The organism is Ideonella sp. (genome assembly GCF_041287625.1).
In the GTDB taxonomy this organism is placed as follows: Bacteria; Pseudomonadota; Gammaproteobacteria; order Burkholderiales; family Burkholderiaceae_C; genus Ideonella.
The window spans coordinates 1-56,820 of the sequence record NZ_JBGGNH010000056.1 but is presented as its reverse complement, the minus strand read 5'-3'; the positions used below and the strand labels follow the sequence as shown (position 1 = coordinate 56,820).

At 67.1% G+C, this 56,820-nt stretch carries 46 protein-coding genes (1 of these 46 only partly in view); 38 read left to right on the top strand and 8 right to left on the bottom strand.

What is annotated here, in order from left to right:
* The 4 genes from ACAH41_RS20650 to ACAH41_RS20635 all read left to right on the top strand — a co-directional run.
* Positions 1 to 31, top strand: partial view of a winged helix-turn-helix domain-containing protein gene (locus ACAH41_RS20650; RefSeq protein ID WP_325654229.1) — the final stretch only. The gene continues 353 nt to the left of window position 1, outside the view; the window shows 31 of its 384 coding nt (coding positions 354-384); its start codon lies beyond the left edge, outside the window; the stop codon is at positions 29 to 31.
* Between the two features lie 67 nt (positions 32 to 98).
* The gene (gene modA / locus ACAH41_RS20645; RefSeq protein ID WP_325654227.1) at positions 99 to 866 is read left to right on the top strand and encodes a molybdate ABC transporter substrate-binding protein; all 768 of its coding nucleotides are present in this window, start codon (positions 99 to 101) and stop codon (positions 864 to 866) included.
* A gap of 19 nt (positions 867 to 885) precedes the next feature.
* Complete coding sequence (gene modB, locus ACAH41_RS20640; protein WP_325654225.1) at positions 886 to 1,557, top strand: molybdate ABC transporter permease subunit; 672 nt, start codon at positions 886 to 888, stop codon at positions 1,555 to 1,557.
* Positions 1,554 to 2,219: an ATP-binding cassette domain-containing protein gene (locus ACAH41_RS20635; protein WP_325654223.1), complete on the top strand. Its 666-nt coding sequence runs from the start codon at positions 1,554 to 1,556 to the stop codon at positions 2,217 to 2,219. The genes modB and ACAH41_RS20635 overlap by 4 nt, the downstream gene beginning before the upstream one ends.
* Before the next feature lie 5 nt (positions 2,220 to 2,224).
* Here the strand turns inward: ACAH41_RS20635 and ACAH41_RS20630 are convergent, their stop codons facing one another.
* The 4 genes from ACAH41_RS20630 to ACAH41_RS20615 form a co-directional block, all read right to left on the bottom strand.
* Positions 2,225 to 2,725 (bottom strand): hypothetical protein, encoded by a 501-nt coding sequence (locus ACAH41_RS20630; protein WP_325654221.1) that lies wholly within the window; start codon positions 2,723 to 2,725, stop codon positions 2,225 to 2,227.
* 41 nt (positions 2,726 to 2,766) lie between these two features.
* Positions 2,767 to 3,348 (bottom strand): GNAT family N-acetyltransferase, encoded by a 582-nt coding sequence (locus ACAH41_RS20625; protein WP_325654219.1) that lies wholly within the window; start codon positions 3,346 to 3,348, stop codon positions 2,767 to 2,769.
* Positions 3,349 to 3,360: 12 nt separating this feature from the next.
* The gene (locus ACAH41_RS20620; protein ID WP_325654217.1) at positions 3,361 to 4,287 is read right to left on the bottom strand and encodes a LysR substrate-binding domain-containing protein; all 927 of its coding nucleotides are present in this window, start codon (positions 4,285 to 4,287) and stop codon (positions 3,361 to 3,363) included.
* Between the two features lie 169 nt (positions 4,288 to 4,456).
* Positions 4,457 to 5,158: a PEP-CTERM sorting domain-containing protein gene (locus ACAH41_RS20615; RefSeq protein ID WP_325654215.1), complete on the bottom strand. Its 702-nt coding sequence runs from the start codon at positions 5,156 to 5,158 to the stop codon at positions 4,457 to 4,459.
* Positions 5,159 to 5,463: 305 nt separating this feature from the next.
* On the opposite strand from ACAH41_RS20615, the gene ACAH41_RS20610 reads away from it, so the two are divergent.
* The 20 genes from ACAH41_RS20610 to ACAH41_RS20515 all read left to right on the top strand — a co-directional run bounded on the left by ACAH41_RS20610 (position 5,464) and on the right by ACAH41_RS20515 (position 29,357).
* The gene (locus ACAH41_RS20610) at positions 5,464 to 8,604 is read left to right on the top strand and encodes a two-component regulator propeller domain-containing protein (RefSeq protein WP_325654213.1); all 3,141 of its coding nucleotides are present in this window, start codon (positions 5,464 to 5,466) and stop codon (positions 8,602 to 8,604) included.
* Between the two features lie 11 nt (positions 8,605 to 8,615).
* Positions 8,616 to 9,269 carry a response regulator transcription factor gene (locus ACAH41_RS20605; protein ID WP_325654211.1) on the top strand — a complete coding sequence of 218 codons (654 nt, stop codon included), beginning with the start codon at positions 8,616 to 8,618 and terminating at the stop codon, positions 9,267 to 9,269.
* A gap of 357 nt (positions 9,270 to 9,626) precedes the next feature.
* A complete protein-coding gene (locus ACAH41_RS20600) occupies positions 9,627 to 10,577 on the top strand; it encodes an EpsD family peptidyl-prolyl cis-trans isomerase (RefSeq protein ID WP_325654209.1) in 951 nt (316 codons plus the stop codon).
* Positions 10,574 to 11,530 carry a polysaccharide export protein EpsE gene (gene epsE / locus ACAH41_RS20595; RefSeq protein ID WP_325654208.1) on the top strand — a complete coding sequence of 319 codons (957 nt, stop codon included), beginning with the start codon at positions 10,574 to 10,576 and terminating at the stop codon, positions 11,528 to 11,530. The genes ACAH41_RS20600 and epsE overlap by 4 nt, the downstream gene beginning before the upstream one ends.
* Positions 11,531 to 11,547: 17 nt before the next feature.
* Positions 11,548 to 12,972 carry a chain length determinant protein EpsF gene (gene epsF / locus ACAH41_RS20590; protein WP_325654206.1) on the top strand — a complete coding sequence of 475 codons (1,425 nt, stop codon included), beginning with the start codon at positions 11,548 to 11,550 and terminating at the stop codon, positions 12,970 to 12,972.
* Between the two features lie 17 nt (positions 12,973 to 12,989).
* Positions 12,990 to 13,931: a polysaccharide biosynthesis tyrosine autokinase gene (locus ACAH41_RS20585; protein WP_325654204.1), complete on the top strand. Its 942-nt coding sequence runs from the start codon at positions 12,990 to 12,992 to the stop codon at positions 13,929 to 13,931.
* Positions 13,932 to 13,947: 16 nt separating this feature from the next.
* Positions 13,948 to 14,829, top strand: coding sequence for an exosortase B (xrtB, locus tag ACAH41_RS20580; protein WP_325654202.1), 882 nt, complete (start codon positions 13,948 to 13,950; stop codon positions 14,827 to 14,829).
* Positions 14,826 to 15,581 (top strand): exosortase-associated protein EpsI, B-type, encoded by a 756-nt coding sequence (gene epsI / locus ACAH41_RS20575; protein ID WP_325654200.1) that lies wholly within the window; start codon positions 14,826 to 14,828, stop codon positions 15,579 to 15,581. Before xrtB ends, epsI begins: the two co-directional genes overlap by 4 nt.
* Positions 15,578 to 16,780, top strand: coding sequence for a glycosyltransferase family 4 protein (locus tag ACAH41_RS20570; protein ID WP_325654199.1), 1,203 nt, complete (start codon positions 15,578 to 15,580; stop codon positions 16,778 to 16,780). The genes epsI and ACAH41_RS20570 overlap by 4 nt, the downstream gene beginning before the upstream one ends.
* 33 nt (positions 16,781 to 16,813) lie before the next feature.
* Positions 16,814 to 17,962 (top strand): glycosyltransferase family 4 protein, encoded by a 1,149-nt coding sequence (locus ACAH41_RS20565; RefSeq protein WP_325654197.1) that lies wholly within the window; start codon positions 16,814 to 16,816, stop codon positions 17,960 to 17,962.
* A 1-nt stretch (position 17,963) separates the two neighbouring features.
* Positions 17,964 to 18,944, top strand: coding sequence for a glycosyltransferase (locus tag ACAH41_RS20560; RefSeq protein WP_325654195.1), 981 nt, complete (start codon positions 17,964 to 17,966; stop codon positions 18,942 to 18,944).
* The gene (locus tag ACAH41_RS20555) at positions 18,944 to 20,062 is read left to right on the top strand and encodes a glycosyltransferase (protein WP_325654193.1); all 1,119 of its coding nucleotides are present in this window, start codon (positions 18,944 to 18,946) and stop codon (positions 20,060 to 20,062) included. Before ACAH41_RS20560 ends, ACAH41_RS20555 begins: the two co-directional genes overlap by 1 nt.
* Entirely contained in the window at positions 20,059 to 21,354 is a 1,296-nt protein-coding gene (locus ACAH41_RS20550; RefSeq protein WP_325654192.1) for an O-antigen ligase family protein, read from the top strand. Before ACAH41_RS20555 ends, ACAH41_RS20550 begins: the two co-directional genes overlap by 4 nt.
* On the top strand, positions 21,351 to 22,694 hold the full coding sequence (locus ACAH41_RS20545) for a UDP-glucose/GDP-mannose dehydrogenase family protein (RefSeq protein WP_325654190.1): 1,344 nt from the start codon (positions 21,351 to 21,353) through the stop codon (positions 22,692 to 22,694). The genes ACAH41_RS20550 and ACAH41_RS20545 overlap by 4 nt, the downstream gene beginning before the upstream one ends.
* Positions 22,695 to 22,721: 27 nt before the next feature.
* A complete protein-coding gene (locus tag ACAH41_RS20540) occupies positions 22,722 to 23,732 on the top strand; it encodes an NAD-dependent epimerase (RefSeq protein WP_325654188.1) in 1,011 nt (336 codons plus the stop codon).
* 15 nt (positions 23,733 to 23,747) lie between these two features.
* Positions 23,748 to 25,025: a UDP-N-acetylglucosamine 1-carboxyvinyltransferase gene (locus ACAH41_RS20535; RefSeq protein WP_325654186.1), complete on the top strand. Its 1,278-nt coding sequence runs from the start codon at positions 23,748 to 23,750 to the stop codon at positions 25,023 to 25,025.
* 5 nt (positions 25,026 to 25,030) lie between these two features.
* Positions 25,031 to 26,032, top strand: coding sequence for a UDP-N-acetylmuramate dehydrogenase (gene murB / locus ACAH41_RS20530; RefSeq protein WP_325654184.1), 1,002 nt, complete (start codon positions 25,031 to 25,033; stop codon positions 26,030 to 26,032).
* A gap of 10 nt (positions 26,033 to 26,042) precedes the next feature.
* Positions 26,043 to 27,251 carry a hypothetical protein gene (locus ACAH41_RS20525; protein ID WP_325654182.1) on the top strand — a complete coding sequence of 403 codons (1,209 nt, stop codon included), beginning with the start codon at positions 26,043 to 26,045 and terminating at the stop codon, positions 27,249 to 27,251.
* A gap of 39 nt (positions 27,252 to 27,290) precedes the next feature.
* The gene (locus ACAH41_RS20520) at positions 27,291 to 28,790 is read left to right on the top strand and encodes a lipopolysaccharide biosynthesis protein (RefSeq protein WP_325654180.1); all 1,500 of its coding nucleotides are present in this window, start codon (positions 27,291 to 27,293) and stop codon (positions 28,788 to 28,790) included.
* A gap of 18 nt (positions 28,791 to 28,808) precedes the next feature.
* Positions 28,809 to 29,357, top strand: a complete 549-nt coding sequence (locus tag ACAH41_RS20515) for a serine acetyltransferase (protein ID WP_325654178.1) — start codon at positions 28,809 to 28,811, stop codon at positions 29,355 to 29,357.
* A gap of 45 nt (positions 29,358 to 29,402) precedes the next feature.
* On the opposite strand, the gene ACAH41_RS20510 is transcribed toward ACAH41_RS20515, so the two are convergent.
* Entirely contained in the window at positions 29,403 to 31,157 is a 1,755-nt protein-coding gene (locus tag ACAH41_RS20510) for a glycoside hydrolase family 16 protein (RefSeq protein ID WP_325654176.1), read from the bottom strand.
* 583 nt (positions 31,158 to 31,740) lie between these two features.
* Between ACAH41_RS20510 and ACAH41_RS20505 the strand changes: the two genes are divergently transcribed.
* Positions 31,741 to 33,663 carry an acyltransferase family protein gene (locus ACAH41_RS20505; RefSeq protein WP_325654175.1) on the top strand — a complete coding sequence of 641 codons (1,923 nt, stop codon included), beginning with the start codon at positions 31,741 to 31,743 and terminating at the stop codon, positions 33,661 to 33,663.
* Here ACAH41_RS20505 and ACAH41_RS20500 read toward each other — a convergent pair.
* A complete protein-coding gene (locus ACAH41_RS20500; RefSeq protein WP_325654173.1) occupies positions 33,642 to 35,471 on the bottom strand; it encodes a hypothetical protein in 1,830 nt (609 codons plus the stop codon). The two genes, ACAH41_RS20505 and ACAH41_RS20500, sit on opposite strands and share 22 nt — an antisense overlap.
* A 483-nt stretch (positions 35,472 to 35,954) precedes the next feature.
* Here ACAH41_RS20500 and ACAH41_RS20495 point away from each other — a divergent pair, with 483 nt between their 5' ends.
* From ACAH41_RS20495 to ACAH41_RS20480, 4 genes are all read left to right on the top strand, one after another.
* Positions 35,955 to 36,509, top strand: a complete 555-nt coding sequence (locus ACAH41_RS20495) for an FxDxF family PEP-CTERM protein (protein WP_325654171.1) — start codon at positions 35,955 to 35,957, stop codon at positions 36,507 to 36,509.
* A 195-nt stretch (positions 36,510 to 36,704) separates the two neighbouring features.
* Entirely contained in the window at positions 36,705 to 38,099 is a 1,395-nt protein-coding gene (locus tag ACAH41_RS20490) for an undecaprenyl-phosphate glucose phosphotransferase (protein ID WP_325654169.1), read from the top strand.
* A complete protein-coding gene (locus tag ACAH41_RS20485; RefSeq protein ID WP_325654168.1) occupies positions 38,100 to 39,422 on the top strand; it encodes a hypothetical protein in 1,323 nt (440 codons plus the stop codon). It abuts the gene before it with no gap.
* A 132-nt stretch (positions 39,423 to 39,554) separates the two neighbouring features.
* The gene (locus ACAH41_RS20480) at positions 39,555 to 39,953 is read left to right on the top strand and encodes a PEP-CTERM sorting domain-containing protein (RefSeq protein ID WP_325654166.1); all 399 of its coding nucleotides are present in this window, start codon (positions 39,555 to 39,557) and stop codon (positions 39,951 to 39,953) included.
* 49 nt (positions 39,954 to 40,002) lie between these two features.
* On the opposite strand, the gene ACAH41_RS20475 is transcribed toward ACAH41_RS20480, so the two are convergent.
* Complete coding sequence (locus tag ACAH41_RS20475; protein WP_325654164.1) at positions 40,003 to 40,938, bottom strand: LysR family transcriptional regulator; 936 nt, start codon at positions 40,936 to 40,938, stop codon at positions 40,003 to 40,005.
* 81 nt (positions 40,939 to 41,019) lie between these two features.
* Here ACAH41_RS20475 and ACAH41_RS20470 point away from each other — a divergent pair, with 81 nt between their 5' ends.
* From ACAH41_RS20470 to ACAH41_RS20450, 5 genes are all read left to right on the top strand, one after another.
* Positions 41,020 to 41,952: an alpha/beta hydrolase gene (locus ACAH41_RS20470; RefSeq protein ID WP_325654162.1), complete on the top strand. Its 933-nt coding sequence runs from the start codon at positions 41,020 to 41,022 to the stop codon at positions 41,950 to 41,952.
* Positions 41,949 to 43,415 carry a 3-isopropylmalate dehydratase large subunit gene (gene leuC / locus ACAH41_RS20465; protein WP_325654160.1) on the top strand — a complete coding sequence of 489 codons (1,467 nt, stop codon included), beginning with the start codon at positions 41,949 to 41,951 and terminating at the stop codon, positions 43,413 to 43,415. Before ACAH41_RS20470 ends, leuC begins: the two co-directional genes overlap by 4 nt.
* Complete coding sequence (gene leuD / locus ACAH41_RS20460) at positions 43,408 to 44,076, top strand: 3-isopropylmalate dehydratase small subunit (RefSeq protein WP_325654158.1); 669 nt, start codon at positions 43,408 to 43,410, stop codon at positions 44,074 to 44,076. The genes leuC and leuD overlap by 8 nt, the downstream gene beginning before the upstream one ends.
* Positions 44,077 to 44,185: 109 nt before the next feature.
* Positions 44,186 to 44,809 (top strand): hypothetical protein, encoded by a 624-nt coding sequence (locus tag ACAH41_RS20455; RefSeq protein WP_325654156.1) that lies wholly within the window; start codon positions 44,186 to 44,188, stop codon positions 44,807 to 44,809.
* Positions 44,809 to 45,372, top strand: a complete 564-nt coding sequence (locus ACAH41_RS20450; protein WP_325654387.1) for an MliC family protein — start codon at positions 44,809 to 44,811, stop codon at positions 45,370 to 45,372. The genes ACAH41_RS20455 and ACAH41_RS20450 overlap by 1 nt, the downstream gene beginning before the upstream one ends.
* A gap of 89 nt (positions 45,373 to 45,461) precedes the next feature.
* Here the strand turns inward: ACAH41_RS20450 and pgm are convergent, their stop codons facing one another.
* Entirely contained in the window at positions 45,462 to 47,117 is a 1,656-nt protein-coding gene (gene pgm, locus ACAH41_RS20445) for a phosphoglucomutase (alpha-D-glucose-1,6-bisphosphate-dependent) (RefSeq protein WP_325654154.1), read from the bottom strand.
* A gap of 153 nt (positions 47,118 to 47,270) precedes the next feature.
* On the opposite strand from pgm, the gene ACAH41_RS20440 reads away from it, so the two are divergent.
* The 4 genes from ACAH41_RS20440 to ACAH41_RS20425 all read left to right on the top strand — a co-directional run.
* Positions 47,271 to 48,002, top strand: a complete 732-nt coding sequence (locus tag ACAH41_RS20440) for a 4'-phosphopantetheinyl transferase superfamily protein (RefSeq protein ID WP_325654152.1) — start codon at positions 47,271 to 47,273, stop codon at positions 48,000 to 48,002.
* A gap of 332 nt (positions 48,003 to 48,334) precedes the next feature.
* The gene (locus tag ACAH41_RS20435) at positions 48,335 to 48,472 is read left to right on the top strand and encodes a hypothetical protein (protein WP_325654150.1); all 138 of its coding nucleotides are present in this window, start codon (positions 48,335 to 48,337) and stop codon (positions 48,470 to 48,472) included.
* Between the two features lie 46 nt (positions 48,473 to 48,518).
* Positions 48,519 to 51,926 (top strand): ACP S-malonyltransferase, encoded by a 3,408-nt coding sequence (gene fabD, locus ACAH41_RS20430; protein WP_325654148.1) that lies wholly within the window; start codon positions 48,519 to 48,521, stop codon positions 51,924 to 51,926.
* Between the two features lie 55 nt (positions 51,927 to 51,981).
* Positions 51,982 to 56,820: SDR family NAD(P)-dependent oxidoreductase (locus ACAH41_RS20425; protein ID WP_325654146.1), on the top strand; the 4,839-nt coding region annotated here is incomplete at its 3' end.

The following is a 56,820-nucleotide window of genomic DNA, read 5'->3' as shown; positions in this document are numbered from 1 at the left end:
CCGCAAGCTGATGAAGCTGATGGCGGGCTGAGCGGCCGGCGCGGCACCGTTATGCTCTGCGGTATATTTCGCGGCCCCTCCTCCTCGGACCGCACAGCATGACTTTCCCCTGGACTTTGAAGCCCCTGCGCGAAGGCGTCTTCGCTGCGCTGGCCCTGCTCAGCCTGGCCACGCACGCGGCCGACCTGACCGTCTCGGCCGCGGCCAGCCTCAGCAATGCCTTCAAGGACCTGGGCCCTGGCTTCGAGGCGCAGAACCCGGGCACCAAGCTGCTGTTCAACTTCGCCGCGTCGGACGCCTTGCTGGCCCAGATCGCCAAGGGTGCGCCGGTCGACGTGTTCGCCTCGGCCGACCAGGAAACCATGGACAAGGCCGAGCAGCAGAAGCTGCTGGCCACCGGCAGCCGGCGCAACTTCGCCGCCAACAGCCTGGTGCTGATCACGCCGCTGGAGGGCGGCCTGCCGCTGCAGGCGCTGGCTGACCTGGGCAAGCCCGAAGTCAAGCGCATTGCACTCGGCAAGCCCGAAGGTGTGCCGGCCGGGCGTTATGCCAAGGGCGCGCTGGAGGCGGCCAGGCTGTGGCCCGTGGTCGAACCCAAGGCCGTCTACGCACAGAACGTGCGCCAGGCGCTGGACTACGTGGCCCGTGGCGAGACCGAGGCCGGCTTTGTCTACGCGACCGACGCGGCAGTGCAGAAGGACAAGGTCAAGGTGGTGCTGACCGTGCCGACCGAAACCGCGATCAGCTACCCCATTGCGGTGGTCGAGGGCGGCAGCAACGCGGACGCAGGCCGCAAGTGGCTGGCCTACGTGACCTCGCCGGCTGGGCAGGCCGTGCTCGCCAAGTACGGCTTCCAGAAACCCTGACGGCCTGACCTTGCAGTCGATGGACGCAGCCTGGATCGCCCTCGCGCTGTCGCTCAAGGTGGCCGGCTGCGCCACCGCGCTCAACCTGGTGCTGGGCACGGCGGCGGGTTTTGCGCTGGCGCGGCTGCGCTTTCCCGGCCGTGAACTGCTGGACGCGCTGCTGACGCTGCCGCTGGTGCTGCCGCCCACGGTGCTGGGCTACTACCTGCTGGTGCTGCTGGGCAAGCGCGGCTGGCTGGGCGGTTGGCTGTACCAGCACTTCGGCGTCCAGCTGATCTTCACCTGGCAGGGCGCCGTGCTGGCGGCCAGCCTGGTGGCGTTTCCGCTGGTGCTGAAATCGGCCCGCGCCGCCTTCGAGGGCGTGGATGCGCAGCTGGAGCAGGCCGCGCGGGTGCTGGGCCTGGGCGAATGGGCGGTGTTTTTCCGCGTGACGCTGCCACTGGCCTGGCGCGGCGTGCTGGCCGGCGTGCTGCTGGCGTTCGCACGTGCTTTGGGCGAATTCGGCGCCACGCTGATGGTGGCCGGCAGCATCCCGGGCCGCACGCAGACGCTGTCGGTGGCGATCTACGAGGCCGTGCAGGCCGGGCAGGACGACACTGCCAACCTGCTGGTGCTGATCACCTCGGTGACCTGCGTGCTGGCGCTGCTGCTGGCCGGGCGGCTGGCGCCGGCGCGGAGCGCAGTGAAATGAGCTGGGACGTGGCGATCCGCAAGCGCGTGAGTGGCGGCGGCCGGCAGTTCGAGCTGAATTTGGCGTTCCAGTCCGACGCGCGCCGCATCGTGCTCTACGGCCCGTCGGGCGCCGGCAAGAGCCTCACGCTGCAGGCCATTGCCGGCTTGCTGAAGCCCGACAGCGGCCATGTCCGCTTTGCCGGCCAGACCTGGTTCGACGCCGCGGCCGGCGTCAACCAGGCTGCCCGCAGTCGGAAATTGGGTTACCTGTTTCAGGACTACGCGCTTTTCCCGCACCTCACGGTCCGGCAGAACATTGGCTTTGGCCTGCAACGCGGCCTGCTCAATCCCGCGGCGCGCAGCCACAGCCCGGCTGTCCAGCATTGGCTGCAGGCCTTCGAATTGACCGAGATGGCCGGCCAGTGGCCGCACCAGCTCTCAGGTGGGCAGCGCCAACGCGTGGCGCTGGCGCGTGCGCTGGTCAATCAACCACAGGCCTTGCTGCTGGACGAGCCGTTTTCGGCGCTGGACCCCGCGCTGCGCGGCCGCATGCGCGACGAGCTGCAGGCGCTGCTGGACCGCATCGACCTGCCGATGTTGATGATCACGCACGACCCCGAGGACCTGGCGCGATTCGGCGAGCACCGGCTGCTGATCCACAACGGCGTGATCAGCCGCTGAATCCCTCAGGACTGGGGCACCGCGCACAGCCTGCGGAAAGGCGTGTGCAGCAGCTCGCGCCGGTGCCAGCCGGTGCCGTCGATGATCGCGTACTCGGCCGCATAGCAGCCGTCTTCCGAGGCGATCTCCACGTACAGCGTCGGCTTGACCTTGCCGCCGCCATGCTCGCAGACATAGACGAACAGGCTCTCCGGCCGCTGTTCGGCCAGCAGCTTGCGGAACAGCGCGCGGCGCACCGGCGCATCGGCCAGCATCGCCGCGTCGTCCACGCCACGCGTGGCCGGGGGAATCCATTCGGTGCCCAGCATCTGGCCGGGAATGCAGCCATCCATCTCGATCGCGTACAGCTGGCCATCCAGCGTCATGCCGCGGCGGATGTTGGTGCGCAGCGGCGTGAACACTTCACGAAAAGCCGAGTTCAGGTCGGCTGACTCCATGAAGCGGTGCTGGCGGCTGCCGCGGTGGTCGTCCATGGGCAGGGAAAAAGCCGGGTTGCGCGTGTTCATGGCAGTTCTTCGGCCATGCGCGCAAAGGCTTTAGTGGGCAATCACCCGAAATGCGCGCCCTTTGCCTGGCTGGCTGCCACTCGCTGTGTCATCGACGTGAACGCGAAGCGCCGGCCGTCGATCAGGAACATGTCGGGGATTTCGCCGGTGACCTGGAAGCCGTTGCGCAGGTAGAGCTGCACGGCGGGTCGGTTGGCGCTGAGCACTTGCAGGTCCACCCAATGCAGCGTGCCGGTGGCTTCGGCCCATTGTGTGGCGTGGGCCAGCAGGCGGGCGCCGAGGCCGCGTTGGCGGTGATCGCGGTGCACGCCCATGCCGAGCAGGCAGCGGTGGCTGGCATGGGGTTGGGCGTGGGCGCGCAGGTCGATGTGGCCGAGGATGTCGCCACCCGCATTGCGGGCCACCCAGGTGCGGCGCCAGCCGGGCGCGGGCAGTGCGATGGTGGCGCCTTGGCGAAAGGACTGCAGCGTGGCCAGCGGCGGGCGGGACTCTGCCGCGGGCAGCGGTTGGAAGTAGTGGCCATGCAGGCCGTTGTCGCCGAGGTGGTCGGCGAGGTAGAGGCAGAAGGCGTCGAAACCGTCGGCCTGCACGGCTTCGATGCGCGGGATGTCGGGTGTGGGCATGCGGCGTGGGTGTCAGCCGGGCAGCGAGCCGGCCGCTGCGGCCTGCGGCAGGCCGCTGACGAGTTGCGCCAGCACCTGGCGGGCCTGGCGGGTCAGGGCGCTGGGGCGCTTGTGGGCCGAGGTGGCGAGGCACAGCACGCTGTTGAGCAAGGGCGTGAGCGGGCGCACGCTGAGCAGGTCGCCGCGGCCGGAGGCGACCACGGCGCTGGGCGTGAGCACGGCGTGGCCGTAGCCGGCGCAGACCAGGTCGATCAGCGCGGCAACGCTGGAGACTTCCCAGGCGACCTGCAGCTTCAGGCCGGCCAGCAGCGTTTGCGTTTCGAGCAGGCGGCGGATGACGTGGGCGCGCTCGGGCAGCACCAGCGGGAACTGCGGCAGCTCGGCCAACGGCAGGCTGCGCGGCGTGCTGCGGCGCGGCTGGCCGGCGGCCGGCGAAACGAGGCCCAGCGGCTCGCTGAGCAGTGGCTCGAATTCGAGCTCGGGCTGCGGCTCGGGGTTGTAGACCAGGCCGAGGTCGACCCGGCCGGAGACGATCCATTCGGCAATGTGGCTGGACAGGCCTTCGACGATGGCGAGCCGGGCGCGTGGCAGCTGGCGCTGGAAGGCGTCGATCAGCGGCAGCGTGAGCTGGCGGCCCATGCTGGGCGGCAGCGCGATGGTGATGCGGCCGACCGGCTCGTCGCGCTGGGCGCCCAGGTCGGCCCGCGCGGCGGCGAGCTGCTGCAGCAGGCCCACGCTGTGCTGGAACAGGCGCTCGCCGGCTTCGGTCAAGGTGACGCCGCGGCCGTTGCGGCTGAGCAGGGTTTCGCGCAGCTCCACTTCCAGCAGCCGCACCTGCCGGCTCAGGGCGGACTGCGCAATGTCCAGCGACACGGCGGCGCGGCTGAAGCTGCGGTGTTCGGCAACGGCGACGAAATACTCGAGCTGCTTGAAGTCCATGGGGGCGAAGGAGGCAGTTTCGCCGCGCACAAAAAAAGCCAGCCCGGCGGAGGGCAGAGTGTGCCCCACGCCGGCTGGCTCAACCACAAGGCTTCGTCGCGAAGACGAACCCGCGGACTCATTACCTGAAAACTGAGAAAGCGGGCGGCCCGCCGGCCGCCCGTGCCGTTCACTGCGGCGTGATCTGGCGGATGAACAGGTTGTCCACGCCGACGTTGAAATAGGTGAAGCCGTAGACCCAGCCCGGGATCAGCGTGGTGAAGACGATTTCGTCGGCACCGGCGATGACGTTGGCGAAGGTCCGGCCGGGCGGCAGCTTGGGCTCGTAGGTCACCGGGTCTTCGGCGCCGTAGCCGCCCCAGCCTTGCGGCAGCGCGGTGGCGGCCGGGTCGGCCACGGTCACCGAGTAATGCTGCCAGCCCTTGTTGGCCGGGCTCAGCGTGCCGACGATGTACCAGACGGAGGTGTAGGGGTAGCCGTCGGCCGGGTTGTCGTAGTCGCGGAATTCGACTGCCAGGTCGCGCGTCACCGAGTCGTGGAAGAACACGATGTCGTGCACGTTGACGTCCAGGCCGATCTCGAAGGCATTGCCGGTCTTCAGGTCGCCGGTCCAGCTGGGCTTCTGCTCGCTGAAGGTGATGCCGAAGTCTTCGAACTTGGTCTGCAGCGATGGCGCGGCGTTGCCGGACTTCTTGTTGATGAAGCTGGCGCCACCAATGCCGCCGGGGCCGGTCCAGCCCGCGCTGTTCTTGCTGAAGGTGGCAATGCGCAGGCCTTCGTCGGCGGCATGCGAGGCCAGCGGCAGGGCCAGTGCGGGCAGCAGCGTGGCGAGGGCGGCCAGCAGCCGGGAGGTGGACATCGTCGAGGGCATGGGCGGATTTCCGTGGGTTTGGGGGAGGGCGCAACCGCCTGTGCAGTGGCCGGGTTCGTGGCCCGGCTGGCGTGCAGGTGGTGCCAGGCCAGTTTAGGAAGCCGCCCCTCGCCGGGCCAGCCCGGATCGTGCAGCCCGGGGGCTACCCTTTCGTGTAATCCGACCGCACACGCCGCACCGGCCGGGCGGCGGCCTGCTGCCACAATCGGCCGCAGCAGTGCCCGGGCCGCCTGCCCCGCAGCCCGGTGGTTTTCTTTCCTGGAGCAGATGGCAGCACGATGAAGGCGCGAGCGCGCAGGCTTGCCATGGCGTGGCAATGGATGATGCTGGCCGCGGCCTTGCTGGCCGGGCTGCCGGGCCGTGTGCTGGCGCTGCCGGCCATGCTGGACCTGGCCCAGTTCCACCACAGCGCCTGGCTGACCCGCGATGGCGCGCCGTCCGAAGTCAACAGCCTGGCGCAGACGGCCGACGGCTACCTCTGGCTGGGCTCGGCCACCGGGCTGTTCCGTTTCGACGGCGTGCGCTTCGAGCGCTTCGCGGCCGGCTCCGGCCAGGCCCTGGTGTCGCAAAGCGTGGCCTCGCTGCTGGCATCGCGCGATGGCGGCTTGTGGGTCGGCTACCGCTACGGCGGGCTGAGCCATTGGAAGGATGGACGCCTGCGGCACGTGGGTGCGGCGCAAGGCCTGCCGACCGGCACCGTGACCGGGCTGGCGCAGCAGGCCGACGGCAGCCTCTGGGTGGCGACCGCGCACGGGCTGGCGCGCCAGCAGGGCGAGCGCTGGTTGACGCTGGGCGCCGCGCAAGGTTTGCCGGACCTGCCGTTCTACGCGGTGATGGTGGACGGGTCCGATGGCGTCTGGGCGCTGGCGGACGATGCGGGCCATTGCCTGCCACGTGGCGCGGCGCGCTTTGCCCGCTGTGGCGATTCGCAAGGCCACGGCCAGCTGGCCTTGGGCCCGCAGGGCGCCGTGTGGGCGACGAATGGCACGCGCGGCGTCTGGCCGCTGACCGCAGCGCCGCTGGCACCGGGCCAGCCGCCTGCGCTGTCGCCTTCGCTGCCGGCGCGTGTGGCGGTCGAGCCCGGCCCGGGCGACCTGAGCACGCTGATGTTCGACCGCGACGGCACGCTGTGGCTGGGCGCGCGCAGCGGGCTGGCGCGGGTGGTCGCGCCGCAGCAGATGCCCAGCGGCGGCTACCTGGGCCTGCCGGACGCGGAGGCCGCACAGTGGTTCAAGCCTTCGCAGGGGCTGAGTGGCGAGCTGGTGATGAGCATGCTGGAGGACCGCGAAGGCACGGTCTGGGTGGCCACCACCGGCGGGCTGGACCGCTTTCGCCGCAACAAGCTGACGCGGGTGCTGCTGCCGCCGCAGTCGCTGTGGTTCAGCCTGGCCGCGGGCGAGGGCGGCAAGGTCTGGGCCGGCAGCGTGACCGGTCCTTCGGCGCTGCTGCTGCCCACCGGCGGCACCAGCCCGGGCTTCGTGCGGCAGCCCACGCTGGGCCCGCGCATCACCGCGGCCTACCGGGCGCGCAATGGCGAGGTCTGGCTGGGTGGGGCCACCGGGCTGTGGCGCGCGCGTGGCAGCCGGGTCGAGCCGGTGCCCCTGCCGCCGGCCGCGGCGGGCAATCCGCTGCAGGCGATTGGCGAAGACGCGCAGGGGCGGCTGTGGCTCTCGGTGATGCGCGAAGGCATGTTCCGCCGCGAGAGCGGCAACGATGCGAAGGCCTCGGCCGGGGCCGAGCGCTGGACGCGCCAGCCGTTGCCGGCCGGCGTCGACTTTGTCTACCCGCTGGCGATGGGGCTGGACCGCGAGGGCGCGCAATGGCTGGCCTTCAATGCCAACCACCTGGTGCGGCTCTCGCCCGGGGAGCCGCGCCAGGCCCGGCATTTCACCGAGGCCGACGGGCTGAGCCTGGGTTCGCCGCTGGCGCTGGACGGCAGCGGCGAGCGGCTGTGGCTGGCCGGCGAACAGGGCGTGGCCTGGTTCGATGGCCAGCGCTTCCACGCGCTGCAAGTGGCCGGCGAGGCCTTGATGGGCGTCTCCGGCCTGGTGCTGGGCGGCGACGGCAGCCTGTGGCTGAACAGCGCAACCGGCATCCTGCACATCGCGCCAGCCGAGCTGGCCGCGGCGCTGCAGCAGCCGGCGCATGCCGTCACCTTCGAGCGCTTCGACTATCACGACGGGCTGGACGGCGCGCCCTCGCAGCTGCGGCCGATTCCCTCGGCCGTGAAGGGCAGCGACGGGCGGCTCTGGTTCGCGACGACCAACAGCGTGGTCTGGCTGGACCCGCGGCGCATTGCGCGCAACCCGCTGCCACCGCCGGTCCACCTGCAGGCGCTGGTGGCCGATGGCCAGGCCCAGCCGCTGAAGGAAGGCCTGCAACTGGCGGTGGGCACGCGCAGCCTGGAGATCCACTACGCGGCGCTGAGCCTGTCGATGCCGGAGCGGGTGCACTTCCGCTACCGGCTGCAAGGCGTGGACAGCGACTGGCAGGACGGCGGCACGCGCCGTGCGGCCTACTACACCAACCTCGGCCCGGGCCACTACCGCTTCGAGCTGCTGGCGGCCAATGAAGACGGCGTGTGGAGCCCGCAGGGCGCGGCGCTGTCGCTGGCCATCCTGCCGGCTTTCTACCAGACCTGGTGGTTTCCGCTGATGTGCGTGCCGGTGGTGCTGGGCCTGCTGGCCTGGGGTTTCAGGCTGCGCGTGCGCAGCCTGACGCGGCGCCTGAACGAGCGCCACCAGGCCCGGCTGCTGGAGCGCGAACGCATTGCCCGCGAGCTGCACGACACGCTGCTGCAAAGCGTGCAGGGCCTGCTGCTGCGTTTCCAGTCCGCGGCCGACCGGCTGCCCGACGAGACCCGCGAGCGCGCGGGCCTGACGCGGGCGCTGGACCTGGCCGAGCAGGTGCTGGTCGAGGGGCGGGACCGGGTGGGCGCCTTGCGCTCGCCGGGCGAGCCCGGGCCGGCGTTGGACCAGCGGCTGCAGGCCTTGGGCGAGCAGCTGGCGCAGGAGCACGGTGTGGCGTTTGAACTGCAGCGCAGCGGCGTGCCGGTGCAGCTGGCGCCGGCCGAGCAGGAGGAGCTGTGGCTGATCGCCCGCGAGGCCTTGCTGAATGCCTTCAACCATGCGGCGGCCGGCCGGGTGCAGTTGACGCTTGCGCAGGGCGCCGGCAAGCTGCTGCTGCAGGTGCAGGACGATGGCCGCGGCCTGCCACCCGAATGGCTGGCCGCGGGTGCGCGCCCGGGCCACTGGGGCCTGGCGGGCCAGCGCGAGCGCGCGGCCCGGCTCGGCGCGCGGCTGTCGCTGCAGAGCGCGCCTGGCCAGGGCACCACGCTGCGCCTCGAATGGCAGCGCCGCAGCGCCGGGCCGTGGCAGCATTTGCGGCGCTGGTGGCGTGCCGCTGGCAATGGGCCTCCCCGATCCGGCGACACTGCCGATTTCTGACCCCCTCACGCATGACCGCCGAAGCGCCTCGCCCTGCCGAACCGCCGCCCCCGATCCGGGTGCTGACGGTGGACGACCACGCGCTGCTGCGCGAGGGCATTGCCAGCATGCTGGCGCAGCAGCCGGACCTGCAGGTGGTGGCCGAGGCCGGCAATGGCCGCGAGGCCGTCGAGGCCTTCCGGCAGCACCGGCCGGACGTCACGCTGATGGACCTGCAGATGCCGCTGATGGGCGGCGTGGAGGCAACGCTTGCGATCCGCGCCGAGTGGCCGCAGGCCCGCATCGTCGCGCTGACGACCTACAAGGGCGATGTGCAGATCCGCCGTGCCCTGCAGGCCGGTGTCAGTGGCTACCTGCTCAAGAGCATGCTGCGCAAGGAGCTGGTGGACGGCATTCGCCAGGTGCATGCCGGCCGGCGCCTGGTGCCGCCGGAAATCGCCACCGAGCTGGCCGAGCACCTGCTCGACGAAGCGCTGAGTCCGCGCGAGACCGAGGTTTTGCGGCTGGTTGCCCAGGGCGGCTCGAACAAGCGGGTGGCGGGTCTGCTGGCGGTGACGGAGGACACCGTCAAAGCCCACATGAAGGGCATTCTGGCCAAATTGGGCGCAGTCGACCGCACGCACGCCGTGACGATCGCGCTGCGGCGCGGCATCATCGAACTGTGATCAGGCCGCAAGCCCACCGCGACTTCCGCTGAGTTTCTGAGACGCTGTCCTCCAAGGCCGCCCCGGCCGTGCCCGGGCGGCCTTTTTCACGTCTGCACCACAGCTGCGCATGCTTCTTGCTCAGGGCTTACCCCGAGTTAATCGCCCTTTGGGTCCGGCCAGCGCATGTTGCGCAGGGCGGGTTCGATGGTGTGTGGTGTGGGTGGCGGGGTCGACTGTTGGGGGTCGGACGCGCTTCCCGCCCTTGGTGGTGGGGTGGAGTTCAGGTTTGCCCCCGGTCCGTCAAGCGCCTTCAGAGCGCGGCGTCCGGGTCCTGAATGAGACCCCGTACCGGCGATCTCGCCAGATGGGAGTGTCATGTCAAGAAGCAGTACCAGGCCGACAGCGGCCGGCTTGCTGGTCGGCCTCGCGGCCGCCGCAATGCTGGCGGCTTGTGGCCGCAGCAGTGAGCCATCGGTCGCCACCCAGGTCGCCGTGCGCGTCAATGAACGCGACATCACTGTGCATCAGATCAATCAGCAACTGGCCCAAAGCCGACAGTTGGGGCCCGAGCAGGTCCAGACCGCCAGCCGCGAGGTGCTGGAGCGGCTGATCGACCAGGAGCTTGCGCTTCAGCAGGCGCTGGAACAGAAGGTCGACCGCGAACCGGCGGTGGTGGCTGCCATCGAGGCCGCCAGGCGCGACGTGATCGCCCGCGCCTACATCGAACGCATCATCGGCGGCATTGGCGCGCCGAGTGCCGCCGAAGTTCAGGCCTACTACCAGGCCCACCCGGCACTGTTTGCCGAGCGCCAGATCTACACGCTGGTGCAAATGGACGTGGCGCTGCCCGAAGCCCGCCTGCCCGAGCTGCAGGCCAAGGCGCAGGAAGGCAAGGGCGTGGAGGCAGTCGCCAGTTGGGCCGCCAGCCAGTCGCTCGCGCATGCGTCCACCCAGTCGACCCAGGCGGCAGAGACCCTGCCGCTGGATCTGGTGCCGCAACTCGCCGCACTGCCGGCCGGCCACGGCGCTGTCCAGGCGGCCAACGGCGGGGCGCATGTCTGGTTCGTGACGGCGCGCCAGTCCTCGCCGGTGGCACTGGACCAGGCCCGTCCGGTGATCGAGCAGGCGCTGGTCAACGAACACAAGCGCCTGGCGGCGCTGGCCGAGGTCAAGCGGCTGCGCGGCACCGCAAAGCTCGAATACCAGGGCCCGTTTGCCGGCCCCGGTCCGGTGAAGACCGTGGCCCAGGCGGAGCCAGCTGCGGCGGCCGCCTCCGGCACCGCGCTTGACGATGGGCAGCTGAAAAAAGGCCTGGGATTGCCATGAGTGTTGTACCTGTTTCCTCCTGTGACATGGCCGCCGCCGTGCCGGCCCGCGGCGCAGCGCTGCTGGCCACATGGCAGCGCATGCGAAGCCGCTGCAAGGCCCTCATCGCGATGTCCGCTGCGGCCTTGCTGATGTCCGCCTTGCCCGCAGCCGGCTGGGCCCAGGGTGCGGCGGCCGTGGGTGTTTCGCCCAGCGCCGCCGTGACCGCATCGCCGGCGCCGCTGGCCGAATACCGGCTGGGCGGGGGGGACTTGATCCGCGTGCTGGTCTACCAGAACCCGGACCTGACGATGGAGACCCGGCTGTCCGACAACGGGCTGATTTCCTACCCCTTGCTGGGTGCGTTGAAGCTGGGCGGCTTGACGGTTGGCGAGTCAGAGCGCGTCATCGCCGACGGGTTGCGCAAGGGCGAATTCGTCAAGAACCCGCAGGTCAGCGTGCTGCTGATGACGGCGCGCAGCAGCCAGGTCAGCGTGCTCGGCCAGGTGCAGCGGCCGGGACGTTACCCCCTCGAAACGGCACAGACCCGGCTCAGTGACGTGCTGGCGCAGGCTGGCGGTATCCAGCCTTCGCTGGGCAGCGACCAGATCACCGTGGTCGGCAGCCGCGATGGCAAGGCCTTCCGCAAGCTGGTCGACCTGCCGCAGGTCTTCAGCGGCGAGCAGCGGCCCGATGACATCGTGCTGCAGGGCAACGACGTGATCTTCGTTGACCGTGCACCGGTGTTCTTCATCTATGGCCAGGTGCAAAAGCCCGGCATGTTGCGCCTGGAGCGCGGCATGACGCTGCTGCAAGGCCTGGCGGCCGGCGGCGGCTTGACGCTGCGCGGCACCGACAAGGGCATTCGCCTGCATCGCCGAGCGGCGGACGGCCGTACCGCGGTCTTGGAACCCGGCATGGACGACGCCCTGCGCGACGGCGATGTGATCTACGTGCGCGAAAGCCTGTTCTGAGCGGAGACGCAAGCACCATGACCCTTTCCCTGACCCAGTTCATTGCCGTGTTGCGAGGCCGCTGGAAGCTGGCGCTCGCGGTGCTTGCGACCACCGTGCTGCTGGCACTGGCCGTGACGCTGTTGATGACCAAGAAATACACCGCCTCGGCCAGTGTGGTGATGGACGTCAAGCCTGACCCGCTGACCGGCATGGTGGCCGGCGGCGGCGTCAATGCAACGCTGATGGCCACGCAGGTCGACATCGTCGAGAGTGATCGTGTGACGCGCCGTGTCATCCAGAACCTGAAGCTGGATCAGAACCCGGCGTTGCGTGCCGCCTGGGTGTCGGCGACCAACGGCGTGGGCACGATGGAAGACTGGCTGGCCAGGGTGCTTGCGGTTTCGCTGGACGTGCGCCCGAGCCGCGAGAGCAACGTGATGTTCGTCAGCTACGAAGCGGCCGATCCCGACTTCGCCGCGACGATGGCGAATGCCTATGTGCAGGCCTACATGCAGACGACGCTGGAATTGCGGGTCGACCCAGCCCGGCAGTACAGCGACTTCTTCGACCAGCGCAGCAAGGATGCACGCAACACGCTGGAGGCCGCGCAGGCCAAGCTGAGCGACTTTCAGCGTGAGCACGGCGTGATCGGCAGCGACGAGCGCATCGACGTGGAGACCATGCGGCTCAATGAACTCAGCAGCCAGTTGGTGACACTGCAGGCCCTGTCGTCTGAAAGCCAGAGTCGTCAGGCACAAGTCCGTGGCGGCCACTCTGATCAACTCGCTGAAACGCTGACCAACCCGGTCGTGTCCAGCCTGAAGCTCGACCTGGGGCGGGCCGAGGGCAACCTCAAGGAACTCGGCATGCGTTTGGGTGCAAACCACCCTCAGGTCCAGCAGGCCCAGACCCAGGTCGCCGAGTTGCGCAACCGGCTGGCCAGCGAAATGGCGCGTGCCTCCGGTAGCGTTGGCGTGAGTGCCAGCATCAATGCTGCGCGCTTGGGTGATCTGCGTACCCAGTTGGACCAGCAACGTACCAAGTTGCTGTCGCTCAAGCAGGTCAGAGACAGCATGGGCGTGCTGCAGCGTGACGTGGATAACGCGCAGCGTGTCTACGACCTTCTGGCGGGCCGACAAAGCCAGACGGCGCTTGAAACCCATGTGCAGCAATCCAATGTGAATCCGCTGAGCCCTGCTGTGGTGCCAGCCAGTGCGTCATCGCCCAAGCGCCTGCTCAACCTGGTGGCCTCGGTTTTCGCCGGCCTGTTCTTCGCCGCGCTCGCTGCACTGGTGGCCGAATTGCGTGACCGCAGGGTGCGTGGTCCAGGAGATCTGGTGCAGGCGCTGGGCCTGCCGATGCTGGGCGTGTTGCCGACGCCGCGCAACCCCAAGCTGAACGCCCAACAACTCAAGCAGCGCGTGGTCACCGGCCGCGCATTGACCCCGGCCCGCCGTTGAAGCCAAGGAGCGATTCGATGAATTTGCAGGACATCCTCGCCCCCCGCCGGAAGTCGGCCAGGCCCATGCCGTCGGATGCCGAAGACGGCACGCCATCGCACACCCCTGCGGACGGCACGCGCACGCTGGGCGAGATCCTTGCCGAGCTGCGCCAGCTGTCGCCCGAACAGATCGAGCAGGTGGGCAGCCACCAGCGCCAGAACGGCTTGCGCTTTGGCGAGGCCGCCATCGAGCTCGGCTTGGTGTCGCATGACGACGTGCTGCGTGCGCTGTCGCTGCAGTTCAACTACGCCTACGGCAGTGCCGAGAGCCAGCGGCTCAGCCCTGAGCTGGTCGCGCTGAACCAGCCGTTCGGCCACCAGGCCGAGGCCTTCCGCATGATCCGCTCGCAGCTGCAGCTGCGCCTGGGCAATGCCGAAGGGGCGGTGCGCACACGCCGGCGCGCGCTGGCGGTGGTGAGCCCCAATTCAGACGATGGCAAGACCTATTTCTGCGCCAACCTGGCGGTGGCGCTGAGCCAGCTGGGCCAGCGCACGCTGGTGGTCGACGCCGACCTCCGCGGACCGCGGCTGCACGAGGTGTTTGGCGTGCCGAACGACCTGGGCCTGTCGGGCCTGCTCTCCGGCCGGCATGGCGACACGGTGATCAAGCCGGTGCCCGGTGTGCCGGACCTGTTTGTCTGCCCGGCCGGCACCCGTCCGCCGAACCCGCTGGAGCTGCTGGAGCGCCCGGCCTTCGGCCTGCTGATGCACGAGCTGCAGCAGCGCTTCGACCATGTCATCGTCGACACGCCGGCCGCCGAATACGGTGCCGATGCGCTGGTGATCTCGGCCCGCTGCGGGCAGGCGCTGGTGCTGGCGCGCAAGCACGCCAGCCAGGTGGCCACGCTGCAGGAACTGAGCGCCTCGCTGAGTGCCGCCAACACCACGCTGACCGGCGTGGTGATGAACGATCGCTGAGCCCCTTGCACCGCTGATGAGCTCTGTGCTGACCCCCTCCCAGTCGCTGCGCCCTGGCGTTGCCAACTGGGCATGGTGCTGGATGGCGCTCGGGCTGGCTGTCATGTATGTGCCGGCGTTGGTCGAACTGGCGCAAGACCTCTGGCGCACTGACCGTCAGGGCCATGGTCCGCTGGTACTGCTGGTGGCGAGTTGGCTGTTCTGGCGTCAGTGGCCCCAGCTCAATGCACAGGACGGTCGGCAGCCCGCGTTGGTTGCCGGCTGGATGTTGCTCGTGGTCGGGCTGCTGCTTTACGTGTTGGGTCGATCACAGCTGACCTATGTGTTCGAGATTGGTTCGCTGATCCCGATGGTGGCTGCCTGTGTGTTGTTGCAGCAAGGCGGTGCCGGGCTGCGTGCGGTCATCTTTCCGCTGTTCTTCCTGCTGTTTGTCGTGCCCTTGCCCGACAGCTGGGTGGACCTGCTGACCCAGCCGATGAAGGCCGCCGTCTCGGCGGTGGCTGAATGGCTGCTGCGCAGCCTGGGCTATCCGATCGCGCGCACCGGCGTGGTCCTGCAGATCGGGCAATACCAGTTGCTGGTGGCCGATGCCTGCGCCGGCATCCAGTCGCTGTTCACGCTGGAAGCCTTGGGATTGTTGTACCTGAATGTGGTGCGGCATTCGTCGGCGCTGCGCAATGTCGCGCTGGCCATCCTGGTGGTGCCGGTCAGCTTCACGGCCAACGTGGTGCGGGTGGCGGCGCTGTGCCTGATCACCTACCACCTGGGCGATGCGGCAGGCCAGGGCTTCCTGCACCAGTTCTCAGGGCTGCTGCTGTTCCTCACCGCCTTGCTGCTGATCATCGCGGTGGACAGTGGCCTGCGCAGGTTGTCCCTGGCGCGCGGGGCGAAGCAATGAGCGGCCTGACCAGCCTGCCGCCGGTGCCGTCCGTGCCACAGCGCGCGGCTGATCCGGTGCGCCGTGCGGTGCTGGCCGCCGGGCTGATGGCGGGTGCGGCGTGGGTTGCGGCGCAAACCACGCCGCGCCTGCCGCTGATCGGTCGCATCGGCCGATTGGACCTTGCGCATGACGTGCCGGAGCGATTCGCCGGGTGGCGGCTGGATCCGCAGGGCGCGGTGCTGGTGGTCAACCCCGAACAGCAGGCCTTCATCGACCAGATCTACAGCCAGACGCTGAGCCGTGTGTACCTGGACGGCGCCGGTCAGCGCGTGATGCTGTCGGTGGCCTACAGTGAAGACCAGCGCCGCGGTTCGGCCTTGCATGAGCCCGAGGTCTGCTACCCGGCGCAAGGCTTTCGCATCCAGCGCCGCTCGCGGGGCGATGTGCTGTGGACGGACGGCGCGCGGCCGCCGGTGGTCCTGCCGGTCCAGCGTCTGGAAACCGTGCTGAACGCGCAGCGCTTCGAGCCTGTCAGCTACTGGATCGTGATTGGCCAGCGCCTGGTCGTTGGTGCCATCCAGCGCAAGCTGGCGCTCTACCACTACGGCCTGCAAGGCCTGATCGCCGACGGCATGATTGTCCGCGTCTCGACCGTGGGCCGCGACAGCGCACACGAATTTGCGCTGCAGGCGCGTTTCATTGCCGAACTGCTGGCGGCCGTGCCGGAGCCGGTGCGCAGCCGGCTGGCCGGCCGGGAGGGACCCGCATGACCCAGGTGCTGATGCTGACCTGCCAGTACATGCCCGACGTGTTTGGCGGCGCTGAGAAGCAATGCCAACGTGTGGCCACGGGCCTGGCGGCCCACGGCCAGCAGGTGCAGGTGCTGACCTCGACCCAGCAATGGGCGGCGCGTGGCCTGAGCCAGGAGGCCGCCGTCGCGGTGCACCGGCTGTGGGTGCCGGCGGCGCCGGATCTGCTGGGCCGCTGGCTGCTGTTCTCGCTGTGGTGGTGGCTGGCCGTGATGGCCTGGGGCTGGCGGCACCGCCGCAGCATCGATGTCGTGCATTGCCACCAGGGCAAGTTCGGCGCCTTTGTCGGCACCTGCCTGGGCCGGCTGCTGGGCAAGCCGGTGCTGATCAAGATCGGCAACTCGGAAGACGAGATGGACCTGCGCTGCCTGCAGCGCAAGGCATGGGTCGGCAAGCCGATGACCCGCTTCGTGCTGCGCCAGCGGCCCTTGTTCGTCGCGATCTCGGCGGTCATCGAGCGCAACCTGCGGGATTTCGGCTGCCAGGACGTGTTGCGCATTCCGAACGGCGTGCCGGTGAGCCTGGCACAGCCTGCGCCCGGGTCCGGCACCGCAGGCGCGTTGTCCGACGGGCCACAGTTTTTCTATCACGGCCGCATCGAGGAGATCAAACGCGTGGACGTGCTGATCGCCGCGTTTGCCGCATTGGCACCCGAGCTGCCGCCCGGCAGCCAGCTGCACATCGTCGGGGACGGTGCAGGCCTGCCGGCCGCGCGCGCTGCTGCCGCGGCGCTGGGGCCCCTGGCCGCGCGGGTGGTGTTCCATGGCGCGCTGCCGCAGGCCGTGGCGTTTGTGCAGCGCTTCGATGTGTTCGTCAACGCTTCGCGTGCCGAGGGCTTCTCGAACTCCTTGCTGGAGGCCCTGGTGCTGGGCAAGCCGATGGTGTCCACGCCGGTCAGCGGCGCCGCCGAGGCCATCGTCGACGGCGTCAATGGCCAACTGGCCACCGCTTTCGACGCAGCCGCGTTGGCCGCTGCGATGCGCCGCGCGCTGCCGCTGCTGGACGCCGAGGGACGGGTTCGCGCCCAGGCGGCCTCGGCCCGGCTGGTCGACGAGGTGTTTGCCATGCCACGGGTGGTGCAGCGCTACGAGGCCTTGTATCCGCGGCTGGTCGAGGCCGCGGGCAATGCCGGTGCGGCCGGCGCCGCCGGCTGGTCCTGAAGCCCCATTCACGCACGACAGGGAGAAAACACAATGAAAGTGCTGATCGGCATGACACGCTCGGACACCACGCTGTCCGGGTCCTTCACCCACATCTGCCAGACCGGCGAGGCCTTCCGCGCCCGCGGTGCCGAGGTGGTCTATGTGCTGGGCGGGCAAGGCCCCGCCAATGAGCGGCTGCGCCAGGCGGGCTTCAAGGTCCACGAGCTGCCACAGCTGCACCGCGAGCTGCGCCCGCTGCGCGATGTGCTGGTGCTGCTGCAGCTGATGTGGCTGCTGATCAAGGAGCGCCCGCAGGTCACCTCCTGGCACACCGCGAAGATCGGCGCGCTGGGCCGCGTGGCGGCCATGCTGACGCTGCGCCGGGCCTATTACGTGGCTCACGGCGTGCCCTTCGTCAACACGCCGCAGAACAGCGGCTACAAGCTCTACGAGCGGCTGGAGCGGCTGCTGGCTTGGTTGCCGGCGCGCATCATCTGCGTCTGCCGCTTCGACTTCAACGAGTACCGGCGCATTGGCGTCAGCGCCGACAAGCTGATGACCATCCCGAACGGCATGAATGGCATTGACGACAGCGGCGCGCTGTCTGACGCGGCCGGTGGCGGCCGCCCGCTGCGCTTTGTCACCGCCGCGCGTTTCGAGACCCAGAAGGACTACGCGACACTGGCTGCCGCCTGCGGGCAGCTGAGCGATGCCGGCCTGCGGTTCGAGCTGCACATCTTCGGCAACGGCTCGCAGGAAACCCAGGTGCGCCAGCTGATGGCCGGTCTGCCTGAGGGCACGGTCCACTTCCGTGGCGTGGTCGACAACTTTGCCGCACAGTTGACGGAGCACGACGTGTTTGTGCTGTGCAGCCATTGGGAGGGCCTGCCGCGCAGCATCATCGAAGCCATGGCCTGCGGCCGTCCGGTGATTGCCAGCGACGTGGGCGGTGTCTCGGAGCTGATCGAGTCCGGCCGCAACGGCGAGCTGATCGGGCAGGGCGACGCCAGCGCATTCGCCAGCGCGATGCGGCGCTACATCGAGCAGCCCGCGCTGTGCCGCGCGCATGGTGAAAACAGCCGCCGCAAGTACCAGGCCGACTACACGCTGGACGTGATGCTGAGCCGCTATTGCGCCGAGTACCTGGGCGCGCCGCCGCCGGCCGCCAGCCCGGTCAGCCAGGCCGAGCAGAGGGCTTGAGATGGCGGCATTGCTGACGCTGATCTGCCCGGTCTACAAGGCCGGAGAACACATCGTTGCGCTGATCGACAGCCTGATCGCCGCCGTCAACAGCGAGCAGGTCAAGCTGATCTTCGTCGACGATGCCAGCCCGGATGACTCGGTGGCCCGGGCCCGGGCGCGACTGGCCGAGCGCGCCAGTGTGGTTCGCTTTGGCGTCGAATGGTGCCTGCAGCCGGTCAACCAGGGCGTGGCTGCGGCGCGCAACATGGCGTTGGACCGGGTCAGCACGCCCTATGTCGGCATGGTCGACGCGGATGACCTGCTGGATCCGGCCTACCTCACGGTGCTGCGCCCGCTGATGCTGCAGCGCCGTTGGGACATCATCGAGTTCGGCTTCCGCGAGTTCAGTGCGGCCAAGCCGGCGCTGCTCAGCGGACCGGGCGCACCGCCCAGTGGCCGGCTGCTGCCATCGTCGCAGCTCAACCCCTTCGAAACCGGCTTTTTCTCCTGGAGCCGCTTGTACGCGACACCGCTTCTGGCGGCTGTGCGCTATCCGCGGGGCACGGTCTACGAAGACGTGCATTTCGTGGCCGAGGCCTTTGCGCGCAGCACCCGCAGCGTTCGCACCAGCGATGTGCTGCTGCACTACCGTCGCCATCCGAATTCGATCACCGCGACCCGCGACCGGCGCTATGCCGACCATTTGCGCAACCTCGTCGGCGGCGTATTGGCCGGCCTCAGCCATCACCGGCAACAGCAGCGCCTGCTGCAGCTGCTGGCCCGGCGCTGCGTGCGGGTGCTGCTCAAGGGCTTGCGCATCAAGCCGGCCGACGAGCGCCGCGCCTTCCTCGCCGCCTGCCACGCGCCGTTGCAGCAACTGGCAGGCGCGCTGCGCGCCGAGCGCGCGGGCTGGCGTGCCATGGCCTGGCTGTGGGTCTGCCAGCGCATCGTCGGCAACCCCTCGGCTTCTGGCGGTGGCCAGCAGGTGGGGAGCCTCTGATGCGCGTCTTGCATGTGCTGCGGGACCTGTCGCGCAACGGTGGCGTGCAGCGGCTGGTGCATGACCTGGCGCTGGCCGGATTGCGGCGTGGCCAGCAGCCGGAGGTGGTGGTGTTCCACCGTGACGCCGGGCTGGACTATGCCGACGCGCTGCGTGCCGCTGGCGTGCCGGTGCACCATGTGGCGCGCTGGCAATGGCTGCGGCTGGCAGGCCTGCTGAGGCGGGCCGACGCGGTGCATGCGCACCTGTTTCCGGCGCTGTACCTGGTGGGCCTGATGAAGCCGGGCAGCGTCTACACCGAACACAACACCACCAACAACCGCCGCAAGCGCGCCTGGCTGCAGCCGGCCGAGCGGTTCATGTACCGGCGCTATCGCCATGTGACCTGCATCAGCCCCGAGGTGCAGCAGGCCTTGCGCGGCTTTCTGCGCACGGGTGCAAACGACAACAGCTGTGTGATCTACAACGGTGTCAACCAGCCCGCGCTGGCCGCCCAGGCCCAGGCCGCGCGCCAGTTGCTGGCCGGCGCTGAGGGCAGCGTTGCGCGCGGCTACCGGCTGGCCATGGTCGGCAGCATGACGCCGAAGAAGGACCAGGCCACCCTGATCCGTGCGCTGGCCAAGTTGCCGGTGCAGGGCGGCCACCCGGCGTCGCTTCACCTGGCTGGTGATGGCCCGGAGCGCGAGGCGCTGCTCGCGCTGGCGCGGGCCGAAGGCGTGGCCGGGCAGGTGGTGTTCCACGGCGTGGTGGCCGACGTGCCGGCATGGCTGGCGGGCATGGACCTGTATGTGCAATCTTCCAAGTGGGAAGGCTTTGGCCTGGCTGCCATCGAAGCCATGGCCTGCGGCCTGCCGGTGCTGTGCGCCGATGTGCCGGGCCTGAGCCAGTTGGCCAACGACAGCTCACTGCTGTTCAAGCAAGGCGATGCCGACCAACTGGCTGCCATGGTGCAGGACTGCCGCAGCAACCCGGCCCGCAGAGCGCACTTGCTGGCGGTTGGCCAGGAGACGGCGGTGCGCTACAGCGTGGAGACCCTGGCCGCAGAGCTGGAGCGCCTGTATGCCGCGCCAGCGCCCTCGGTGCCGCCTGGCGCGGCCCAGCCGAGAGGGGCGGCATGAGCAAGCACTTCACGGCCGATGCAGCGGCACCCTCGCTTGCCGCACAAGGCGCCCTGCCATCTGCGGCACGCAGCGACGTGCTGCTGGTCATCATGGCCGCCGCGGTGGTACCGCTGTACCTGTCGATGTTCCGCTTTGGCGGTGGCGGCGTGCTGGTGCGCCTGGCCGACTTGCTGGCGCTGGCGCTGATCGTCGGCACCTTCTGGACCCAGCCGGCCATCGGCCGCGCGTTCCAGCGGCCGCACTGCCTGATGCTGATGGCGCTGGTGCTGGGCGTGCTGATCCAGGGCATGCTGATGAACCGGCTCAAGGTCTCGGTGAAGGAAGCCGTCCAGCTCGCCTTCGTGGTGGTCGTCGTCACCACCGTGGGCTGGCATGCCGAACGCGATCCGACGCGCTTCCTGAAGTGGTTCATTGGCGTCGGGGTGGTTGCGATGCTGCACACCGTTGCCATCCACATCGCGGGCGGCAACTACGTGCGCTACAAGCTTGCTGGCGACGCGCGCTACATCTTCGGCGTGGTCAGCGCAGTGCTGTTGCTGGCTTGGCGCCAAGCTGGTTGGCGGGGCGCATGCGGCTGGCTGTTCCTGATGAGCTTGCCGCCCTTGGTGGCCAGCATGGAACGCAAGGGCCTGTTGGGCGTCATTTTGATTGCGCTCGGGCTTGCCTTGGCGGGGTTGCTGCGCAGCGTTCGTGTCAGTGCGTGGATTGCCTTGCTGCTGGCCGTGCTGCTGGGCTTGGCGATGTTCAGTCTGGAGCACGACGCCTTGATCGACGCCCTCGCGCTGGCCGAAAAGAACAACTACTTCGTCGACCAGAGCGAAGCACTGTGGGACTCCAATACCCACCGCACTGCGCTGTTGTTGAACGGCGTGGACATCGTGCAGAAGCAGCCCTGGTTCGGCAGCGGCGCCGACAGCCTGCGCGAGCAGATGGGCGTTTACTTCAGTGACTCGCGCCTGTCCAACAGCACGCACAACTTCTTCCTCGACAACCTGATCAAGTACGGCCTGCTCGGTGGTGGCTTGTTTTTTGCTGCGATCTTCACGGGCCTGCGTCGTGCGATGAGGTTGTCGGATTCACCGCTCGAAGCTGGCTTGTTCAGCGTCTACATGCTGTTCGCGGTGTTCTTCATTTCCGATGGCCAGGCAGTGACTGTGATGGCCCTGCTGCCCACCTTCATCGGGCTGGCCTTCAACCGCCGCCCCACGGCCGACGCACAGGCGAGTTGCCGAGCGTCCGCCACCTTTTCTTCTCCCGTTTCTCTTTCACCCTCAGGAGCACTGCAATGAAAATTACCGTCGTTGGCACTGGATATGTTGGCCTTGTCACCGGTGCTTGCCTGGCAGACATGGGCAACCACGTGGTCTGCCTGGATGTGGATGAACGCAAGATCCGCGTGCTCAACGAGGGCGGCATCCCCATCCATGAACCGGGACTGGACGTGGTCGTCAAGCGCAACGTGGCAGCCGGCCGCCTGCAGTTCACGACCGACATCGCCGCATCGGTGGCGCATGGCACGCTGCAGTTCATCGCGGTCGGCACGCCGCCGGACGAAGATGGCTCGGCCGACCTGCAATACGTGCTGGCCGCAGCCCGCAACATCGGCCGCTTGGCAACCGACTACAAGCTGGTCATCGACAAGAGCACCGTGCCGGTCGGCACCGCCGACAAGGTGCAGGCGGCGATCGACGACGAGCTGGGCAAGCGTGGCCTGGACCTGGCGTTCTCTGTCGCGTCCAACCCCGAGTTCCTGAAGGAAGGCGCGGCGGTCGAGGACTTCATGCGGCCCGATCGCATCGTCGTCGGCGTGTCCGACGAACGTGCAGCGAACCTGCTGCGTGCGATCTATGCGCCGTTCCAGCGCACGCGCGACAAGCTGGTGGTGATGGACCTGCGTTCGGCCGAGCTGACCAAGTACGCGGCCAACGCCATGCTGGCCACGCGCATCTCGTTCATGAACGAGCTGGCGCTGCTGGCCGAGAAGATGGGCGCAGACATCGAGCTGGTGCGCCAGGGCATTGGCTCCGATCCGCGCATTGGCTACCACTTCCTGTACGCCGGCTGCGGCTACGGCGGCTCGTGCTTCCCGAAGGACGTGAAGGCGCTGATCCGCACCGCGTCTGACCAGGGCCAGGACCTGAAGGTGCTGCAGGCCGTTGAAGATGCCAACGACCACCAGAAGACCGTGCTGACGCGCAAGGTGACGACCCGTTTCGGGCAGGACCTGAGCGGCCGCCGCTTTGCGTTGTGGGGGCTGGCCTTCAAGCCCAATACCGACGACATGCGCGAGGCGACCAGCCGCGTGGTGATCGACGAGTTGCTGTCGCGCGGTGCCACCGTCACTGCCTACGATCCGGTGGCCACCGAAGAGGCCAAGCGCATCTTCGGCGACGAGCCACGCATCACCTACGCCCAGGGCCCGATGGAGGCATTGGAAGGTGCCGAGGCGCTGCTGATCATCACCGAGTGGAAGGAATTCCGCAGCCCTGACTTCGAGCGCCTGAAGGGTGCACTGAAGCAGCCCGTGGTGTTCGACGGCCGCAACCTCTACGAGCCGGCGCTGATGCGCGACTTTGGCATCGAGTACCACGCCATCGGCCGTTCGGTGCGTGCCCGTGCGCTGGCCTGACATCGTGCACCCGACCAGGAGCCAGCCATGACCGTGCTTGTCACCGGCGCTGCCGGTTTCATCGGCCTGCACACCTGCCAGCGCCTGCTGGCGCGGGGCGAGCAGGTGCTGGGCATCGACAGCCTGAACGACTACTACGACCCGACACTGAAACGTGACCGCCTGGCCCTGCTGGAAGGCACACCCGGCTTTCGTTTCCAGAAGCTGGACGTGGCCGACCGAGGTGCGCTGGAGGGCTTGTTCAGCCAGCATGCAATCGACCGCATCGTGCACCTGGCCGCGCAAGCCGGCGTGCGCTACTCGATCACGCATCCGCACGCCTACGGCGAAGCCAACCTGACCGGCTTCCTGAACGTGCTCGAGTGCGCACGCCAGGCCAAGGTCAGGCACCTGGTCTATGCCAGCAGCTCCAGCGTCTACGGTGGCAACGAGAAGATGCCGTTCTCCGAAGCTGACGCGGTGGACCACCCGGTGAGCCTGTACGCCGCGACCAAGAAGGCCAACGAGGTCATGGCGCACACCTACAGCCACCTCTACCGCATTCCCACCACGGGGCTGCGTTTCTTCACCGTCTACGGGCCCTGGGGCCGGCCGGACATGGCCTACTTCAGCTTCACCAAGGCCATCCTCGAAGGCAAGCCGATCCAGGTCTTCAACGAGGGCCGGATGAAGCGCGACTTCACCTACATCGACGACATCGTCGACGGCGTCGTGGCCACGCTGGATCGCCCGGCTGAGCCCGACACCAGCTTCGATGGCCTGAAGCCGCACCCCGGCCGTTCGCGTGCGCCATACCGCGTCTTCAACATCGGCAACCAGGATCCTGTGCAACTGGGCGAGTTCATCGCCACGATCGAGGCCGCACTGGGCCGCGACGCCATCAAGCAAATGTTGCCGATGCAGCCGGGTGATGTGGTGGCGACCTATGCCGACGTGTCCGCGCTGAAGGCGTGGACCGGCGTGTCACCCAAGACCAGCCTGCGCGAAGGCATCGGCAAGTTCGCGGCCTGGTATCGCGGCTACTACGCTCAAAGCTAACCAAGGAGTCATGCCATGACCCGTCCACGCACCAACGACACCCCTGTTTCGACCTACCGGGTCCAAGCCTCTCGCCTTGAAGGCGAGGTGCATGTCAGCGGGGCCAAGAACAGCGTGCTGCGACTGCTGGCGGCCTCGCTGCTGACCAGCGAGCAGCTGCAGATCTCGAACTACCCGGCCACGCTGCTGGACGCCCAGATCCACCTGGACATGCTGCGGGCGCTTGGCAAGCGCTGCGAGGTCAGCGGCGACACGGTGATCATCGACGAAGCCAGCAAGCCGCCTTCCGAACTGGTCTGGCCCGGCCGCTCGATCCGCAACACCTTGCTAATCCTGGGTGCGCTCACTGCGCGCACCGGTTCCGGCTCCGTGCCGTTGCCAGGCGGTTGCAAGCTGGGCGATCGCAAGCATGACCTGCATGTGATGCTGCTGGAGGCGCTGGGCGCCGAGGTCACCGAGACCGACACCCACCTCCAGGCCCATGCGCCCAACGGCCTGAAGGGAGCGGACATCCACCTGCCGATTCGCAGCACCGGGGCCACCGAAAACGCGATCATGTGCGGCACCCTGGCGCGTGGCGTCACAACCGTGTGGAATCCGCACATCCGGCCGGAGATCCTGGACCTGATCGCGATGTTGCGCTCGATGGGCGCGACCATCAATGTCTTCGGCCAGGAGCGCATTGAGATCCGGGGGGTGGAAGGCCTGTTTGGCACCCGCCACAGGGTGATTGCCGACAACATGGAGGCACTGACCTGGCTGGTCGGTGCCTGCCTGACCAAGGGCGACGTGGAAATCCACGGCTTCCCGATCGTGGACCTTGAAGTGCCGCTGATCCACCTGAAGGAAAGCGGTGCCTGTTTCTTCACCGGCCCCAAGAGCGTCATCGTGCGCGGCGGCACCTGCTATCCGGTGGAGATCAGCACCGGCGCCTACCCGGGCATCAACTCCGACATGCAGCCGCTGTTCGCGGTCTTCGGCGCGATGTCGCGCGGCGAGAGCAAGATCATCGACCTGCGCTTCCCGGGCCGCTACCTCTACGCCGAGGAAATGGCGTTGATGGGCGTGGACACGCGCGTCGAAGGCAACCTGCTGCGCATCAAGGGTGGCAACCAGCTGCATGGCGCCGAGGTGACCGCGCGCGACCTGCGCGCCGGCATTGCGCTGACGCTGGCCGGCCTGGTCGCGGAAGGCGAAACCGTGATCCGCGATGCGTGGCAGGTCGAGCGTGGTTACGACCGGTTCATCGACAAGATGCAGGCGCTGGGCGGCCAGGTCACGCCGGGCTGGTGATGCACGTGATCGAAGCCCCCCGTCTCCTCGACTTCACTGGCTTGGTGGCTGCCTTGGCGCAGCTGCCCGAGCTCAGGCTGAGGCAGCAGGTGCCGCTGCGCAGCCTGAGTCGCTGGCAGATCGGCGGGCCGGCGCGCGTGGTGGTGGAGCCGCTGAGCGTGGCGGCCACGGCCCAGGCCCTGCGCCTCATCAAGGCGCATGGTGTACCGCTGCTGGTGATAGGCGATGGCTCGAACCTGCTGTTTGACGACGAGGGCTTTGATGGCGTGGTGCTGCACATCGGCCGTGCCATGTCGAGCATGCGCATCGAGGGCCGGCGCGTGGTGGCCCAGGCCGGCATCTGGACGCCGATCTTTGCCCGGCGGGTGGGCTGCGCCGGCCTGTCCGGCGCGGAGCACGCCGTGGGCATCCCCGGCACGCTGGGCGGGCTGGTGGTGATGAACGGTGGCAGCCTGCGCAAGGGCATTGGCGAGAACCTGGTGTCGGTCACCTGCCTGGACCATGACGGCGAAACACGGGTGCTGAGCCACGATGAATGCGGATTTGCCTACCGCACCTCGGTGCTGCAAACGCGCGAGCTGATCGTGGTGGAAGCTGAGTTTGAATTCATCCCGGGTGAGGCCCGCGAGATTCGCCGCGAGATGATCAAGATCATGGCTGCGCGGCGCAAGAAGTTCCCGCTGCGTCTGCCCAACTGCGGTTCGGTGTTCCTCAGCAACCCGGCCATGTACGACACCGTCGGCCCGCCGGGCAAGGCCATCGAGGAAGCCGGCTTGCGCGGCACCCGCATCGGCGACGCCCAGATCGCGCCCGAGCACGGCAATTTCATCGTCAACCTGGGCGCTGCGCGCAGTGCCGATGTGCTCGCCCTGATCGGCCTGGTGCGCAAGGCGGTTTACGAGCGAACGCGCTTCTGGCTGGACTGCGAGGTTCGCCATGTCAGCGGCGCCGGCGTGCTGAAGCCGGCCCATGAGGCGCTGCCCGATCCTGGTTTGTTCACAGCCTGACGGACTGCCCATGAAGATCATCTACGTCATCGGGAATTTCGCCGTGAACACCGGCGTGGGTGGCCACTACTACAGCGTGATCGCCACGGCCCAGGCCATGGTCAAGGCCGGACACCAGTGCCACATCGTCTGCATCGGCAACCAGGCTTCGCCGGTGATCAACGACTGGGCGGCCAAGGGCGGCGCAGTGACCTACATCAGGTACTCACCCTCTCGCTTCTTCCAGGTGGTGCGAGACCTCACTGGTGTGGTGCGCGAATGCCAAGGGGATCTGATCAATGCCTTCGATGTAGCCTCGGCACTGTTCGCCAGGCTGGTTTCCCATGCCACCGGGGTGAAGTTCTTCCTCACCGTTTGTGGCGGGCCGCCGCCGAAGAGGTATTCGCCGCTGATTCGCAATGTGGCGGTGTTTTCCAAGGAACTGCATACCTACTATTCCGGCAGGGGCGGATTGCATGTCAGCATCATTGCCAATCGGGTGGACGAGTTCGCCTGTGCGCCGGAGCGCGTGGCGCTGGTCGAGCGCAACATCCAGCGGCACGGCCTGTTGATCCTGCGCATCGCACGCATCAACAAGTTCTACGAACGCTCCATCCTGCAGACGCTGGCCCTGGCCGCGTTGTTGCGCTCGCACGGGGTGCCGGCGCAGGCCGTGATCGTGGGCGAGAACACCGACGAAGAAGTCTCTTCACGGGTCAGGCACGCCCTGGGAACGCAGGACTACCTCTTCTCCGACCCCGGCATTGCCCGCAACGCCAAGGAAATCATTGACGTGGCCGACTGGGTGGTGGGCACGGGCCGCTCGTACATGGAGGCAGCCAGCCATGGCAAGGTGATGCTGTGCCCATCCAAGGATTTCCGGCTGCCGGTGCTGATCAACGAGAAGACCTTCGACGATGCGTTCTCGCTGAACTTCTCCGAGCGCGTACGGGTGGCTGTCTCCGAAGAGGACAACACCGCTGACATCCTGCGGGAGGCCGGTGCCACAGGCGACAACGCCAGGCTGGGCGCGTTCGCCCGCCAGACCTTCAATGAGTATTTCGACATCGCCGCGCTGCCCGGGCGGTACGAGCAGTTCTATCGCTCGGCCATCCCGCGGAAGTTCTGGGACGTGCTTGACGTGCCACTGCACCTGTTTTCGTTCCTGAAGGCCAACGCACGGGCGCACATGAAGAAGCGCAAGCAGCTCAAGCTCTCAATGAACCAAGCCCCTACCTGAGTCAGCCAACGAATGAGCGCGGTTCAAGAGCTTCCAAAGATGCCGGCACGACGCGAAGACCTGAGTCGCAAGGTCACCGCCGCCGTGACGGCCACCAGTGCACTGCACAGTGCGGGCGTCCTGATCGACATCGTCCTGACAGCCGTGCTGTCGCGCTTGCTGACGCCGGCCGACTACGGCATCGTGGCGGCAGCCATGCTGTTCCTGGCTTTGTGCAGCCTCCTGCGCGAGGTGGGCGTAGGGGCCACGGTGATCCAGATCGCTGACCTGTCAGAGGATGACCAGCGCACCGGCATGACGCTGGTGCTGATCTCGTCGCTGCTGATTTTCGCGGTGGCCCAGATGACCGCGGGGTTGTTCGCCGGATTTCTTCACATGGCCGCAGCCGAGCCCGCACTGCGCCTGCTGTCGCTGATCATCCTGATCCAGGCCTTTTCCACCATCGCCGAGAGCCTGCTGCTGCGCAACCTGCAGGTGGCCAAGGTGATGCGGCTGGAGGTGCTGGCCAAGCTTCTGGCCTATTGCCTGGTCGGCATCCTGATGGCCTGGCTGGGCCATGGCTACTGGGCCCTGGTGGCGGCGATGATCGTCGAAGCCGTGCTGCGGGCCGTCGCGCTGCTGGCGATCGTGAAGCCGAGCTTCCGGCTGCAGTTGAACAAGGCCTCGATGCGCAAGCTGCTGGGCACCGGCAGCGGCTTCACGGCGTCCAAGATCATCAACTTCATCGCCTTGCGGGCGGACGTGACGGTGGTGGGGCGCTTTCTGGATGCCGCCAGCCTGGGCATCTATTCCCGCGCCTACAAGCTGATGAGCATGCCCACGGACCTCTATGCCAAGGTGGCCGACCGGGTGGTCTTCCCCGCCATGGCCAAGGTGCAGCAGGAGCCGGCCCGGCTGCGCTCGGCGTATCTGCGTGGCGTCACGCTGACTGCGCTGCTGGGCATTCCTCTGACGGTCGTGCTCTACGTGCTGTCGCCCCACATCATCGCCGTGCTGCTGGGCAGCCAATGGAGCGGGGTGGTGCCAGTGTTCTCGGTGCTTGCCATCGGTACCTATTTCCGCCTGGGCGCCCGAGTGAGCGGCTCGCTGCTGCGTGCCACCGGCTCGGTGGGCCACCTGATCTGGGCGCAAAGCTTCTACGCGGTGCTCACCATTGGCGGCACCATTTATGCGGCGCAGTATGGGCTGGTCGCCATCGGTGCCGCGGTTGGCATTGCCATCCTGCTCTGGTTCGTTGTGTTGACAGCGCAAGCATGCCGAGTGGCTGGCGTTTCGACGCGAGCCTTCCTGTTTGCACACTGGCATGCCTTGCTGCTGGGCGCGGTGACGGGATTGCTCACCGCTGGCACCGATCACCTGGTGGCTCGCCACACCGACCACGGTTTCGTGGTGATGCTGGCAGTGCTGGGCGTGCTGCTGCTGCTGCTCTGCTGCATCATCGGCTTGCGGCCCCGGTTCCTGCTGGGGACAGAGGGACAGGCTCTGGCCGAACAGATCCGCGGCGCGGTGATGTCGAAGATCAGGCGAAGGACTCGCTGAGTGGCTGAGCCCGTGCCGATGACCGTTGCCACCTTCCGTGCCTTGCTGACCGAGGAAGTCTTCCGCAATGCCTTGCCTCGTTGGTGGTGGTTGCGCGTTCTGCGCATGCTGTGGCGTGGCCGGGGCGGGCCCGGGCTGGCTTGCCTGCTGCGCTCACGGGAGTGGTTGAGCAGCCATGGCTGCCGGCGCCTGGCCGACCGGGCCAACCTGCTGATCGAGCGGCGTTATGGCTGCTACATCAGCACAAGCGCGCGCATCGCGCCCGGGGTCAAGTTTCCGCATCCGGTGGGCATCGTCATCGGCGAGGGCGTGGTTGTCGGCGCACGGGCGGTGATCTATCAGCACGTCACGCTGGGCGGCGGGCGGCGTGGGGACGGTGGGAGTGATCGTTATCCCGTGCTGGGCGACGATGTCACCGTGTTCGCGGGCGCGGCCGTGGTTGGAAAGGTGAACGTCGGCGCACGCACGACCATCGGCGCAAATGCCGTTGTGCTCAGCGACCTGCCCGAAGCCTGCACGGCCGTCGGCGTGCCGGCTCGGGTGTTGAGGCGCTCCAGCACGAGCTGAATCCAGGCCAGCCCACGGGCGACGGGATTCATCGCCTTCGCAGACTCATTTCTTTTGGTAGACCTGGATGTAGTCCACGCCCAGTTCGCTGGTCCCGCTGGCCTTGCTGACCTCAGACGAGTTCATGGCCAGATCGACCAGAAGGAACAATGGCTTCTTGGCTTCGATCGGGGTGGGAAAGCGTGCCAGCTCCAGGCGATCAAAGTAGTAGATGATCCAGTCGGGCGTCACGAGGACGCCGTAGGTGTGATATGCGTTGTCAAACAGGTTCACATCGCTGCCCCATTGGGTCGCAGTGAGCCCGACATAGTTGGACAGATAGCGATGCGTTGTCAGGCGCCCCGCCATCAGCCTGGCGGCGGGCCAGTTGTGAAAGCTCTGGTGATGGCCTTTGGTGTCAGTGGCATAGCCCTCATAGGCATCGATTTCCACTCGGGTCTCGGTCAGGCGGAAGAACTCGTTGGTGGTTTTCAGCCAAAACGCAGGCCAACTGCCATAACCGTTGCCGGACTTGGCCCGCGCACGCATCTCGAAGTAGCCGTAGAGCCAGCTGCGCCCCTTTCCATTGAGGTTCACCGATGTGAAGACGCCGCTTTGCCAGCCACTTGCACCCTGCTGCATGCGCACGATCATTTCGCCGCTCTGTTGCACGAAAGGTGGGGGTGAGGTGGTGAGCTTGGCTGTTTTTGCCGCGCCGGTCGCGTCTGGATGAACAGGGCTGTACCAGGGGCCTGCGCCGGTCACTTCATCGGTGACGCTGAAGATGTCGAAAGTGTCCTGGAACACCAATTGATAGTTCACCAGATTCAACGGCTTGCGAAATGACTGCTCCAGTTGCAGCGTGATGTCCGTGGAATCCCAATAGGCCTTCAGCGTCGTCCATTGGTCCGGTGTGGTTTCCGCATAGACCGCCTGGCCATCAGTGACGCTGATCAAGGGGGCGCTGTTGCGGTAGGGATGGGTGCTGGGCAACTGCGCCTGCGCACCTTTGCGCCACATGGCCCAGCCGGCCAGTCGTTGCGCATCGGCGAGTGACAGCTCGTCCTGCAGCACGATCAGGCAGTCCAGCGTCCACTTGGGGCCGTCGTCTCTGTAATCACCGATCAGCCCGGTGGCCGAAGTGCTGCGCGGCAAACAGATGGCGCCCGCGCCGGTTGCGAACTCGGGCGAGCCGTCGATTGAGCTGTATGCGGTGCCACCGACACGGCGCGTGATCGCGCAATGCCATTGGGCCGTGTCATTGCTGATGGTCAAAGGCTGAGAGTAGTAGCCGCGCGGGTCGCGCCATTGCGCGGACAGCGTGCGGGTGGCGCCATCGTTCTTGTAGAGCATGGCCGGTTGCCTGGACGTGGTCGAGCCGTCGTAGCCGTTGAAGGCTGCAAAACTGCCATCGGCGCTGGTGCTGCCCGTGAAGTCCACTTTGAAGATCATCAGCACGGCGCGGTGGGCCAGGAAGGCTTGAGCCTGCGCGGGGATCAGCAGCCTTCTGGCGCCGCTCTGGAACAGCACGCCGTCTGATGTGTGTACCGGCTGCCGCGTCGTGTCGCCTTGGCTCGCCAGCATGCCGACGACCCGGTCCTTCCACTGGGAGACCGGTCCGTCCACCAAATCCTCAGCCCGCCAGTCCAGCCATACGCGCTCTCCCAGGGCGGCGGGGGTCCATGCAGCCTGGGCGACATTCGCAACATTCGCCACGTCCCGAGCATTGGCATGTGCCGTACATAGCTCGCCAATTCCCCCTAGGCCGAGGCCGCCCAGGGTTGTCAGCACATCACGCCGCCGGTGTTGCCTGCTCGTCATTTCATTCTCCAGAGAAAGTCGCCGATGAATTACAACTTTTGAAGGACAAGGGCCCTCGACGGATATGGCCAAAAATGGTGCGTACACGCACCAGCATCGTGAAATTCGCGAGTCCGGCCTGCAGGAACTTTAGTTGCCTGAGGCACTCGATCATCTCGATTGAGGAGTCCGTTTTGATGACCTATTCAGCCTTTCAAAAACATGGCCGTCGATGATGAAGTTTCGAAACCTGTCGAATGCGTGGCAATGGGTGGGCGGATAAGCGCACTTTGCTGTTGGAAATGCAGCAGCTCGCTGTTTGCTCCAGGCGAGTTCCTCGCTCGCATAGGGTTGAGCGTGACCATGGTGAGCCGCGAGCCGGCGCGGGCAGGCGGGCACGCGCCCGTGACCATGGGCATGAGGTCGCGGCTGCGTGCGTTCGCACAAGAAGCCGATGCGCACTGCGCCCGCTGGCCCGGATGTTGCACCATGTAACGCGTTTTGGACTTGCGCTCTGACGCTGGCCACGCCGCAATAAAGACACAGTGAGATTGGGAGCGGTGACTGTCCGTATTTTGAGGCAGACTTTCGATTGGACTGTGGTGTGAATAATAGATATCGTGGCGATATTGACGGCTTGCGAGCCGTCGCAGTATTGGTTGTTGTTCTTTATCATTTAGGGGTGCCAGGTTTCCCGGGCGGGTTCATTGGGGTTGATGTCTTCTTTGTGATCTCCGGCTTCCTGATCACCTCGCTGCTGCTGGCCGAATTGAAGACTGGCGGCATTGCGCTCGGCGCGTTTTATGTGCGCAGAATGCGTCGAATCCTGCCCGCTCTGCTGGTGGTCGTTTTGGCTGTCGTCGCTGCGGGCACGTGCTTGCTTTTCCCTAAAGACTTGCGCGATTTGGGGCGCAGCCTCGCGGGGTTGGCGCTGATGTCTTCGAATCTGTTCTTTTGGCTGGATGCGGGCTATTTCGCGACCAATGCTCACCACCGGCCTTTGCTGCACACTTGGTCACTGTCCGTGGAAGAACAGTTTTATTTGCTGTATCCAGCATTGCTTTGGCTGGTTTGCGTGAAGGCCCGCTGGCGACCTTTCTGGATGATTGCGGGGCTCGCGTTGGCGTCATTCGCCGCATGCGTGGTCGCGGCGTACCGCTGGCCTGACGCAGGTTATTTCCTGTTGCCATTCAGAGCTTGGGAACTGTTGGCCGGCGCGCTGGCGGCCACTTCGCGGCGCACTTTGCCGGCCAGGTGGGCGGGGCCCGGTTCGGCCTTGGGTCTCGCGCTGATCCTGTTTTCCGCCTGCCGGTTTTCAGCCGAGACACGCTTTCCCGGATACGCCGCCTTGATGCCGGTGGCCGGTGCGGTGCTCGTGCTGCAGTCCGGGCTGACGGAGGGGATCCGGGTCAGCCGTGTGCTCGCCTCCCGCGTGCCTGTGACGCTGGGCCGCTGGTCCTATTCGCTGTACCTGTGGCACTGGCCTTTGATCGTGTTCTACGAGTTGCATTTTCTGCAGCCGCCGGATGGGCTTGCCAGGGGGTTCCTCGGTGCAGGTGCGCTGGGCCTGGCCGTCTTGTCGTATCGCTTCGTCGAGCAGCCTGCCCGCCATGTGCGGCTGAGCGGCCTGCGGGTTTCGGCGGCCGCCATGACGGGATTGATGCTGGTGTTCGGTGCAGGCTACGGATTGCACTGGAGCAAGGGCTTGCCCGAAAGGTTCGAGGCGCGCGGCGAAACGTTCCCGGGGGAGGCGCTCTATCACCCCGAGACTTGTTTTTTCGTCAGTGGCTTTGTGGCAGGCAACTGGTCTGAGCGGGCATGCACGTTCGGCCAGGCTTCGCCAGCGGCCAAGCGCGTGCTGATCTGGGGAGACAGCTACGCAGCCCACTATGTGCCGGGGTTGGAGGCCTTGCGGTTGACGACCTTCCGGTTGACGCAGGTGACCTACGCGGGCTGCGGGCCCTTGATGCCTGCGCCTGTTGGAGACAGGAAGGACTGCGCGGCTTTCAACCAGTTTGCGCTGGCTCGGATTGCCGAGCTGAAGCCTGACCTGGTGCTGATCGGTGCGCGTTGGAACCGCTACCGCGACATGGCCTCGCTCGAGGGCTCCCTGCGGCGTTCGTTGACGGAGCTTGCGCAGCTGGGAATACCGGTGCTGGTGCTGGGCGAGAGCCCGACGTACAGCGCAGAGGTGCCGGTGATCCGGGACATCTTGCGCGTGCGAGGGTTGCCGGACGATTTCTTCCGCCCCACGTCTGACTTCAAGGCTGAGCCGGTCCTTCGTCACATGGCTGCCGCGCGCCTGGCGAGTTGGTTTTCGGTGCGCGACCGGTTGTGCGTGGGCGAGCAGTGCCGGATTGCCGTCAACGGGCAGAGCCTGTATTGGGACGACGGGCATCTGACTGCCGCGGGCAGTGAGCTTGTGGCACGCAGCCTGAGCGAGCGCATCGCCTGTGCCCTGGGCCCGGCTGCCAGTGCTTGCGCGCCTGGCCCTCTCGCTGCGATTCAGCCCGGTTTGCTCGATTGATAGACCCGGATGTAGTCGAGGGTCAGCTCGTAGCTGCCGCTGGCTTTGTCTGCCTGCTGCGGCAGCAGCGCAAGGTCAACGAGTATGAAGAGTGGCTGCTTGGCTTCAATGGGCGTTGGAAAGCGCGCCAGTTCCAGGCCGTCGAAGTAGAAGCGGGTCCACTGCTCATCGAGCATCATGCCGTACAGGTGGTAGGCGTCGTCGAACAAGTCGACGGTGTGTGCGCCCCACCGCGAAGCCTTCAGGCCGGTGTAGTTGCCGACGCTGCGGCGTTTGCTGATGCGTCCTTCCATCAAGCGGGCCGCGGGCCATTGGTGCATGGCTTGGTGGTGCCCTTTGGGGTCTGAGCAGTAGCCTTCGTAGAGGTCCAGTTCCAGCCTGGACTCGGTGAGCCTGAAGAACTCGTTGACAGACTTGAGCCAGAACGCTGGCCAGGCGCCGAAGCCATTGCCCCGGCTGACCCTGGCCTTGAACTCGAAATAGCCGAACTTCCAGGCATTGCCATGGCCGTTCAGGTTGACCGAGGTGAAGACGCCCGAACGCCACCCTTTGGGGCCGGACTGCATGCGGATTGTCAGCTCGCTGCCGGACTGCACAAAGGTCGCTGGTTGCTCGGCAACCCGGGCGGTTCTGGCCTTCCCGGTGGCGGCCGGATGCACCGGCGACCACCAGGGCCCGGCCCCGCTGACTTCGTCCGTGATGCTCAGCCGGGTGAAGTGGTCCTCGAACACCAGCCGGTGGCCAGACAGATCCAGTTCGGATCGGTAAGCTTGTTCCAGCGTCTGAGCCGGATTCTTGTGCTCCCAGTAGGCCTTCATGGTCAGCCAGTCGCTGTTGCTGGTCTCTCGAAAGGCGGGTTCCGGCGTGAACTGCGAGAGCTTGGGCGCCGCGTCGGCGTAGCGGTGGTCTGCGGGCAGGGATGTCTGAACACCCTTGCGCCACATGCCCCAGGCGATCAGGCGCTGGGCGTCTGCTTCTGAAAGTTCGTCCTGCAGCACCAGGAGGCAGTCCAGCATCCAGCTCGGGCCCTGGTTGCCGTGGTCGCCGATCAGGCCGGGTGTGCCGGTCACCCCGCGCGGCAGGCACAACATCCCTCCGGCCGAGGCCTGCTCCGGACCGCCATCGAGCGAGCTGTAGGCCGTGCCGTTGACGCGTCGGGTCAGCACTACGTGCCAACGGGAGGCATCACCGGTCAACGCGTGGTTGCCCGCCCAGTGCCCGCGCGGATCTCGCCACTGTGGCAGCACGGAACGGGTGCCGCCGCTGGCTGCGTAAAACACGCCTGGCTGGCGGGAGGTGGGGGCCTCGTCGTAACCGTTGAACGACACAAAACTGCCGCTTGCGGCGGCAGCGTCCGCGAAATCCGCGCGGAAGATCATCAGCATCGCGCGGTGGGCGATGTACGCCCTGGAGAGTGCGGCAAGCGTCAGCCGCCTTCCGCCGCTTTTGAACAACACGCCATCCGGGGTGCGCAGCGGTTGCTGGGCGGCGTCGCTTTGGGTGGCTGCCAGCCCGGCCACCCGGTCTTTCCATTCGACCACCGGACCTTCGGCCAGATCTTCCGCCCGCCAGTCCAGCCACACGCGCTCACCCAGCGCTTCCGGCGCCCACAACGGACCGGGTGTTTTGGCTTGGGCCTGTGCATCTGCCTGTGGACTCTGCACGCCGATCAGCGCGCCCAGGCCTGCTCCGCCCAAGCTGGCAAGCACGTCGCGTCTTCGGTGTCGTGGTTCGCTGATATCCGCCCCGTGGATCTGGAAGTGTGAGCAAACGTGCAGTTGATTGCCTCGGCCTCGGTGTCCGGACAAGCCCAGGCGGTGCCATGGCCCTGCATCTCCTGCCGCTCCGGCCTCTGAGACGAGCAAACGACATGCCATGCGAGAGCGTCCTCATGCTTGCGGATGCGGTGGCGATCAAGGCTTCACACACGCGGCTGTGGTCCGGGCAGGTCTGACTCTTGCATGGTTTTCCCGCAGTTCCAGCGGCACGGGTTGTTCAGAGGTCGGCATGTTCGATGTGGTGTGTGAAACCCAACAGCTTTGCCGTTCATGTGTCGCCATTGGTGCATCGGCGCGCGGTCAGGCGCGCTGGCGCAACTCAGACTGTGCCGCCCCGCCGCATTCGCATGCTTGTTGTCTTTTGCATTGCCGCGGTGGGTCTGGTCTCAGGTGAGAAGCCGGTTGGGACGGGGTTCAAACCTCGGGCGACGGAAGCATAGAAGGCCTCAGAACGTCTTCAGTTCAAGTGCAGTACGAGTCTTGTCCTTTCCAATATTCAACCGAGGATTTCACATGAAACTGAAACCGCTGCTCGCGTCGCTGGCTTTGGCGGGCGCGAGCCTGGCCAGCCAAGCGACAACCTATTCATTGGGCGTCCTGCCGATAGCGCCGGCCAAGCCGGCGATCGCGGGCGCCGTCGTTTCTCCCGGCTCCTTCAGCGACTGGTGGTCGTTCAGCCTGCCCACAAGCGCCAGCTTCGCCTCGTTCGCCACCACGTCCATCACCCTGGGTGGAACGCTTTTTGACATCGCCGGCCTGTCGCTGGGCGTCTACACCGCCATCGGCAGTGGCTATGTCACAGGAGGTTCCACCCACCTCAGCAACGTGGGCCTGACGGCTGGCCAGAACTACTACCTGAATGTCACGGGCACTGCCACCGGCTTGTTTGGTGGCAGCTATGCGCTGATCGCTGCAGCGGCGCCGGTACCGGAACCCACGCCCTTGGTGTTGCTGGGCCTTGGTCTGGCGGTGCTGGGATGGGCGGGGCGTCGCAAGTCCGAGGCTGCCACCGGCGAGGCGCAGGACCTGCCGAGCGGCGGCATGACCGCGGATCTCGCCATGGCCTGAAAGCCATCATAAGAGTGCGTTGGGAGAGGGTCGCGTGCCTGTGGAGCGGCCCTCGGTGTTCAGGTGGATCCTGGGCTCATTGGATGGCGGACAACAGCGACAGCGGCCCGCAAGGCGCCGAATGTCGCGGGAGGACATCTCGATGACACGAGTCAGTTTTTCTGTTTTTCTGGGTTGGTACGGAGGACGGTCGACATGATGGACGACCGCAGTGCCACGCGGCTGTTCCTGAATTCGCCGCCGTCGGTTTCGGCGCTGATCGCCGCTGTGCTGGAGCCAGGCATTGCCGCGCTCGGCCTGGTGATTGCGCATGACGTTTTCGCCGAGCCTTTTGACGGCCCGGCCAAGGCTTTGGTGTTGCTGTTGCTGGTGATGATGTTCCCTGGCGTGAATCGCTTCGGGCGGCGCGGCATTGGCGTCGGGCTGGACATCGTGCTGACCTGGGGCGGCATCCTGGCGGTGCTGGCGCTGCTGGGCTATGCCACCGACAGCCTGCACGAGTTCGACCGTCGCACGCTGATGGCCTGGGCCGTGGCCGTGCCGCTGGTCCAGTGGGCATGCGTGGCCGCGGGCGGGCAGTGGATGCGCCGCCATGCAGCGCAGCCGCAAGCCCAGCGGCCAGCGGTGATCGTCGGTGCCAACGGCATGAGCCTGCGCGTGGCCGACATGCTGTCGCTGCGGCGAGACCAGGGCCGCGAACTGCTGGGCGTGTTCGATGACCGGGAGCAGACCCGCGTGGACCTGCCGCCGCACGTGGCCCTGCGCGGCACGCTGGCCGAGTTGCCGTCCTACATCGACGCACATGGCGTGAAGGACGTTTTCATCACGCTGCCGCTGACTTCGCAGCCGCGCATCCTGGGGCTGATGGAGTCGCTGCAGAACACCACTGCTTCGCTGCACTTCGTGCCGGACGTGCACGGTTTCAGCATCATCCAGGGCCGCTTGGAGGACATGGGCGGCGTGCCAGTGGTCGGCTTGTTGGGCTCGCCATTCACAGGGGTGAACTGGCTGCTCAAGCGCACCAGCGACCTGCTGCTGTCTTCGCTGATCCTGCTGGCCATCTCGCCCATCCTGATCCTGCTGGCGATCGGCGTGAAGCGCAGTTCGCCGGGGCCGGTGATCTTCAAGCAGCGCCGCACCGGGCTGGACGGCGAGATCATCGAGGTCTACAAATTCCGCTCGATGACCACCGAAGACAACGGCCCGGTCGTGGTGCAGGCCACGCGCGGCGACCCGCGCATCACGCCGTTCGGTGCCTTCATCCGCCGCACATCGCTGGACGAGTTGCCGCAGTTCATCAACGTGCTGCAGGGCCGCATGAGCATCGTCGGCCCGCGGCCTCACGCGGTCGCCCACAACGAGCAATACCGCAAGATCGTCAAGGCCTACATGGCACGCCACAAGGTCAAGCCCGGCATCACCGGCTGGGCCCAGGTCAACGGCTTGCGTGGCGAGACCGATACGGTCGAGAAAATGGCACGCCGGGTCGAGTACGACCTGGAATACCTGCGGCACTGGTCGCTGGGTCTGGACCTGAGCATCATCTTCCGCACGGCCAAGATGATGTTTTTTGATCGCGGCGCGTACTGAATGCAGCGGGTTGGCAAGAAGGGGCTTGGTGCGCAGCTGCCACCTGCGCGCTGGGTGATCGGTGTGCTGATTTGCGGCGCCACTGCGCTGGCGGTTGCGCAGGAGGCTGGCGGCGCGGGCAGTGGGGCAGGGACCGGGGAAGTCGGCAACGGCAACGGCAACGGCGTTGCCGACGGCATTGAAGCCAATCCCTACTCGATTTCCATCAGCGAATCGCTGCAGCACGACAGCAACGTGCTGCATGCACCTGCCGGACGGGTCGTGAGCGACATCGTCAGCAACACGGATCTGCGGCTGGGGCTTGACCAGTGGATGGGGCGGCAGCGCCTGGATGTCAGCGCGGACCTGCAGTACCAGCGATTTCGGGACAGCCAGGCTTTCAACAACCTGAGCCCGATCTTGCGTGCACAACTGGATTGGTCGACGGCCGAGCGCTGGCAGGGCCAGCTCGGACTGCTTCACCACCAGTCGCTCTATCGCAATTTCCTGGCAGAGACCGAAGACGGCAGCAGCCAGTTGCTGAAGAACCTGGAGCGCGTTGACGAAGGCTTCTTCCGCGCCAGTTTGGGGCTGGTCACGGCCTGGACCATGGAAGGAGCCTTGACTGCATTCCAGCGCCGCTATTCCGCTGATGCCTCCGCCAGCAGCGAACTGGACAGGCGTGCTGTCGAACTGGGGGTGCGATATCGGCCCCACCCGGATTTGAGCTTCCGGACCTTGCTGCGCTACACCGATGGGCGATATCCCCACGGCGAAGCCGATGGGGAGGCCGACAGGTACGACAGGCGCGACCTGGAGGCTTCGCTGCAGTTGCGCCCCAGCGGAGCCAGTTCGCTGGTCCTGCGGTTGGCGCACTCCAACGAGCATCATCACCAGGGCGAACTGAAGCGAGCGCAGCTGTGGTCGGGCTCGCTCAGTTGGAAGTGGCAGCCCACCGGCAAGCTGAGCTTCGACACCCAGGTTCTGCGCGACAGCGACACCGGCAATCTGCCGCTCAGCGAGGGGCTGGCCAGCCGAGACGTTCAACTCGGCACCGAGTTCTCCATCGGCTCCCGCTGGCAGGCGTCGGAAAAGCTGCAGTTCTCGTTGAACTATCAACAGAGCCTGCGCGATTTGCAACGTGGTCAGGGCACGCCGGACGCGCTGAGCGCCAATGACCGGCAGCGCCGCGTCACTTTGAAGGTGGATTGGCGGCCCAGTCGCGGCTTGGCGCTGGGTTGCCAGGCCACCCCGGAACGCCGCCAAACCTCCGGAAGTGCTGAGCTGACCACGCCTTATGACGCCACTGTGGTGGGCTGTTACGGTCGTTTCGTCTGGCAGTGATATGCAACCGTGAAAACCCGCAAATGGGCCTGGATCTTGCTCAGGGTTATCCCGTGCGCTGATCTCTCTTTTGTGGGATCGGGTGCCTCTCCGGGTGCAGTTTGGGTCCGGCCCTTTCTTTGCGGAGGAAACATGAATAAATCAGTCGTCGCTTCTGTCATCACGGTCACCGCCTTTGGCCTGGGTTCTACAGGCGCCATGGCGCAGAGCCAGCAAAACGGCAGCTTCGAAAGCATGGTGCTGGGTGATGGCGTGGGTCAGCGCGTCAACTCGCACAGCTTGTCCGGCTGGGACATCGGCAAGCAGGCCGACGCGTCGCATTCGCAAGTCAAGTTGCTGAATCCGTCCGACTCGTTCATGGCCGGCACGCCGCTGTTGAATGACAGCTTGCGCAGCAGCATGGGTTCCCGGCTGCTGGTCGACGGCCTGCAGTTCGCCGCCAAGGTGCCCGAGCCTTCGGGCTCGGCCATGGTGCTGGCAGGCCTGGGTGCGCTGGGCCTGATGTTCCGCCGCCGCCGCCTGCAAGGCTGAGCGCGCGCAGCAACAAGCGTCAGCGGGGCCAGCAACTGGCCCGGCTTCATCAGGGCCAGCTCGGCAGCGGATACTGCTCGAACCAAGCCACCAGGAAATCCACCGCGGCGCGCGTGCGGGCCGACAGGTGCTCCCGGGTGGGGTACAGCGCCATCACATCGGCCGGCGGCAGTTGCCAGTCCGGCAGCAGCGCCCGGAGCCGGCCTGAACGCAGGTAGGGCGCGGCGTCCCAGGTCGAGCGCAGCAGCGCGCCGTGGCCGTCCAGCGCCCATTGCAGCGCGGTGTCGCCGTCGTTGGTCGACATGCGGCCGCGCACCTTCACGCTTTCCTGCCGCAGTGCGGTTCGGCCGCTTGCACCTTCGCCACGCAGCGTGAACTGCCAGGTGTTGAAAGCCTCGTCGTTTTCGCGCAGCAGGATGCAGGGCCAGCGCGCCAGGTCGGCCGGGCGGGCGGGCTCGCCCAGGGTGCGCAACAGCTTGGGCGAGGCGCACAGCACCCTGTGATTGGCGGCGACGCGGCGGGCGCTGAGGCGCGCATCCGGGAGGGGCCCGATCTGCAGCGCCAGGTCCAGTCCTTGTTCGACCAGGTTCACCTGCCGGTCGCTCAGCATCAGCTGCAGTTCGACCTCCGGATGCGCGCGTGCAAAGGCCGACAGCGCCGGTGCCAGCTGGCGCCGGCCGAAGCCCAGCGTGGCATGGATGCGCAGCAGCCCGCGCGGCGTGGCCCGGCTGCCGCCCACCGTCTGCTCCAGCGTCTGCAACTCGCCCAGCAGCCGCGAGCCTTCGGCCAGGTAGGCCTCGCCTTCGGCGGTCAGGCTGATGCGGCGGGTCGTGCGCTGCAGCAGCCGCGCGCCCAAGCGGCGCTCCAGTGCCGCCAGGCGCTTGCTGACGGTGGGTGGCGTGACGCCGAGTTCCCGCGCGGTGGCGCTCAGGCTGCCCTGGCGGGCCAGCAGCACGAAAAAGCCCAGGTCCGAGATCGCGTCCATCGCGCCATTGTGTCGTGCCAGGCATCAATGATGTGCACCAGCGCATGACACTTTCCTCGGCAGCAGGCCTACGATGCACCCATGCCTGCCTCATTGCCAGCCCAAGACGATCCCGGCGCCGCGCTGTTCCCGGGTTTTGCCTCGCAGTTTGTCGAGACCGCGCCCGGTGTGCGCATCCATGCGCGCAGCGGCGGCGAAGGCCCTCCCTTGCTGCTGTTGCACGGCCACCCGCAGACCCACGCGATCTGGCACCGCGTGGCACCCACGCTGGCGCAGCACTTCACACTGGTGCTGGCCGACCTGCGCGGCTATGGCGATTCGTCCAAGCCCGCGGGCAAGGCCGACCACGCCAACTACAGCAAGCGCACGATGGCGCTGGACATGCGCCGCCTGATGCAGGCGCTGGGCCATGGGCGCTTCGCGGTGCTGGCGCATGACCGCGGCGCGCGCGTGGCGCACCGGCTGGCGGTGGACCATGCCGAGGCCGTGTCTCGGCTGGTGATGCTGGACATCGCGCCGACGCTGGCGATGTACGAGCAGACCAGCGAAGCCTTTGCGCGCGCCTACTGGCACTGGTTCTTCCTGATCCAGCCCGCGCCGCTGCCCGAGCGCCTGATCACCGCCGACCCGGCCGCCTACATCCGCGACGTGATGGGCCGCCGCAGCGCGGGCCTCGCGCCCTTCGACCCGCGCGCGCTGGCCGAATACATGCGCGCGGCGGCGCTGCCCGGCACCGCGCACGGCCTGTGCGAGGACTACCGCGCCTCCGCCGGCATTGACCTTCTGCACGACCGCGCCGACCGCGATGCCGGCCGTCGACTGAACCAGCCGTTGATGGCTTTGTGGGGCGCCGAAGGCGTGATCCAGCGTTGCTTCTACCCGCTGGCCGAATGGCAACGCGTGGCAAGCGACGTGTGCGGCCAGGCGCTGCCCTGTGGCCACTACATCGCCGAAGAGGCGCCTGAAGCGCTGCTGGCCGCAGCCTTGCCGTTCCTGCAGGGCGGGGTCGCATGACCGGCCGCACGCTCTACCGAAAGCTGGTCGACAGCCACACCGTGGACCTGCTCGACGAGCAGAACGTGCTGCTGTTCTGCGACCTGCACCTGATGAACGAATACACCAGCCCGCAGGCCTTCGCCGGCTTGCATGAGCGAGGGCGTTGGGTCCCGATGCCGGGCCAGCACCTGGCCGTGGTCAGCCACATCATCCCGACGCACGCCGCGTCGGTGGCTCAGCGCGTGATCCTCGATCCGCCCTCGGCACTGCAGGCGCGCAACCTGCGCCGCAACTGCGAGCGGCACCACGTCGCGCTGTTCGACACGCAGGACCCGCTGCAAGGCATCGAACACGTGGTGGCACCCGAGCACGGGCTGATCCTGCCCGGCATGGTGGTGCTCTGCGGCGACAGCCACACGACGACCTATGGCGCGCTCGGCGCGCTGGGCTTTGGCATCGGCACCAGCGAGGTCGAACACGTGCTGGCCACGCAGACGCTGGTCTATCGGCTCGCGGGTGACATGCGCATCACGGTCGACGGCCGGCTGCCCCGGGGCACCGGCGCCAAGGACCTGGTGCTGGCGATCATCGCCCGCATTGGCGCGCAAGGGGCGCGCGGCTACGTGGTCGAGTTCTGCGGCGAAGCCATTGATGCGCTGTCGATCGAGGCCCGCTTCACGCTGTGCAACATGGCGGTGGAGGCTGGGGCGCGCGGCGCGCTGGTCGCGCCCGACCAGAAGGCGCTGGACTATGTGCTGGCCCATGCACCGGACCTCGCGGCCAACGGCCCGTGGCGCGAGGCGGCGCTGGCGCAATGGGCGCTGCTGCGCAGCGACGACGACGCGGTGTTCGAGGTCGAGCATCGCTTCGCCGCCGCCGAGCTTTCTCCCTTTGTCACCTGGGGCACCAGCCCGGACCAGGCGGTGCCGGTGCATGCCGTGGTGCCCAGCCCGCAAGACTTCGACGACCCCGTGGCCCGCCGCGGCGCCGAGCAGGCCCTGCGCTACACCCGGTTGTCCGCCGGCGCGCCGCTGGCCGGCACGCCGGTACAGCATGTCTTCATCGGCTCCTGCACCAATGGCCGCATCGAGGACTTGCGCGAGGCCGCGGCCACGGTCGGTGCGCATCACGTCGCCCCCGGCGTTCGTGCCATGGTCGTGCCGGGTTCCGGCGCGGTGCGCGCGCAGGCCGAGGCCGAAGGCATTGCGGCGCAACTGCTGGCGGCAGGCTTCGAGTGGCGCCAGCCCGGCTGCTCGATGTGCCTGGCGATGAACGACGACGTGCTGGCCGACGGCGTGCGCTGCGCCAGCACCACCAACCGCAACTTCGAAGGCCGCCAGGGCCGTGGCGCCATCACCCACCTGATGAGCCCCGCGATGGCCGCCGCGGCCGCCATCACCGGCCGCATCACCAACCTGGCCGACCCGCGGCAGTGGCCGCCGGTTGCCGCCCCCTCTTCGCCGGAGCCGCAACATGGCTGATCTCGCCGCGCCCTGGATCGCCCATGCCGCGCCGCTGCCGCTGGCCAACCTCGACACCGACCAGATCATGCCCAAGCAGTTCCTGCGTGGCATCGACAAGGCCGGCCTCGCGCAAGGCCTGCTGTACGACTTGCGCTTCGACGCCGAGGGCCGGCCGCGGCCCGGATGCGTGCTGAACCAGCCCGCTTTTGCCGGCACCGACAGCTTGATCGCCGGCCCCAACTTCGGCTGCGGCTCCAGCCGCGAGCATGCGGTGTGGGGCCTGCAGCAGTACGGCATCCGCGCGGTGATCGCGCCCAGCTTTGGCGAGATCTTCTACTCCAACGCGGTCAACAACCGCCTGCTGCCGGTGATGGTCTCGCCCGAACATGGGCAGGCTTTGCTGGACCAGGCGCTGGCCTGCGCCGCCGCAGGTGCCGGCCCGCTGCCGCTGCCGCTGCAGATCGACCTGCCGGCGCTGACCCTGCGCTGCGGCAGCATCGAAGCGTCGTTTGCGCTGTCGCCCCGCCATCAGCGCATGCTGCTGCAGGGGTTGGACATGGTGGGTGCCACGCTGGCCCACGCGACGCAGATCGAAGCCTTCGCCGCAAGCCACTTCGCCGCCCAGCCCTGGTTGCAGGACCGCGCGATGCGCACCCGGGAGCGCCTCACCGCGGCCTGATCGCCGTCGCCTCACGCGAGAATGGCGCAAACAATGCGTGGAGCGATGTGTGGATTGGATGCGTGGACTTTCTTGTCGGTGGCGCTTGCAAACCAGGCTGGCGCCCGCGATGTTGGCCGTGGCGCTGGCCGTTTCGCTGGCCGTTTCGCTGGCCGGTTGCGCCGAGCTGAACCTGCCTGACCTGCTGGCGCCGCCCGTGCCGGCCACCCAACCGGTTCGCGCACCGCAGGTGGCTGCGGCAGTGCCGGCCGCAACGGCTTCGGCGCCTGTCGCGGTAACGGCCAAACCCGCCGCGCCACCGCCTGCCGGGCCGGTGCTGCCGCCAAAGGCCGTCATTGCCTACGGCAGCAGCCCGCTGCAGTTCGGCGAACTCCGGTTGCCACCCGGCGACGGACCATTCCCGGTCGCGGTGCTGATCCACGGCGGCTGCTGGACCAGCAGCTTCGCGACGCTGCGCAGCACCGCGGCGTTGGCCAGTGAACTGACCCGATTTGGCATTGCCAGCTGGAACATCGAATACCGCCAGCGCGGCGACGCCGGCGGCGGCTGGCCCGGCACCTACCGCGACTGGGCAGCGGCGCTGGACGGGCGCAGTTGCCGGCGGACAGCGAGATCCGCGGCGCCGATCCGCTGCCGCTGCTGGCCGCGGTGGACATCGACGGCCCGGCCGACCTGGCAGGCTTCATCGGGCAGGACCAGCAGGTCTGCGGCGAACCGGCCGTGGCGCCACTGATGGGCGGCCTGCCCGAGGCCCAGCCCCTGCGCTACCGCCAGGCCTCGCCACAGTGGCTGCTGCCGCTGCATGTGCCGCAGTACCTGGTGTCGGCCGAGGTACTGCTGCCCGAGGCCGCGCAGGCCTATCAGGCCAAGGCCCGCGCGCTGGGCGACGAGGTCGAATTGCTGCCGCTGCCAGGTGCGGGCCACTACGACCCGCTGCAGCCCGGCCTGCCGGCTGGCGAGGCGGTGCGGCGGCTGATCGTCGAGCGGGCGTTCACGCCGCCTTTCAATACCAGCAGCGTCAACTACCGCTGCGCTGCCGGCAAGCACCTGTCCGCCGCGTACCTGAACCTGCGCGGCGGCGAGTCCTTTGCCGTGCTGTCCTGGCAAGGTCGCCAGGAGGTGTTGCGGGCCGGGCCGACCGGTTCCGGCGTGCGCTACGCCGCGCTGCCGGGTGCCGTGCCGGGTGCGGCGTCGGCTGGCCTGGTCTGGCAAACCAAGGGCCCCGAAGGCATCCTGAGCCAGGAGCTGGGCCAGGCCACGCGCACGCTGGCCTTCGACTGCAAGCCCGAACGTTGAGCGGCGACTGAGCAAGGCCCCGGATGAAGCGCCCGTCGCGGGCGGTCAACGGGTCAACAGCAAATGCCGGCCAGGCGGCCGCCGCGCGTTCAGGGCGTGGCGATGGCGGCGTCCACGATGGCCTGCGCTTCCTGCAGGATGCGCTGCAGGTGGGCCTCGCCGCTGTAGCTTTCGGCGTAGATCTTGTAGATGTCTTCGGTGCCCGAGGGCCGGGCGGCAAACCAGCCGTTGTGGGAGATGACCTTGATGCCGCCGATGGCCGCGCCGTTGCCGGGCGCCTGGTCCAGCACTGCCGTGATCGCGTCGCCGGCCAGTTCGCGCGCGCTGATGCGGGCCGGCGTCAACGACGCGAGTTGCGCCTTCTGCGCGGCGGTTGCCGGTGCCTCGACACGGTCGGCAAGCGGCTCGCCGAGTTGCGCCACCAGCGCTGCATAGGCCTGCGCCGGGTCGCGCCCGCTGCGCGCCGTGATCTCGGCGGCCAGCAGCGCTGGCGCCAGGCCGTCCTTGTCGGTGGTCCAGACCGTGCCGTCGCGGCGCAGGAAGCTCGCGCCGGCGCTTTCCTCGCCGCCAAAGCCCAGCGAGCCGTCCAGCAGGCCGGCCGAGAACCACTTGAAGCCGACCGGCACTTCCTGGAGCTGGCGACCCAGCCGAGTGGCGACCCGGTCGATCAGGCTGGTGCTGACGACGGTTTTGCCAATCGCGGCGCTCGGGCTCCACGATGGCCGGTGCCTGAAAAGGTAGTCGATTGCCACCGAGAGGTAGTGGTTCGGCGGCACCAGTCCGGCCGTGGGTGTGACGATGCCGTGGCGGTCGTGATCGGTGTCGCAGGCAAAGGCGATGTCGAAGCGGTCCTTCATGTCCTGCAGGCGCTGCATCGCGTAGCGCGAAGACGGGTCCATGCGGATCTGCCCGTCCCAGTCGACGGTCATGAAGCCGAAGGTCGGGTCCACCACGTCGCTGACCACGGTGAGATCGAGCCGGTACTCCTCCGCGATGCGGGCCCAGTACTGCACCCCCGCGCCGCCCAGCGGGTCGACGCCCATCCGGACCTTGGCCGCGCGGATGACATCGAAGTCGATCACGTTGCCGAGGTCGGCCACATAGGCGCCGATGAAGTCATGGCGGTGCGTGGTTGCAGCACGCAGTGCCTGCGCATGCGATGCCCGCTTGACACCCTTGAGCGCAGCTTTGAGGTAGGCATTTGCGGCGGCCTGGATGCTGGCGGTGATGTCGGTGCCGGCAGGGCCGCCGTTGGGTGGGTTGTACTTGAAGCCGCCGCTGTCCGGCGGGTTGTGCGAGGGGGTCACGAGGATGCCGTCGGCCAGTCCGTGGCCGTCGCGCCCGCGGTTGTGCACCAGGATTGCGTGCGAGACGGCGGGCGTCGGCGTGTAGCCGTCGTTTGTCGCCAGCATCACGTCCACGCCATTGGCCGCCAGCACTTCGAGTGCACTGGCGCAGGCCGGCTGCGACAGCGCGTGGGTGTCGATGCCGAGGAACAGCGGCCCTGTGATCTGCTGGCGCTGGCGGTGGTCACAGATGGCCTGCGTGATGGCCAGCACATGCCATTCGTTGAAGGACAGCTCGAATGACGAGCCGCGGTGGCCGGAAGTGCCGAAGGCCACGCGTTGCGACGGCGCCTCGGGATCCGGCACGCCGGTGTAGTAAGCGGTGATGAGCCGCGGCACATCGACCAGCAGCGAACGCGGCGCCGGCTTGCCGGCCAAGGGGTTGATCAGGGTGGGCATCGGTCCTCGTTGCGTGAGCGGGCTGTGGGCAAGGCCTGAGCTGGCGGCGATCGGGCTGGCATCGTTGGCCAAGCGCCCGCCAACGATACACGCAGGCCGCAGCGGTGTGTCTCGTCGTGTTCGCGAGTTGAATCGCGGCAGAATCCCGCTGCCATGAATCATCGCTTCGGGATTTCAAACCTCACCGTCGCTCGCACTGCGCTGTGGCAGGAGGCCCGCCTGATCTGTGATGATGCCCTGGGGCGAGGGCTTGCGTTCGCCGCGATCCTGCACGAGGCCGGTGATCTTGCTGACGAGCAGCTGCTCGCCGACGCGGACCGGCAGCGCGCGATGCGCTACCGGCAAGACAGGGATCGCCAGAACTTCGTGCTGGGTCGAACCATGGTTCACCATCTGGTCCGGCCCAAGGGGGCTTCGGTGCCGTGCGCGTTTTCATTCGGCGTGCATGGCAAACCGTTCCTGCCGGGTTGCGCCGCGTTCAACCTGTCGCACTCGGCCGAATGGGTGGCCTGCGCCGTCAGCCCGGGCACATCGATCGGGATCGATGTCGAAGCTTTCCTGCGCCTCGGGGACCATCGCGAGCTGCTGGCAGCGACCACCCATCCGGCCGAGCGCCGAGTCATCGCCGAGGCCGAGCCTGACCAGCGCCTGGCGCTCTTCAAGTGCTGCTGGACCCGCAAGGAAGCGGTGCTGAAAGCGACCGGCAAGGGCCTGAGCGACGACTTGTGTTCGATCGACGTCGGGCTTGCCGAGCGCCAGCCGCTTGTGGGCGATGCGGCTGGGCTGCGCTTGGTCGACCTGCGGGCCGACGCCGATCGGGTGACGGTCTGCGTGGCACTGGAAACCTCGGTGTCCGGCATCGTCGTCATGCAACTGTCGCAGTAGGCCGTTACCAGCATTGGAATGGGCAGAACAGTGACCTTGGTCACCCACATATTTGCGGCATGAGCAATCAATGGCTTGTGCCATGTTGCATCCATTCGTAAGTTTCGAATCTCATCGTGTGTGCCACATTCGCCGTGGCGAAACACATTAAAGTGACTTGGCCTGGCTTGCCGCGGTGTCAAGAGAGCTGTTTGCTTATCACCGCTGCGAAGCTGTCGCCTGGCTGTCAAGTTTGGCCCTGTCAGGGTTAGACCCTGCATTTCTGTTGTAAAAATTGAGACAAAGGTCGGTTCTCAAAAGGAGCCGAATTTCTCTGTTGCAGAAAGTGATACATGTTCGGCATTCCGTCAGAAGCCATCCATCCAGCGGTGGTGCACGGTGAGCACGCCCATTCAATTTGGTGGCTGAAAAAAGCTGTGCTGGAAGCCTGCGGCGAGTTTGACCGGGCGGAGTTGGCATTGCGCGGTTAAGCTTGGCGCCGGCAGTGCGGACGTCGCGATGCATTGGCATGCGCAGATGAAAACGGTATTCCTTTTCTCTGGGCAAGGCGCTCAGCATTTTCAAATGGGCAGGGAGCTCTTCGAGCGCCATGCCGGCTTTCGCGCCTCGCTGGAACGCGCCGACCGCCTGGCGCGTGCGCATTGCGGCGAGTCGCCGCTCGCGGCGCTGTTCGACCAGCGCCATGCCAGGCAGATGCCGTTCGACCGGCTTGTGCACACCCATCCGGCCATCTTCATGGTCGAGTACGCCTTGGCAACGGTGTTGATGGCGGCCGGTGTGCAGCCGGACCTCGTGCTCGGTGCCAGCCTGGGCACATTCGCCGCCGCAGCCGTGGCCGGCCACATCGATCCGGACGCCGCGCTGTACGCTGTGATTGACCAGGCCAGGGCCGTGGAAGCGCATTGCGAGCCCGGCGCCATGGTGGCCGTCATGGGCGAGCCGGCGGCCTGTCTCACGCCTGAGCTGCTCTCTGTCTGCGAGCTTGGTGCGCGCAACTTCGCGACGCATTCGGTGATCTCCTTGCCTGCCGCCAACCTGCCGGCGGTCGAGCGCCACCTTCGCCAGCACGGCGTGGTGTTTCAGCGGCTGCCCGTCAACTACGCCTTTCATTCGCGCTGGATCGAGGCTGCCCGGCTGCCTTGCCAGCAGGCATTGGGCGGGCTTCACATTCGTGAAGGCAATATCTCCCTCGTTTGTTGCGCCACGGGTGATTCCCTGCGAGCCTTGCCCGGGAATCATTTCTGGTCGGCGGTGCGCGAACCCATCTTGTTTCACCAGGCCCTGCACCGGATCGAATCCCAGGGCCACCATCGTTATATCGATGTCGGACCTGCCGGGACGCTGGCGACATTCCTGAAATACGGTTTGCCAGCCGGATCAAGGTCCTCGGTGCATCAAGTCATGGCGCCATTCGGCAGCGACCTGGCGCGATTCATGGGATTGGCCGCGACCGGGCAAGCTCCCAACATCGCTGGCTCTGCAACGAAGCGCCAGCCAGGCAACCCCCCACAAGACGAACGCATCATGCACGCACCCCAGTTGAACGCAGTCATCTTCCCCGGGCAGGGTTCACAGTTCAGGGGAATGGGCAAGGCGCTCTTTCCTCTTTTTCCGGAAATCTGCGCCAGCGCCTCGGAGATTCTTGGCTATTCACTGGAAGAGCTGTGCCTGAACGATTCGCAAGGGAAATTGTCGCAAACGCAATTCACCCAGCCTGCGATCTTTGTCGTCAACGCGCTGCATTACCACCGGCAACAACAGCTGCAGCCCGATCTCCGGCCCGACTTCTTTGCCGGGCACAGCCTCGGCGAATACAACGCCCTGCTCGCGGCCGGTGTGTTCACGTTCGAGACGGGGCTGCGGCTGGTCAAGAAGCGCGGCGAACTGATGGCCGCTGCCAAGGCAGGCGGCATGGCAGCGGTGATTGGCGTCGCGGCCCAAGACCTGCGGGCGCTGCTGGACAGGCATGGACTCGAACAGGTCGACATCGCGAACTTCAATTCGCCGACACAGACCGTGATTGCGGGCGAGAAAGGCGCGATCGCCGAAGCCGCGGCGCTGTTCTCCCGACAGGGCTTGCGCTGCGTGACATTGGATGTTGGCGCCGCGTTCCACTCCCGCCTGATGCAGCCGGCCCGGGCCGAGTTCGCCGAATTCCTGCAGCAGTTTTCGTTTGCCGCGCCGCGGGTCGCGGTGATCGCCAATGCCACTGCGCGGCCTTATGACCCGGGCCGCATTGCACAGACGCTGGCCGGGCAGATCGCAGCGCCTGTGCAATGGGTCGATTCAGTGCGCTACCTGATGGGGCAGGTGAGGGAACAGGGCGACATCGCGTTCCAGGAGATCGGCGCCAACGTGCTGACGAAGATGGTGCTGGAAATCAGGGCCAAGGAGACGCCGATCGTTGACGCGCTCCCGGGTGCCCAGCCGGTTCGCGAATCGAAGCCCGAGGCCGCTGCAGTTCATGAACCGCAACCGCAACCGTCCACCGCGCGCAGTCCGCAACGCCGGGTCCAGGCCACATCGCTGGGCAGCGAGGTGTTCCGACGCCGCTTCGGCCTGAAGTTCGCCTACATGGCCGGGGCGATGTACCGCGGGGTCGCCTCTGCCGAGTTGGTGATCCGCATGGGCCAGGCGGGCTTCCTGAGCTTCTTCGGCTCGGGCGGACTTTCGCTGGCCAAGATCGATGCCAACATCGTTCGCATCCAGGCCGAACTGAAGCCGGGCCAGCCCTATGGGATGAACCTGCTGGCCAACTACGAATATCCGGCGCAGGAAGAGGCGGTGGTCGACCTCTACCTGAAGCGCGGCATCCGCACCGTCGAGGCCGCCGCCTTCATGCAGATGACGCCATCGCTGGTCCGGTTCCGGCTGCTGGGGCTTCGGACCAATGCGCGCGGCGAGACCGTGTGCGACCACCGCATCGTCGCGAAGATCTCGCGCCCGGAAGTGGCGAGGGCGTTCATGCTGCCGCCGCCAGCGGCCATCGTGGAGAAGTTGCTCGCGCAAGGCCTGGTCACGCCGCAGCAGGCCAGGTTGGCGCAAGGCGTTCCGGTCAGCCATGACGTTTGTGTCGAGGCCGATTCCGGTGGCCATACCGACGGCGGCATTGCCGCGGTGATGTTGCCGCCGCTGCTGCGCCTGCGTGACGAATTGCAGCGCACCCATGCCTACGCCGAGCCGATCTGCATGGGCTTGGCGGGTGGCATCGGCGGGCCCGAGGCTGCTGCTGCTGCCTTCCTGCTCGGCGCGGACTTCATCATGACGGGGTCGATCAACCAGTGCACGGTCGAAGCCGGGATGAGCGACGAAGGCAAGTCCATGCTGCAGGAGATCGACATCCAGGACACCGAATACGCGCCGGCCGGGGACATGTTCGAGATCGGCGCGCAGGTCCAGGTGATGAAGAAGTCGGTGTTCTTCCCGGCCCGCGCGAACAAGCTGCTCTCGCTCTACCGGCACTACAACAGCCTGGACGAAATTCCCGAGCGCACCCGCCGCCAGCTGGAGACCACCTTCTTCAAGAGGACCTTCGACGACATCTGGCACGAGACCGCGAACTACTTCAGGTCCGCGGGTCAGGCGCACGAGATCGCCAAGGCCGAAGCCAATCCGAAACACAGGATGGCGCTGGTGTTCCGCTGGTACTTCGCCTATTGCACCCGCATTGCGATGGACGGCACGCCCGACGATCGCGTGAACTACCAGATCCAGACGGGACCGGCATTGGGGTCCTTCAATCAATGGGTGAAGGGCACCAACCTCGAACCATGGCGCCAGCGCCATGTGGATGCCATCGCGGTCAAGGTCATGGAGGGTGCAGCGCAGCACCTGGCGAGCTTCCTGGCCCGCTTCATTGATCGCGCGCCGCTTGAAGCCGAAGCGCCTCGTGCACAGACCACCGAACGCCCTGTCGAAGTTTGACAGCCGTCAGCACCGGCTGACGAGACACTTAAAAAGACAGATCGCAGGGACTTGGATGAACACGGTTGACCAGCAGTTTCGGGGCCTCGAAAACCATTCGGAGCCCTCGGGCGGAGCGCGTGGAACAGATCATGGGCGCACGGGAGACATCGCCATTGTTGGCATGGCCTGCCGGTTCCCCGGCGCTGAAAACTACGCGCAATTCTGGGAAAACCTGCGCCAGGGCCTGTCCACTGTCAGCGAGATCCCGGCGGGCCGATGGGACCGTGACGCCTTCTATTCGGCCGACGTCCAGGAGAAGAACAAGTCCATCAGCAAGTGGGGCGGATTCATTGAGGGCGTCGAAAATTTCGACGCCGATTTCTTCGGCGTCTCGGCGCGCGAGGCCGCGGTCATGGACCCGCAGCAGCGCATCATGCTGGAGCAGGCCTGGACTTGCATCGAGGACGCGGGCTACGACCCGCTGCAGTTCAGCGGCAGCCGCACCGGCGTGTACGTTGGCGTCTTCAACTACGACTACGAAGACCATCTTCGGCACGCGCTGGATGCGATCGAGGGCCATGTGTCCACCGGCACGCATGCCGCGCTGATTCCGAACCGCATCTCGCATTTCCTGAACCTGCATGGCGTCAGCATGCCGGTGGACACCGCATGCTCCAGCTCGCTGGTGGCGCTGCACAAGGCGGCACACGCGATCCGCCGAGGCGAATGCGATCAGGCCCTGGTGGGCGGCGTCAGCGTGCTGTGCAGCCCCACGCATTTCATCTCATTCTCCAAGACCGGCATGCTGTCGCCCGACGGCAGCTGCAAGAGCTTCGATGAGCGCGCCAACGGCTACGTGCGCGGCGAAGGCGCCGCCATGGTCCTGCTCAAGCCACTGGGCCAGGCCATTCGCGACGGGGACCGCATTGCCGCCGTGCTGCGCGGCAGCGCGGTGAACCACGGGGGCCATGCGCGCACGGTGACCTATCCGGGTTCCCTCGCGCAATCGAAGGTGGTCAGCGAGGCCTTGCGCGAGGCGGGCGTGCCGGTCGGCACCATCGGCTACGTCGAAGCACACGGCACCGGCACGCCCAAGGGCGACCCGATCGAGGTCGAAGGGCTGAAGCTGGCCTTCGCCCGCGTTGCGGCAGACCGCGGCGAGGCCTTGCGCGGTGACAGCTGCGGCATCGGCAGCGTCAAGGCCAACATCGGCCACCTCGAATCGGTCGCCGGGCTGGCCGGCCTGATCAAGACCATCCTGTGCATGAAGCACCAGGCGCTGCCACCGCTGGTGCATTACCAGAAGCTCAACCCGCGCATTGCGCTGGATGGCAGCCCGTTCTTCATCGTGAACACCGCACGGCCATGGCCGGCGTTGGTCGACGAACATGGCCACGCCATTCCGCGCCGGGCGGGCATCAGCTCCTTCGGCTTTGGCGGCGTCAACTCCCACGTCGTCGTCGAAGAATATCTGGCGTTACCGGAGGCCGAGGGTTCATCCGGGCCCGCATCGGCACAGCCGGTCCTGATCGTGCTGTCTGCCAGGACCGCGGCCGCGCTGCAAGACAGCGTGCGCCAATTGCTGGCTGCCATCGCGTTGCCGGAGACTCGGCGTGCCCGGCTTGCGGATCTGGCCTACACGCTGCAGGTGGGGCGACGGGCCATGGCCGCGCGGCTTGCGCTGGTGGTCGAGTCCTTCGACGCGCTGCAGGGCCGGCTGGAAGGCTGGCTGGCGCAGGGTTTCAAGGCGCCAGGCATCTTCAGCGGCCAGCGCCCGGCTGAAGCCGCAGCCGGAGCCGAACAAGCCAGCGCAATGCTGGCCGGCGGCGACTTGCAAGCCGTCGCGCAACAGTGGATCGAAGGAACCGACTTCGACTGGACTGTCCTGCACCGCGACGGCATTCGTCGCAGGCTGGCCCTGCCGACCTACCCCTTCGCCAGGCAAAGGCATTGGGTCGACGCGAAGCCGCCGCTGGCAGCCCAAGCGCAGGCAGTCCTTCACCCGCTGGTGCATCGCAATACCTCGAACCTGCACGGGCTGCGTTTCAGCAGCCGCTTCACCGGCGAGGAATTCTTTCTCGCCGACCATGTCGTGCAGGGCCAACCCACCTTGCCGGGCGCCGCGCAACTGGAAATGGCGCGCTTTGCAGCCGATCAGGCATTCAGCGGCCAAGCTCGTCTGCGCCTCCAGGATGTTGTGTGGTTGCGGCCGGCGGTGGTGGCCGAAGCCAAGGACCTGCACCTCGCGCTGTTTCCCGAGCGCGGGGGAGGGTTCAGCTTCGAGCTCTATGACGGCGATGGCACCGGCGTTGACGAAGCCACCGTGTACAGCCAGGGTGCGGTCATCGTCGTCGGGGCCGAGGCAGCGGTGGTGCATGACCTTGCTGCGTTGCGTGCGCAATGCACGCAGTCGCATCTGGACTCTGCAGCGTGCCATGCCGCGTTCGGTCGCATGGGCCTGGACTATGGGCCTGGCCACCGCGGGCTGGATGCGCTGTTCATCGGCCAGGACCAGGCGCTGGCCCGCATCACACTGCCACCCTCGGTGAAGGCCGGTCGAGAGACCCATGTGCTTCATCCGAGCGTGCTTGACGCGGCGTTGCAAGCGGCGGTCGCCTTCCACGCCGACGGTGCCGGTGGGCTGGACCGCGCCACGCCGATGCTGCCTTTTGCGCTGGGCACCATGGACGTGTTCGGGGCCTGCAACGACGGCATGTGGGCGCTGCTGCGCCGCAGCCCGGGCAGTGCCGCCGGCGATGCGCTGCAGAAGTTCGACATCGACCTGTGCGACGACACCGGCACGGTGTGCGCAAGGCTCAGGGAGTTCTGCCTGCGCGCGTTGGCTGCGCCGGTGGCCGAAGAGCCGGTGCGCAGCGCCTTGCTGCAACTGGCGTGGGCGCCGCAGGCTGCTGTTGCCGCGGCGGATGCTGGCAGCTTTGCGCGCCATGTCGTGCTGCTGTGCGGCGTGGAGGCTGCCGATCTGGCGCGCCGCCTGCCGGGCGTGCGCTGCCTTTCCCCGGCCCAAGGCGACGACCTCGCCCGGCGCTTCGAGGCCGCGGCCGCTGCATTGCTGGAACAGCTCCAGTCGCTGAGCGCGCAGCCCGGGCAACACCTGATCCAGGTGGTCGTGCCGGCCCATGGCGAAGATCAATTGATGGCCGGCCTGGGCGGCATGCTGCGCACGGCTCAACTCGAAAACCCGCGCATCATCGGCCAGCTCATCCACGTGGATGTGGGCCAGGACCTGGCGCAGGTGTTGGCCGAAAACAGCGGCAGCGCGCCAGTTCAGCAGGTGCGCTACCTGGGCGGCCTGCGCCAGACGGCCCGCTGGGCCGAGCTGCCGCATGCTGGTGACGCCCCCTCACCCTGGAAGGCAAGAGGCGTCTACCTGATCACCGGCGGCGCAGGCGGCCTGGGCCTGACCTTCGCGCATGACATCGCGCTGCGGGCCAGGAACGCCGTTCTGGTCCTGACGGGCCGCTCGGCGCCGGACGAACGCGTGCAGGCCGGGATCCACAAGCTGGAGACGCTCGGCGCCGTGGTTCGGTACCACGCGGTGGACGTCACTGACGCTGCCGCGCTCACGTCATTGGTGCAAAGCATTCCCGAGGAATTCGAAAGCCTGGACGGCATCGTCCATGCCGCCGGCGTGCTGCGCGACAGCCTGCTCATCCGCAAGACCCGGCAGCAACTGGGCGAGGTGCTGGCCGCCAAGGTGGCGGGCACCATCAACCTCGACGAAGCCAGCCGGGATCTGGCGCTGGACTTTTTCATCTGCTGCTCGTCCACCTCGGGTGCACTCGGCAACGTGGGGCAGGCCGACTATGCGGCCGCCAATGCTTTCATGGATGCGTTTGCCCGCCACCGCACCGAGCTGGCGGGGCAGGGCCTGCGCCATGGGCGCACGCTGTCGGTCAACTGGCCGCTGTGGGAAGAAGGCGGCATGCAAGTGGACGCGCCCACGCGCGAAGACATGACGGCGCGCACTGGCCTGATCCCGCTGCGCACCGCCAGCGGTCTTGCGGCGCTGGGCCAAGCCCTGGCCAGCGGCCTGCCCCAGGTGCTGGTTGCAGAGGGCCAGATCCGACGGTTCGAGGTCAGCCTGTCCGAACCGGCCAAGCCTGCCGACCCGACGGCCGGACGCGAGCCTGTGCTGCAGAACGCTGCGTCCGACGCGCTGCAGGAAAAGGCCCAGCGCTATTTCGTGCTGCTGCTGTCCAGCACGTTGAAACGGCCGGCGCACAGCATCGATGCCAAGGCCCAGATGGAAGCCTACGGCATCGATTCCATCCTGGTGATGGAGTTGACGCGCATCCTGGAGCAGGTGTTCGGCCCGCTCTCCAAGACGCTGCTGTTCGAGTACCAGACGATTGCGGCGCTGGCCGATCACTTCCTGCAAAGCCATCGCGCCCGCTTGAGCGAGGTGCTGGGTGAAACGGGAGCCGCCGCAGCCACGGTCTCTCCCGGCGTCTCACGAAATGAGGTGCCTGTTCATGCGTCTGCAAATGCGAGCCGCCGCCCGCGTTTTGGATTGCAGGCACCAGGCGTCCCGCCGTTGGCCAGCACGGCCCCCACATTCCAGGCCACGGCAGCCAAAGACATTGGCGAGATCGCCATCATCGGCCTGTCAGGCCGCTACCCTGAAGCCGCAGACGTGGCGGCGTTCTGGTCCAACCTGAGCACCGGCAAAGACAGCATCACCGAGATCCCTGCATCGCGCTGGGACTGGCGGACCGACTTCGACGAAGACCGCAGCAAGCCTGGCAAGACCTACAGCAAATGGGGCGGCTTCATCGAAGGCGTGGACCAATTCGACCCGCTGTTCTTCAACATCTCGCCACGCGAAGCCGAACTCATGGACCCGCAGGAACGGCTGTTCCTGCAATGCGTGCACGCCACGCTGGAAGACGCC

What these genes read in the sequence shown, in the direction of transcription:
- ACAH41_RS20630 (WP_325654221.1), bottom strand. Translation starts at nt 2,725, where the DNA reads ATGAACACGCGCAACCCGGCTTTTTCCCTGCCCATGGACGACCACCGC.
- epsI (WP_325654200.1), top strand. Translation starts at nt 14,826, where the DNA reads ATGAGCGGCCTGACCAGCCTGCCGCCGGTGCCGTCCGTGCCACAGCGC.
- ACAH41_RS20545 (WP_325654190.1), top strand. Translation starts at nt 21,351, where the DNA reads ATGAAAATTACCGTCGTTGGCACTGGATATGTTGGCCTTGTCACCGGT.
- ACAH41_RS20560 (WP_325654195.1), top strand. Translation starts at nt 17,964, where the DNA reads ATGGCGGCATTGCTGACGCTGATCTGCCCGGTCTACAAGGCCGGAGAA.
- ACAH41_RS20610 (WP_325654213.1), top strand. Translation starts at nt 5,464, where the DNA reads ATGGCGTGGCAATGGATGATGCTGGCCGCGGCCTTGCTGGCCGGGCTG.
- ACAH41_RS20485 (WP_325654168.1), top strand. Translation starts at nt 38,100, where the DNA reads ATGCAGCGGGTTGGCAAGAAGGGGCTTGGTGCGCAGCTGCCACCTGCG.
- ACAH41_RS20550 (WP_325654192.1), top strand. Translation starts at nt 20,059, where the DNA reads ATGAGCAAGCACTTCACGGCCGATGCAGCGGCACCCTCGCTTGCCGCA.
- ACAH41_RS20475 (WP_325654164.1), bottom strand. Translation starts at nt 40,938, where the DNA reads ATGGACGCGATCTCGGACCTGGGCTTTTTCGTGCTGCTGGCCCGCCAG.
- ACAH41_RS20615 (WP_325654215.1), bottom strand. Translation starts at nt 5,158, where the DNA reads ATGCCCTCGACGATGTCCACCTCCCGGCTGCTGGCCGCCCTCGCCACG.
- ACAH41_RS20490 (WP_325654169.1), top strand. Translation starts at nt 36,705, where the DNA reads ATGATGGACGACCGCAGTGCCACGCGGCTGTTCCTGAATTCGCCGCCG.
- fabD (WP_325654148.1), top strand. Translation starts at nt 48,519, where the DNA reads ATGAAAACGGTATTCCTTTTCTCTGGGCAAGGCGCTCAGCATTTTCAA.
- ACAH41_RS20570 (WP_325654199.1), top strand. Translation starts at nt 15,578, where the DNA reads ATGACCCAGGTGCTGATGCTGACCTGCCAGTACATGCCCGACGTGTTT.
- ACAH41_RS20625 (WP_325654219.1), bottom strand. Translation starts at nt 3,348, where the DNA reads ATGCCCACACCCGACATCCCGCGCATCGAAGCCGTGCAGGCCGACGGT.
- ACAH41_RS20565 (WP_325654197.1), top strand. Translation starts at nt 16,814, where the DNA reads ATGAAAGTGCTGATCGGCATGACACGCTCGGACACCACGCTGTCCGGG.
- ACAH41_RS20520 (WP_325654180.1), top strand. Translation starts at nt 27,291, where the DNA reads ATGCCGGCACGACGCGAAGACCTGAGTCGCAAGGTCACCGCCGCCGTG.
- ACAH41_RS20440 (WP_325654152.1), top strand. Translation starts at nt 47,271, where the DNA reads ATGAATCATCGCTTCGGGATTTCAAACCTCACCGTCGCTCGCACTGCG.
- ACAH41_RS20540 (WP_325654188.1), top strand. Translation starts at nt 22,722, where the DNA reads ATGACCGTGCTTGTCACCGGCGCTGCCGGTTTCATCGGCCTGCACACC.
- ACAH41_RS20605 (WP_325654211.1), top strand. Translation starts at nt 8,616, where the DNA reads ATGACCGCCGAAGCGCCTCGCCCTGCCGAACCGCCGCCCCCGATCCGG.
- ACAH41_RS20535 (WP_325654186.1), top strand. Translation starts at nt 23,748, where the DNA reads ATGACCCGTCCACGCACCAACGACACCCCTGTTTCGACCTACCGGGTC.
- ACAH41_RS20515 (WP_325654178.1), top strand. Translation starts at nt 28,809, where the DNA reads ATGACCGTTGCCACCTTCCGTGCCTTGCTGACCGAGGAAGTCTTCCGC.
- epsE (WP_325654208.1), top strand. Translation starts at nt 10,574, where the DNA reads ATGAGTGTTGTACCTGTTTCCTCCTGTGACATGGCCGCCGCCGTGCCG.
- ACAH41_RS20635 (WP_325654223.1), top strand. Translation starts at nt 1,554, where the DNA reads ATGAGCTGGGACGTGGCGATCCGCAAGCGCGTGAGTGGCGGCGGCCGG.
- ACAH41_RS20555 (WP_325654193.1), top strand. Translation starts at nt 18,944, where the DNA reads ATGCGCGTCTTGCATGTGCTGCGGGACCTGTCGCGCAACGGTGGCGTG.
- ACAH41_RS20480 (WP_325654166.1), top strand. Translation starts at nt 39,555, where the DNA reads ATGAATAAATCAGTCGTCGCTTCTGTCATCACGGTCACCGCCTTTGGC.
- leuD (WP_325654158.1), top strand. Translation starts at nt 43,408, where the DNA reads ATGGCTGATCTCGCCGCGCCCTGGATCGCCCATGCCGCGCCGCTGCCG.
- ACAH41_RS20525 (WP_325654182.1), top strand. Translation starts at nt 26,043, where the DNA reads ATGAAGATCATCTACGTCATCGGGAATTTCGCCGTGAACACCGGCGTG.
- epsF (WP_325654206.1), top strand. Translation starts at nt 11,548, where the DNA reads ATGACCCTTTCCCTGACCCAGTTCATTGCCGTGTTGCGAGGCCGCTGG.
- ACAH41_RS20435 (WP_325654150.1), top strand. Translation starts at nt 48,335, where the DNA reads ATGTTCGGCATTCCGTCAGAAGCCATCCATCCAGCGGTGGTGCACGGT.
- ACAH41_RS20455 (WP_325654156.1), top strand. Translation starts at nt 44,186, where the DNA reads ATGTTGGCCGTGGCGCTGGCCGTTTCGCTGGCCGTTTCGCTGGCCGGT.
- modA (WP_325654227.1), top strand. Translation starts at nt 99, where the DNA reads ATGACTTTCCCCTGGACTTTGAAGCCCCTGCGCGAAGGCGTCTTCGCT.
- pgm (WP_325654154.1), bottom strand. Translation starts at nt 47,117, where the DNA reads ATGCCCACCCTGATCAACCCCTTGGCCGGCAAGCCGGCGCCGCGTTCG.
- modB (WP_325654225.1), top strand. Translation starts at nt 886, where the DNA reads ATGGACGCAGCCTGGATCGCCCTCGCGCTGTCGCTCAAGGTGGCCGGC.
- leuC (WP_325654160.1), top strand. Translation starts at nt 41,949, where the DNA reads ATGACCGGCCGCACGCTCTACCGAAAGCTGGTCGACAGCCACACCGTG.
- xrtB (WP_325654202.1), top strand. Translation starts at nt 13,948, where the DNA reads ATGAGCTCTGTGCTGACCCCCTCCCAGTCGCTGCGCCCTGGCGTTGCC.
- ACAH41_RS20600 (WP_325654209.1), top strand. Translation starts at nt 9,627, where the DNA reads ATGTCAAGAAGCAGTACCAGGCCGACAGCGGCCGGCTTGCTGGTCGGC.
- ACAH41_RS20470 (WP_325654162.1), top strand. Translation starts at nt 41,020, where the DNA reads ATGCCTGCCTCATTGCCAGCCCAAGACGATCCCGGCGCCGCGCTGTTC.
- ACAH41_RS20620 (WP_325654217.1), bottom strand. Translation starts at nt 4,287, where the DNA reads ATGGACTTCAAGCAGCTCGAGTATTTCGTCGCCGTTGCCGAACACCGC.
- ACAH41_RS20585 (WP_325654204.1), top strand. Translation starts at nt 12,990, where the DNA reads ATGAATTTGCAGGACATCCTCGCCCCCCGCCGGAAGTCGGCCAGGCCC.
- ACAH41_RS20450 (WP_325654387.1), top strand. Translation starts at nt 44,809, where the DNA reads ATGGGCGGCCTGCCCGAGGCCCAGCCCCTGCGCTACCGCCAGGCCTCG.
- ACAH41_RS20510 (WP_325654176.1), bottom strand. Translation starts at nt 31,157, where the DNA reads ATGACGAGCAGGCAACACCGGCGGCGTGATGTGCTGACAACCCTGGGC.
- ACAH41_RS20495 (WP_325654171.1), top strand. Translation starts at nt 35,955, where the DNA reads ATGAAACTGAAACCGCTGCTCGCGTCGCTGGCTTTGGCGGGCGCGAGC.